50 protein-coding genes and 3 pseudogenes (1 of these 53 running past the window's edge) are annotated in these 57,671 nt (G+C 56.3%); 29 read left to right on the plus strand and 24 right to left on the minus strand.

The annotated features are described in order from the left end of the window. Positions 1-172 precede the first annotated feature (172 nt). Positions 173-715, minus strand: a complete 543-nt coding sequence (gene mobB / locus V3W49_RS14345; RefSeq protein WP_500146452.1) for a molybdopterin-guanine dinucleotide biosynthesis protein MobB — start codon at positions 713-715, stop codon at positions 173-175. Further along, positions 701-1,273 (minus strand): annotated as a pseudogene (gene mobA / locus V3W49_RS14350) (molybdenum cofactor guanylyltransferase MobA); the annotation flags it as partial. The gene mobB and the pseudogene mobA, both read right to left, overlap by 15 nt. Positions 1,274-1,343: 70 nt before the next feature. On the opposite strand from mobA, the gene V3W49_RS14355 reads away from it, so the two are divergent. The 3 genes from V3W49_RS14355 to dsbA all read left to right on the plus strand — a co-directional run bounded on the left by V3W49_RS14355 (position 1,344) and on the right by dsbA (position 3,332). Further along, a complete protein-coding gene (locus V3W49_RS14355; RefSeq protein WP_500146370.1) occupies positions 1,344-1,613 on the plus strand; it encodes a YihD family protein in 270 nt (89 codons plus the stop codon). Between the two features lie 82 nt (positions 1,614-1,695). Beyond that, on the plus strand, positions 1,696-2,682 hold the full coding sequence (locus V3W49_RS14360) for a serine/threonine protein kinase (protein ID WP_500146372.1): 987 nt from the start codon (positions 1,696-1,698) through the stop codon (positions 2,680-2,682). 26 nt (positions 2,683-2,708) lie between these two features. Continuing rightward, complete coding sequence (gene dsbA, locus V3W49_RS14365; RefSeq protein WP_500146373.1) at positions 2,709-3,332, plus strand: thiol:disulfide interchange protein DsbA; 624 nt, start codon at positions 2,709-2,711, stop codon at positions 3,330-3,332. Positions 3,333-3,364: 32 nt separating this feature from the next. On the opposite strand, the gene yihG is transcribed toward dsbA, so the two are convergent. Then, positions 3,365-4,273, minus strand: a complete 909-nt coding sequence (gene yihG, locus V3W49_RS14370; RefSeq protein WP_500146374.1) for a 1-acylglycerol-3-phosphate O-acyltransferase, YihG family — start codon at positions 4,271-4,273, stop codon at positions 3,365-3,367. A 446-nt stretch (positions 4,274-4,719) separates the two neighbouring features. Between yihG and polA the strand changes: the two genes are divergently transcribed. Beyond that, the gene (gene polA, locus V3W49_RS14375; protein ID WP_500146375.1) at positions 4,720-7,515 is read left to right on the plus strand and encodes a DNA polymerase I; all 2,796 of its coding nucleotides are present in this window, start codon (positions 4,720-4,722) and stop codon (positions 7,513-7,515) included. 202 nt (positions 7,516-7,717) lie between these two features. Continuing rightward, entirely contained in the window at positions 7,718-7,765 is a 48-nt protein-coding gene (spfP, locus tag V3W49_RS14380) for a small protein SpfP (RefSeq protein WP_071892919.1), read from the plus strand. 96 nt (positions 7,766-7,861) lie between these two features. Here the strand turns inward: spfP and yihA are convergent, their stop codons facing one another. Next, positions 7,862-8,500, minus strand: coding sequence for a ribosome biogenesis GTP-binding protein YihA/YsxC (gene yihA, locus V3W49_RS14385; protein ID WP_500146376.1), 639 nt, complete (start codon positions 8,498-8,500; stop codon positions 7,862-7,864). Positions 8,501-9,105: 605 nt separating this feature from the next. Here yihA and yihI point away from each other — a divergent pair. Both yihI and hemN read left to right on the plus strand, forming a co-directional pair. Next, positions 9,106-9,603, plus strand: a complete 498-nt coding sequence (gene yihI, locus V3W49_RS14390) for a Der GTPase-activating protein YihI (protein ID WP_500146377.1) — start codon at positions 9,106-9,108, stop codon at positions 9,601-9,603. Positions 9,604-9,802: 199 nt separating this feature from the next. Beyond that, positions 9,803-11,176: an oxygen-independent coproporphyrinogen III oxidase gene (hemN, locus tag V3W49_RS14395; protein WP_500146378.1), complete on the plus strand. Its 1,374-nt coding sequence runs from the start codon at positions 9,803-9,805 to the stop codon at positions 11,174-11,176. A gap of 43 nt (positions 11,177-11,219) precedes the next feature. On the opposite strand, the gene V3W49_RS14400 is transcribed toward hemN, so the two are convergent. The 4 genes from V3W49_RS14400 to glnA form a co-directional block, all read right to left on the minus strand. Continuing rightward, positions 11,220-11,342, minus strand: coding sequence for a YshB family small membrane protein (locus tag V3W49_RS14400; RefSeq protein WP_500146380.1), 123 nt, complete (start codon positions 11,340-11,342; stop codon positions 11,220-11,222). An 86-nt stretch (positions 11,343-11,428) separates the two neighbouring features. Then, positions 11,429-12,841: a nitrogen regulation protein NR(I) gene (glnG, locus tag V3W49_RS14405; RefSeq protein ID WP_500146382.1), complete on the minus strand. Its 1,413-nt coding sequence runs from the start codon at positions 12,839-12,841 to the stop codon at positions 11,429-11,431. A gap of 20 nt (positions 12,842-12,861) precedes the next feature. Next, positions 12,862-13,911: a nitrogen regulation protein NR(II) gene (glnL, locus tag V3W49_RS14410; protein WP_500146383.1), complete on the minus strand. Its 1,050-nt coding sequence runs from the start codon at positions 13,909-13,911 to the stop codon at positions 12,862-12,864. Positions 13,912-14,167: 256 nt separating this feature from the next. Beyond that, on the minus strand, positions 14,168-15,577 hold the full coding sequence (gene glnA / locus V3W49_RS14415; protein ID WP_500146385.1) for a glutamate--ammonia ligase: 1,410 nt from the start codon (positions 15,575-15,577) through the stop codon (positions 14,168-14,170). 345 nt (positions 15,578-15,922) lie between these two features. Here glnA and typA point away from each other — a divergent pair, with 345 nt between their 5' ends. Next, on the plus strand, positions 15,923-17,740 hold the full coding sequence (gene typA, locus V3W49_RS14420; protein WP_500146386.1) for a ribosome-dependent GTPase TypA: 1,818 nt from the start codon (positions 15,923-15,925) through the stop codon (positions 17,738-17,740). Positions 17,741-18,065: 325 nt separating this feature from the next. On the opposite strand, the gene V3W49_RS14425 is transcribed toward typA, so the two are convergent. After that, on the minus strand, positions 18,066-18,932 hold the full coding sequence (locus V3W49_RS14425) for a helix-turn-helix transcriptional regulator (RefSeq protein WP_500146387.1): 867 nt from the start codon (positions 18,930-18,932) through the stop codon (positions 18,066-18,068). A gap of 179 nt (positions 18,933-19,111) precedes the next feature. Here V3W49_RS14425 and V3W49_RS14430 point away from each other — a divergent pair, with 179 nt between their 5' ends. From V3W49_RS14430 to V3W49_RS14450, 5 genes are read left to right on the plus strand one after another with little or no spacing between them, the layout of a single operon-like run. After that, positions 19,112-20,821, plus strand: a complete 1,710-nt coding sequence (locus V3W49_RS14430; protein ID WP_500146388.1) for a solute:sodium symporter family transporter — start codon at positions 19,112-19,114, stop codon at positions 20,819-20,821. Continuing rightward, positions 20,821-22,320, plus strand: coding sequence for a sulfatase-like hydrolase/transferase (locus V3W49_RS14435; RefSeq protein WP_500146454.1), 1,500 nt, complete (start codon positions 20,821-20,823; stop codon positions 22,318-22,320). Before V3W49_RS14430 ends, V3W49_RS14435 begins: the two co-directional genes overlap by 1 nt. Positions 22,321-22,356: 36 nt before the next feature. After that, positions 22,357-22,704 (plus strand): YidH family protein, encoded by a 348-nt coding sequence (locus V3W49_RS14440; RefSeq protein WP_500146390.1) that lies wholly within the window; start codon positions 22,357-22,359, stop codon positions 22,702-22,704. Then, on the plus strand, positions 22,694-23,041 hold the full coding sequence (locus V3W49_RS14445; RefSeq protein WP_500146392.1) for a DUF202 domain-containing protein: 348 nt from the start codon (positions 22,694-22,696) through the stop codon (positions 23,039-23,041). Before V3W49_RS14440 ends, V3W49_RS14445 begins: the two co-directional genes overlap by 11 nt. Positions 23,042-23,052: 11 nt before the next feature. Next, a complete protein-coding gene (locus V3W49_RS14450) occupies positions 23,053-24,186 on the plus strand; it encodes an anaerobic sulfatase maturase (protein ID WP_500146456.1) in 1,134 nt (377 codons plus the stop codon). A gap of 10 nt (positions 24,187-24,196) precedes the next feature. Here V3W49_RS14450 and emrD read toward each other — a convergent pair whose 3' ends face one another. After that, a complete protein-coding gene (emrD, locus tag V3W49_RS14455; RefSeq protein ID WP_500146393.1) occupies positions 24,197-25,381 on the minus strand; it encodes a multidrug efflux MFS transporter EmrD in 1,185 nt (394 codons plus the stop codon). 183 nt (positions 25,382-25,564) lie between these two features. After that, positions 25,565-26,458 carry a LysR family transcriptional regulator gene (locus V3W49_RS14460; protein ID WP_500146395.1) on the minus strand — a complete coding sequence of 298 codons (894 nt, stop codon included), beginning with the start codon at positions 26,456-26,458 and terminating at the stop codon, positions 25,565-25,567. A 145-nt stretch (positions 26,459-26,603) separates the two neighbouring features. Here V3W49_RS14460 and V3W49_RS14465 point away from each other — a divergent pair, with 145 nt between their 5' ends. The 4 genes from V3W49_RS14465 to V3W49_RS14480 are packed head-to-tail and all read left to right on the plus strand — an operon-like array spanning position 26,604 to position 29,955. Next, a complete protein-coding gene (locus tag V3W49_RS14465; protein WP_500146396.1) occupies positions 26,604-27,302 on the plus strand; it encodes a CoA transferase subunit A in 699 nt (232 codons plus the stop codon). Positions 27,303-27,314: 12 nt separating this feature from the next. Beyond that, positions 27,315-27,983 carry a CoA transferase subunit B gene (locus V3W49_RS14470; protein ID WP_500146398.1) on the plus strand — a complete coding sequence of 223 codons (669 nt, stop codon included), beginning with the start codon at positions 27,315-27,317 and terminating at the stop codon, positions 27,981-27,983. Beyond that, complete coding sequence (locus V3W49_RS14475) at positions 27,983-29,167, plus strand: acetyl-CoA C-acetyltransferase (protein ID WP_500146399.1); 1,185 nt, start codon at positions 27,983-27,985, stop codon at positions 29,165-29,167. The genes V3W49_RS14470 and V3W49_RS14475 overlap by 1 nt, the downstream gene beginning before the upstream one ends. Positions 29,168-29,184: 17 nt before the next feature. After that, entirely contained in the window at positions 29,185-29,955 is a 771-nt protein-coding gene (locus V3W49_RS14480; protein WP_500146400.1) for a 3-hydroxybutyrate dehydrogenase, read from the plus strand. Between the two features lie 16 nt (positions 29,956-29,971). Here the strand turns inward: V3W49_RS14480 and V3W49_RS14485 are convergent, their stop codons facing one another. Then, on the minus strand, positions 29,972-30,424 hold the full coding sequence (locus V3W49_RS14485) for an acyltransferase (RefSeq protein ID WP_500146401.1): 453 nt from the start codon (positions 30,422-30,424) through the stop codon (positions 29,972-29,974). Positions 30,425-30,578: 154 nt separating this feature from the next. Between V3W49_RS14485 and fsa the strand changes: the two genes are divergently transcribed. Then, positions 30,579-31,241 (plus strand): fructose-6-phosphate aldolase, encoded by a 663-nt coding sequence (fsa, locus tag V3W49_RS14490; protein ID WP_500146402.1) that lies wholly within the window; start codon positions 30,579-30,581, stop codon positions 31,239-31,241. A gap of 15 nt (positions 31,242-31,256) precedes the next feature. Here the strand turns inward: fsa and V3W49_RS14495 are convergent, their stop codons facing one another. The 4 genes from V3W49_RS14495 to V3W49_RS14510 all read right to left on the minus strand — a co-directional run bounded on the left by V3W49_RS14495 (position 31,257) and on the right by V3W49_RS14510 (position 36,245). Then, positions 31,257-32,288, minus strand: a complete 1,032-nt coding sequence (locus tag V3W49_RS14495; RefSeq protein WP_500146404.1) for a Gfo/Idh/MocA family protein — start codon at positions 32,286-32,288, stop codon at positions 31,257-31,259. A gap of 122 nt (positions 32,289-32,410) precedes the next feature. Next, entirely contained in the window at positions 32,411-33,721 is a 1,311-nt protein-coding gene (locus V3W49_RS14500; protein WP_500146405.1) for a c-type cytochrome, read from the minus strand. 1 nt (position 33,722) lies between these two features. Beyond that, positions 33,723-35,495: a GMC family oxidoreductase gene (locus V3W49_RS14505; RefSeq protein ID WP_500146407.1), complete on the minus strand. Its 1,773-nt coding sequence runs from the start codon at positions 35,493-35,495 to the stop codon at positions 33,723-33,725. 30 nt (positions 35,496-35,525) lie between these two features. Then, positions 35,526-36,245, minus strand: a complete 720-nt coding sequence (locus tag V3W49_RS14510; protein WP_500146409.1) for a gluconate 2-dehydrogenase subunit 3 family protein — start codon at positions 36,243-36,245, stop codon at positions 35,526-35,528. A 665-nt stretch (positions 36,246-36,910) separates the two neighbouring features. On the opposite strand from V3W49_RS14510, the gene V3W49_RS14515 reads away from it, so the two are divergent. The 5 genes from V3W49_RS14515 (at position 36,911) to V3W49_RS14535 (ending at position 43,390) form a co-directional block, all read left to right on the plus strand. Further along, a complete protein-coding gene (locus V3W49_RS14515; RefSeq protein WP_500146457.1) occupies positions 36,911-37,930 on the plus strand; it encodes a LacI family DNA-binding transcriptional regulator in 1,020 nt (339 codons plus the stop codon). 193 nt (positions 37,931-38,123) lie between these two features. Beyond that, entirely contained in the window at positions 38,124-39,740 is a 1,617-nt protein-coding gene (locus tag V3W49_RS14520; RefSeq protein WP_500146410.1) for an FMN-binding glutamate synthase family protein, read from the plus strand. A gap of 331 nt (positions 39,741-40,071) precedes the next feature. Beyond that, positions 40,072-41,271 carry a hypothetical protein gene (locus V3W49_RS14525; protein WP_500146412.1) on the plus strand — a complete coding sequence of 400 codons (1,200 nt, stop codon included), beginning with the start codon at positions 40,072-40,074 and terminating at the stop codon, positions 41,269-41,271. Positions 41,272-41,667: 396 nt separating this feature from the next. Further along, entirely contained in the window at positions 41,668-42,987 is a 1,320-nt protein-coding gene (locus V3W49_RS14530; protein WP_500146413.1) for an OprD family outer membrane porin, read from the plus strand. Positions 42,988-43,099: 112 nt separating this feature from the next. After that, complete coding sequence (locus tag V3W49_RS14535) at positions 43,100-43,390, plus strand: YicS family protein (RefSeq protein ID WP_500146414.1); 291 nt, start codon at positions 43,100-43,102, stop codon at positions 43,388-43,390. A 316-nt stretch (positions 43,391-43,706) separates the two neighbouring features. On the opposite strand, the gene V3W49_RS14540 is transcribed toward V3W49_RS14535, so the two are convergent. Further along, positions 43,707-44,483, minus strand: a complete 777-nt coding sequence (locus V3W49_RS14540; protein WP_500146415.1) for a hydroxypyruvate isomerase family protein — start codon at positions 44,481-44,483, stop codon at positions 43,707-43,709. Positions 44,484-44,518: 35 nt separating this feature from the next. Next, positions 44,519-45,844, minus strand: a complete 1,326-nt coding sequence (locus V3W49_RS14545; RefSeq protein ID WP_500146417.1) for an MFS transporter — start codon at positions 45,842-45,844, stop codon at positions 44,519-44,521. A 675-nt stretch (positions 45,845-46,519) separates the two neighbouring features. Here V3W49_RS14545 and V3W49_RS14550 point away from each other — a divergent pair. Beyond that, positions 46,520-47,419 (plus strand): sugar phosphate isomerase/epimerase family protein, encoded by a 900-nt coding sequence (locus V3W49_RS14550; RefSeq protein ID WP_500146418.1) that lies wholly within the window; start codon positions 46,520-46,522, stop codon positions 47,417-47,419. A 33-nt stretch (positions 47,420-47,452) separates the two neighbouring features. Here the strand turns inward: V3W49_RS14550 and V3W49_RS14555 are convergent, their stop codons facing one another. Together V3W49_RS14555 and V3W49_RS14560 are read right to left on the minus strand one after the other, a co-directional pair. Next, positions 47,453-48,304, minus strand: coding sequence for a sugar phosphate isomerase/epimerase family protein (locus V3W49_RS14555; protein WP_500146420.1), 852 nt, complete (start codon positions 48,302-48,304; stop codon positions 47,453-47,455). An 8-nt stretch (positions 48,305-48,312) separates the two neighbouring features. Next, positions 48,313-48,774: an RpiB/LacA/LacB family sugar-phosphate isomerase gene (locus V3W49_RS14560; RefSeq protein ID WP_500146422.1), complete on the minus strand. Its 462-nt coding sequence runs from the start codon at positions 48,772-48,774 to the stop codon at positions 48,313-48,315. Between the two features lie 404 nt (positions 48,775-49,178). Between V3W49_RS14560 and V3W49_RS14565 the strand changes: the two genes are divergently transcribed. From V3W49_RS14565 to V3W49_RS14580, 4 genes and pseudogenes are all read left to right on the plus strand, one after another. Further along, positions 49,179-50,930 carry a dihydroxyacetone kinase family protein gene (locus tag V3W49_RS14565; protein ID WP_500146423.1) on the plus strand — a complete coding sequence of 584 codons (1,752 nt, stop codon included), beginning with the start codon at positions 49,179-49,181 and terminating at the stop codon, positions 50,928-50,930. Beyond that, a complete protein-coding gene (locus V3W49_RS14570) occupies positions 50,921-51,694 on the plus strand; it encodes a triose-phosphate isomerase family protein (protein ID WP_500146424.1) in 774 nt (257 codons plus the stop codon). The genes V3W49_RS14565 and V3W49_RS14570 overlap by 10 nt, the downstream gene beginning before the upstream one ends. Positions 51,695-51,832: 138 nt before the next feature. Further along, positions 51,833-52,795 (plus strand): sugar-binding transcriptional regulator, encoded by a 963-nt coding sequence (locus V3W49_RS14575; RefSeq protein WP_138094965.1) that lies wholly within the window; start codon positions 51,833-51,835, stop codon positions 52,793-52,795. Between the two features lie 437 nt (positions 52,796-53,232). Beyond that, positions 53,233-54,035 (plus strand): annotated as a pseudogene (locus tag V3W49_RS14580) (DUF4225 domain-containing protein). On the opposite strand, the gene V3W49_RS14585 reads toward V3W49_RS14580, so the two are convergent. Further along, a complete protein-coding gene (locus V3W49_RS14585; RefSeq protein ID WP_500146425.1) occupies positions 54,013-54,339 on the minus strand; it encodes a hypothetical protein in 327 nt (108 codons plus the stop codon). The pseudogene V3W49_RS14580 and the gene V3W49_RS14585 sit on opposite strands and share 23 nt — an antisense overlap. Positions 54,340-54,412: 73 nt before the next feature. Then, a pseudogene (locus V3W49_RS14590) lies at positions 54,413-54,541 on the minus strand (hypothetical protein); the annotation flags it as partial. A 41-nt stretch (positions 54,542-54,582) separates the two neighbouring features. On the opposite strand from V3W49_RS14590, the gene V3W49_RS14595 reads away from it, so the two are divergent. After that, a complete protein-coding gene (locus V3W49_RS14595) occupies positions 54,583-55,227 on the plus strand; it encodes an Rpn family recombination-promoting nuclease/putative transposase (RefSeq protein WP_500146426.1) in 645 nt (214 codons plus the stop codon). Here the strand turns inward: V3W49_RS14595 and hutU are convergent. Continuing rightward, entirely contained in the window at positions 55,191-56,858 is a 1,668-nt protein-coding gene (gene hutU, locus V3W49_RS14600) for a urocanate hydratase (protein WP_500146428.1), read from the minus strand. The genes V3W49_RS14595 and hutU overlap by 37 nt on opposite strands. A 28-nt stretch (positions 56,859-56,886) precedes the next feature. After that, a protein-coding gene (gene hutH / locus V3W49_RS14605) for a histidine ammonia-lyase (protein ID WP_500146429.1) crosses the window boundary here: on the minus strand, positions 56,887-57,671 show its 3' portion. It continues 757 nt past the right edge of the window; 785 of the gene's 1,542 nt are visible here — the last part of the coding sequence; its start codon lies off the right edge, out of view — the gene reads right to left on this strand; the stop codon is at positions 56,887-56,889.

The following is a 57,671-nucleotide window of genomic DNA, read 5'->3' on the forward strand; positions in this document are numbered from 1 at the left end:
GAACTGCCAGGCATCAAACAAAAGAAAAGGCCATCCGTAAGGATGGCTTTTTTTTATGTCTGCGGCCTGTCGGTGAGAAGCGCGTCAGGAACAGATGAAGAGCCCCGGTCACTGACCGGGGCTTTTTGCGTTTTTCTCCCTCTCCCTGCGGGAGAGGGCCGGGGTGAGGGCATCAGACCGACCCTCCTTCCAGACGCTGTTGCTTCAGCCACTCAGCAATGAAATCGACGATCTCCCGGGGTTGATTGATATCCAGCTGCGGCAACCCGACATCAAACGGTATATCACTGGCCAGCGCAAGCGTATAGCTGTCTGGCTGTATCTCTTCTGGCTGGTGACCGCAGCCATCACGATAGAGCTGAATTTTGGCTATAGCCTCGTGTTTAAAGCCTTCCACCAGAATCAAATCCAGGTGACGACTGTCCATTCGGCCCGCCAGCCGATAGAGATCGGGCTCTTCGCCATCGGGCGTCTCCGTCATTAATGCCCAGCGCTGGCTACTGGCCACCAGGGTCTGCTCCGCTCCTGCTTTACGCAGTTCGTAGCTGTCTTTACCGGGCTTATCGACATCCATATCGTGATGTGTGTGCTTAATAAGACCGGGACGAATACCACGTTCGCGTAACAGTGGAATTAACTGCTTCAGTAACGTCGTCTTTCCGGTACCGCTCCAGGCGGCAAGCGCCAGTAGCGGTGGAAGCTGGCGGCGCTCCAGATCCTTGGGCGTATTCACGTTGATAAAATTCGCTTTACCGCCGGAAAAGATGACCGGATGACCGCCAGCCTGGCGTAAAAATATCATTACCCGTCGCTCGCCGCTCGTCAGATAGCTTTCCAGCGCGGGAATCAGACGTCGATGAATTAGCGCCAGTGTTGGATGATCCCGTTCACCATCGTTAACCCAGACGGCGGGAGCCTCGCCACGGGCCTGCCACAGCTGCCTGGCGAGATCCTGAGGAATATTTGGAGTATCGCAGGGGCAAAACAGGAACCAGTCATTGTGCTGGCTCTGCATCGCTGACAGCATGCCTGCCAGCGGCCCGGGATAGTCAGGAAGGCTATCGCTAATAACCGGTAGTCCGCTCTGCTGATAACATTCCAGATTGCGGTTAGCGCTAATAATAATCTGGCCTACCTGGGGAAAGAGTCGGTTAAAGATGCGTTGCCAGAGCGGTTGGCCATTCAGCAGCAGTAACCCCTTATCCTGGCCACCCATTCGGGTGGCACGCCCGCCGGCAAGAATTACGCCACAAACGTCCATCAGCCTGGTCATGAAAGTCGCCTCTTTTAATGTGGGTTTGAGCCTGCTAATTTGTCCTGTAACAGGATAAAGGAGCACTGATATGAAATGTAAACGTCTTAACGAAGTGATCGAACTGCTTCAGCCTGCCTGGCAGGAAGAGCCCGACCTGAATTTGCTGCAATTTTTGCAGAAACTGGCTCAGGAGTCAGGTTTTACCGGCGATCTGGCCGATCTAACGGACGATATTCTGATCTATCATCTGAAAATGCGCGGTTCCGCAAAAGATGAAGCTATTCCCGGCCTGAAAAAAGATTATGAGGAAGATTTTAAAACTGCCCTGCTAAAAGCGCGAGGCATTATTAAAGAGTAAAAGCTTGTAAGCGAATCGTCCGCAAAGCCTGTGAAATGTTATCCTGAACCGAATAACTCTTGTATGACCGCGCGGATATCGAATGACGGATAGCGCTTTTCATTTTCAAACATTACACCCGGATACTATACTCGATGCCCTGTTTGAGCAGGGGATCCGGGTGGATTCTGGCCTGACGGCGCTCAATAGCTACGAGAATCGGGTTTATCAGTTCCTGGATGAAGACCGGCATCGCTACGTGGTGAAGTTTTATCGCCCGGCGCGCTGGAACGCGCAGCAAATAGAAGAAGAGCATCAGTTTGCTCTGGAGCTACAGGCCAGTGAGGTTCCGCTGGCTGCACCGCTTGCCATTGATGGTAAGACGCTGTTTGAGCATCAGGGGTTTCTGTTTGCATTATTCCCGAGCCTGGGTGGGCGCCAGTATGAAACAGACAATCTGGATCAGATGGAACAGGTGGGGCGCTATCTCGGTCGAATTCACCAGACCGGGCGACGCGAATGCTTTCACTATCGACCTACCATAGGGCTTGAGGAATATCTTCTGGAGCCGCGCGCGCTGTTTGAGGTCGCTTCTTTGATTCCCTCCGCGCTGAAAGCCAGATTCCTGCAGTCGGTTGATACGCTGATAGCAGAGGTTTCGGCACAGTGGGATAATGATTATATGCCGCTCCGGCTACATGGTGACTGCCATCCGGGCAATATCCTGTGGCGCGACGGCCCCCTGTTCGTCGATCTGGACGATTCCCGTAACGGCCCGGCGGTTCAGGATATCTGGATGCTGTTGAACGGCGATAAATCCAGCCAGCGGCTACAGCTTGAAACCATTATTGAAGCCTATGAGGAGTTTGGCTCCTTTAATACCGATGAGTTGAAACGGATTGAACCCCTGCGGGCCATGCGTATGGTCTGGTATCTGGCCTGGATAATGCGCCGTTGGGACGACCCGGCTTTCCCGGGAAGCTTCCCCTGGATGAAAGAGGAAGATTTCTGGAGAAGACAAACTGCCACCTTTAATGAGCAGGTCAGGGTTCTTCGCGAACCCCCATTACAACTAACGCCCATGTATTAAAGCGATATTTTCAGGAGAGAATCTAAATGAAAAAAGTCTGGCTGGCCCTGGCGGGAATGATTCTGGCGTTCAGCGCCTCCGCGGCACAGATCACCGACGGCAAGCAGTACACCACGCTCGATAAGCCTGTGCAGGGAGAACCCCAGGTTCTGGAGTTCTTCTCTTTCTACTGCCCGCACTGCTATCAGTTCGAGCAGGTATGGCACATCCCTGCCAACGTGAAGAAAAAGCTGCCGGAAGGCACTAAAATGACCAAGTACCATGTCGAATTCCTGGGGCCGCTGGGTAAAGAGCTGACTCAGGCGTGGGCGGTCGCGATCTCTTTGGGCGTGCAGGATAAGATCACGGCTCCGATGTTTGAAGCCGTACAGAAAAAGATGACTGTACAGAGCGTAGCTGATATTCGTCAGGTGTTTATCGACGCGGGCGTGAAGCCCGAAGAGTATGACGCCGCGTGGAACAGTTTTGTGGTTAAATCGCTGGTTGCTCAGCAGCAGAAAGCCGCCGCCGATTTGCAACTGCAGGGCGTTCCGGCGATGTTTGTTAATGGTAAATACGCTATCAATATGCAGGGCATGGACACCAGCAGCATGGATAAATTCGTTCAGGAATATGCTGACACGGTGAAATTCCTGGTCGAGAAGAAGTAAGTCTCAGCGCTGTCTGAATAGTAAAACGCCGGTCATTGACCGGCGTTTTTGTATTGTTGCTGGATGGCTTCCAGCTGGTCGTCCTTCTCACCCCACAGGGTGTTGAGCCATAGCTGGAAGCGGCGTTTAAAGTTCTTATCGTTTACATAGTCGCCGTGCAGATTTTCGTCAATAGCGATCAGGTTGACCCGTACTACAATCCGGGTCAGGCGTCCGCTAAGCATATCGTAAAACGGTGTACGATTATTTTCCGGATAGCAGATGGTTACGTTAAGCAACTTATCGAACTGCTTGCCCAACACGTTAAGCGCCATCGCAATACCGGCCGCTTTTGGCGGCAATAAGTTTCTGAATGGCGAGCGCGACTGCCGGTGTTTTTCTGGCGTAAACCGCGAGCCTTCCACAAAGTTCACGATAGTTGTCGGATGATGACGAAATTTCTCGCATGAACGGCGCGTGGTTTCCACATCCTGGCCACGTTTTTCCGGGTGCCGAATAAGGTAGCTGCGCGAATAGCGTTTCATAAATGGCATATCCAGCGCCCAGCAGGCCAGGCCAATAAACGGAACCCAGGCCAGTTGTTGCTTAAGAAAATACTTATTCATCGGGATCTGTTTACGGAACAGCACGCAGAGCACGACAATATCAGCCCAGCTACGATGGTTGCAGATAAGCAGATACCAGTTCTTCTTGCTTAGTCCTTCCAGCCCCTCAACGTCCCACTTTAGCCAGGGATTCAGGTGTAGCAGCAGTGCCAGTCCTTCACACCAGCAATACATCATGAAATTGCAGAAACGGGAAATTGAACGCCACACGAAGGGGATGGGTAGCAGAAGCTTGAGCAAGCCCGAAACAATGATGGGCACGGAACAAGCGATCGTGACCAGAATAGTAAGGACAACGCTTAAGAGCAAAGTGAGCGTGGCGAGCAATCTCGACATAGTTATTTTTTAGATGGTTAGAAAATGAAAGATGCTGGCAATAAAGATGACAGGGCGCAAATCTTATCAGAAAACGGGTGTTAATGATGGCACTAAAAGTAACGGACCTGGAAATATCACGCGCTGATTAGTCCCCCTTATTAACCATCATGGCATAACCTGCGTTTATATCCACATTAACACTCTGTGCTCAACGATCCTGCTCATAAACACGCTTAATTTTAACATATTGAATTTAAAGAGATTCATATCAATCTTTAGAGCGTTAATTTGTGGGATATCAATCGATAACGATTTTGTGCACAAAGTTATCCACAACCCGGTAATGGGAGCGATCCTGAAGATCGCGACTTCTTTTTGTGGTTCGACAGTATGCCGCTTCATGTTTTATGCCCGGCTGTGGCATCCTTTACCTACTGACAGACAACCATCAGGCACGGAACACTATGGCCCAGATCGCAGAAAATCCACTTATCCTCGTCGACGGATCCTCCTACCTTTATCGGGCGTATCACGCCTTCCCGCCGCTAACCAACAGCGCTGGCGAGCCAACCGGAGCGATGTACGGCGTGCTGAATATGCTGCGTAGTCTGCTGCTACAGTACCAGCCGTCCCATGCTGCCGTGGTTTTCGATGCCAAAGGAAAAACCTTTCGCGACGAATTGTTTGAAAACTATAAATCGCATCGTCCCCCCATGCCGGACGATCTGCGCGCGCAGATTGAACCGCTGCACCATATGGTGAAAGCGATGGGGCTGCCGCTTCTGGTGGTGTCTGGCGTAGAGGCAGATGATGTTATCGGCACCCTGGCGCGGGAAGCGGAAAGCGCAGGCCGCCATGTGCTGATCAGCACCGGCGATAAAGATATGGCGCAACTGGTCACGCCATCCATCACACTGATCAATACCATGACCAACACCGTTCTTGGTCCGGATGAAGTGTGTGAGAAATATGGCGTACCGCCAGAGCTGATTATTGATTTTCTGGCGCTGATGGGCGACTCGTCGGATAACATTCCCGGCGTGCCCGGCGTGGGGCAGAAGACTGCCCAGGCGTTATTACAGGGGCTGGGCGGCCTGGATGTGCTGTATAACAACCTGGACAAGATCGCCGAGCTCAGCTTCCGCGGCGCGAAAACCATGGGGGCTAAGCTGGAGCAAAATCAGGAGATGGCGCGCCTTTCTTATCAACTGGCGACTATCAAGACCGATGTGCCGCTGGAACTGACCTGTGATGAACTGGAAGTGAAGGCGCCGGAAACCGACAACCTGCTGGCCCAGTTCGAAAAGTATGATTTTAAACGCTGGACTGTCGATGTCGCCGCCGGCAAGTGGCTCCGGGCGAAAGGCAGCGCCGGCGTCGCTAAGAGCAAGAGCGTGGAGAGCGAGAACGCTGCTCCTCAGCCGCAAGCGCAGGAGGCCAGCACGCTGTCCAGTGATGATTACGTCACTATTCTTGATGAAGAGACGCTGAAGGCGTGGATCGCCCGTCTGGAGAAAGCGCCGGTCTTCGCCTTCGATACCGAAACCGATAGTCTGGATGGCCTGACCGCCAATCTGGTGGGACTCTCTTTTGCCGATAAGCCCGGCCATGCGGCCTATGTGCCGGTCGCGCATGACTATCTGGATGCGCCGGATCAGATCCCTCGCGACCGGGTGCTGGCGCTACTCAAGCCGCTGCTGGAAAATGAAAAAGTGCTGAAAGTTGGCCAGAACCTGAAGTATGACCGGGGTATTCTCGATAACTACGGCGTTAAGCTGCAGGGCATTGCTTTCGATACTATGCTGGAATCCTATGTGCTGAACAGCGTGGCTGGTCGCCACGATATGGACAGCCTGGCCAGCCGCTGGCTGAGCCACAAGACCATCACCTTTGAAGAGATCGCCGGTAAGGGGAAAAATCAGCTCACCTTTAACCAGATCGCGCTGGAAGAAGCAGGTCGCTATGCCGCAGAAGACGCCGACGTCACGCTGCGCCTGCATCTGGCTATGTGGCCGCAGCTGGAAAAAGAGCAGGGGCCACTCAATATTTTCCGCAATATCGAAATGCCGCTGGTACCGGTTCTGTCACGGGTTGAACGCAACGGCGTGATGATCGATCCCGCAGTGCTTCACGCCCATTCGGAAGAGTTGGGTAAGCGCCTGGTGGAGCTGGAACAGAAGGCTCATGAGATTGCCGGCGAGCCCTTTAACCTGTCATCGCCCAGGCAGTTGCAGACTATTCTGTTCGAAAAACAGGGCATTAAACCACTGAAGAAGACACCGGGCGGTGCGCCTTCCACATCGGAAGAGGTGCTGGAAGAGCTGGCGCTGGACTATCCGCTGCCGAAGGTGATTCTGGAGTATCGCGGCCTGGCCAAGCTGAAGTCGACCTATACCGACAAGCTGCCGTTAATGATCAATTCAAAAACTGGCCGCGTTCACACCTCTTACCATCAGGCGGTTACCGCCACCGGGCGTCTGTCTTCGACCGATCCCAACCTGCAGAACATTCCGGTACGTAATGAGGAAGGTCGCCGTATTCGCCAGGCCTTCATCGCTCCGGATGATTACGTCATTGTTTCCGCGGACTACTCCCAGATAGAGCTGCGCATTATGGCGCATCTGTCACGGGATAAAGGGCTGTTGACCGCCTTTGCCGAAGGGAAAGATATCCATCGCGCTACGGCGGCGGAAGTCTTCGATAGGCCGCTGGAAAGCATCACCTCTGAGCAGCGTCGTAGCGCCAAGGCCATTAATTTTGGCCTGATCTACGGTATGAGCGCCTTTGGTCTGGCGCGCCAGCTTAATATTCCGCGTAAAGAGGCCCAGAAATATATGGATCTCTACTTCGAACGCTATCCCGGTGTGCTGGAGTATATGGAGCGCACCCGCCAGCAGGCGAAAGAGCAGGGCTATGTCGAAACCCTGGAAGGGCGGCGCCTGTGGCTGCCGGAAATCGGCTCACGAAACGGCGCTCGTCGCGCTGCGGCGGAGCGTGCGGCAATTAACGCCCCCATGCAGGGTACCGCGGCGGACATTATCAAACGTGCCATGATCGCCGTGGATGACTGGCTGCTGAAGTCCGGGCCGCGGGTGAAAATGATCATGCAGGTACATGATGAACTGGTGTTTGAAGTGCATAAAGACGATCTGCAGGCGGTATCTCAGAAGATTCATGAGCTGATGGAAGGGTGTGTGAAGCTGGAAGTGCCCCTGCTGGTGGAAGTGGGCAGCGGTAAAAACTGGGACGAAGCGCACTAATTATTCAGCCGTTCGCGTCGGATAAGCCCGGCGCGCTAAGGCGGAATCTGAACCCTATGTTTTGTAACTAAGCAACATTTAAGATAGGTTTTTGTGATGGTTGTTCAAGTTCGTTATGTAAAGAGTGAAAAAAAACTACAAAAAATGCTTTTTCCTCGCATTAAAAAAGAGTAGAGTTAACGGCGTAGGGTACAGAGGTAAGATGTTCTATCTTTCAGACCTTTTACTTCACGTAATCGGATTTGGCTGAATATTTTAGCCGCCCCGGTCAGTCAATGGCCGGGGCGTTTTTTATTGTCTGCGCTCCACGAAAGCGCCACGCGCAATGGCGCGGCGGCTATCTGAATTACGCTTCGGCTTCCGGCTCGTCGGCGACGATCTCCGGCAGGTCGTTAAACCAACTGTCCAGCTTGTTTTTGAGTTTATCCACGCCCATCTTTTTCAGCGAAGAGAAGATCTCGACGTCAACGTCTCCGTTAAAGGCGATGGCGGCTTCACGCACCATATTCAGCTGCTTCTTGCGGGCGCCGGAGGCCAGCTTATCGGCTTTGGTCAGCAGTACCAGCACTGGAATATTGCAGTCCACCGCCCATTCGATCATTTGCTGATCGAGATCCTTCATCGGATGGCGGATATCCATCAGTACAACCAGGCCCTGAAGGCAGCGACGCATCTGCAGGTACTCGCCGAGCGCATGCTGCCATTTGCGTTTCATCTCTTCCGGGACTTCGGCATACCCGTATCCCGGAAGGTCGACCAGGCGTTTGCCTTCAGCTACCTGGAACAGGTTTATCAACTGAGTACGCCCTGGCGTCTTACTGGTTCTTGCCAGGTTCTTCTGATTGGTCAGCGTGTTCAGCGCGCTCGACTTACCGGCGTTGGAGCGGCCCGCAAAGGCGACCTCGATCCCGCTGTCAGCGGGGAGATGGCGAATATCCGGCGCACTGGTGACAAAGTGCGTCAGTTGATAATTCCAGTTAGTCACAATGGTCGTCTCCATCAGGGATGCATATGGCCGGGATTATACCTGATATGCGCCTTCGGACGCCCGTGATTGGAGCAGACTAATCTCATTGCCATACTCTTTGTAAGACATTGACCATTGTTTTAGCGGGCAATGGCGGCATTTATTTATATAAATTTTAATATAACGGTAATAAAAACAGTGTATTAATACTTTTATACGGCGTGAGCCTGGCGACTGCGCCTGGGGATATCCTTGTTAATGTAAGGGATAAGCGTAAAGTATCCCTCACAGGCAAGGAGCCCTAAGGATACCGTTCAGGATGAACGCTCAGGAACGACAGGACGTCGAAGAGCAGGGAAGACCAGGATGGTGACCGTCAGGATGGCGGAATAATAAAGGAAAAGGACAACACAAAGGACGTAGTGCGCTGAAGGAAAGACAGGGTGTCGACAGCAAACACGGACGATTTGACTCGTAAGAGTTCAGTGATAAATCAGGCGGCAGGTTATCCTGCCGCCTTTTTTATTTTTCACTCCCGATCGGGGCCACTATCGCAGATTCACCATTGAACCTGCTATTATTCTCACTCCATTCCGACCTGAAACGGCCTGAGATACAGAATCATGAAGCAACAGACCCCCGCCCGCGCTAAAGGGCCAAATAAACGCCGTACGTCACGTGAAGAGCTGAACCAGCAGGCGCGCGATCGTAAGCGCCAGAAAAAGCATCGCGGCCTTTCTTCCGGCAGCCGGAATAGCGAATCCCAGCAGGCCAATTCCGGAAAAGGGGGAAAAAATCGTCCCGATCCACGCCTTGGCAGCAAAAAGCCGGTAGCGCTCGGCGTGCCGGCAAGCGCCGCGCCGAAGGCGGAAAAAGCCCCCTCTCTCCCGCGGCTTTCTCCTGCGGAGGAACTGGAAAAGCTGGAAAACGATCCTAAGCTGGATGCGCTGCTGGACAGGATTGAATCCGGGGAAGTTATCGATAAAAAAGAGCGGGACTGGGTTAACGCCCAGCTCGACCGTATTGATGAGCTGATGCAGCAGCTCGGTCTCTCCTTCGACGACGACGATGAAGAAGAAGGCGAAGAGGATCTGATGCGCCTGCTAAAAGGCGGTGACTGAGCGGTAACGCCATGGGGCCGCTGGTTCTGCTAATCGTTCTGCCTGTTACCTGTTATCTGGTGTGGTTATTCGTTAAACTACAGCGGTTGTCGCGCCGACAACGGTGGCTACGTAACCGCATCACGGCCCGGGGATCGGGTGGTGCGCCTTATCCGGGGCGCGCTGGCAGGCGGTTGCGGCGCCGCAGGAAGGAGTGAGTATGTCTGAGCAGTTAATCGACTGGGATCTGGCCCTAATCCAGAAATATAACTATTCCGGGCCACGTTATACCTCTTATCCCACCGCACTTGAGTTCTCGGAATCCTTTAGTAAGGACGATTTTACCCGTGCGGTTGAGCGTTATCCGGAGCGGGCGCTGTCGCTCTACGTGCATATCCCGTTCTGCCATAAGCTCTGTTACTTCTGCGGCTGTAATAAGGTGGTCACCCGACAGCGTCATAAGGCCGATCAATATCTGGACTTCCTGGAGCGCGAAATTCGCCACCAGGCGCCGCGCTTCGGGCAACGTCAGGTTAGCCAGATGCACTGGGGCGGCGGTACGCCGACGTATCTGAATAAAGCGCAAATCAGCCGCCTGATGAGGCTGCTGCGTGAAAACTTCCGCTTTAACGACGATGCCGAGCTCTCTCTTGAGCTGGATCCGCGGGAAATCGAACTGGATATGCTGGATCACCTGCGTATGGAAGGCTTTACGCGTCTGAGCATGGGGGTTCAGGACTTTAATAAAGAGGTGCAGCGCCTGGTTAACCGCGAGCAGGATGAAGAATTTATCTTCGCGTTGATCGCCCGGGCCAGGGAGCTGGGGTTCACCTCCACCAATATCGACCTGATCTATGGTTTGCCAAAGCAGACGCCGGAAAGTTTCGCTTTCACCCTGAATAAGGTGGCGGAACTGAGCCCGGATCGACTTAGCGTTTTTAACTACGCCCATTTGCCGACCCTTTTTGCCGCCCAGCGTAAAATTAAAGACGCCGATTTGCCGTCTGCACAGCAAAAGCTCGATATTTTGCAGCAGACTATCGCTTCGCTCACCGACGCAGGCTATCAGTTTATTGGTATGGATCACTTTGCGCGCCCCGACGATGAACTGGCGGTTGCTCAACGTAACGGCGTACTACACCGCAACTTCCAGGGATACACCACCCAGGGCGATACCGATCTGCTGGGGCTGGGGGTTTCTGCCATCAGTATGCTGGGCGACTGCTATGCCCAGAACCAGAAAGAGCTGAAGAAGTATTATCAGCAGGTGGAAGAGCAGGGCGACGCGCTATGGCGCGGCCTGACGCTCACCCGGGACGACTGCATTCGTCGCGACGTTATTAAAGCGCTTATCTGTAATTTCCGGCTGAATTTCGCCGAAATCGAACGCGCGTGGCAGCTCGATTTCCAGGATTACTTTGCCGAAGATTTAGCATTACTGGCGCCGCTGGCGCAGGATAGGCTGGTGGAGATCAATGATCGGGGCATTCAGGTGACGGCGAAAGGGCGGCTGCTGATTCGTAATATCTGCATGTGCTTTGATATCTACTTACGTCATAAAGCTAAACTGCAGAAATTCTCGCGGGTGATTTAACATGATAAAAAAGCGGGGCGCCTGATTCAGCCGCCCCGCTTTTTTAACTAAAGAAGTTGAACAGCGCCGCGCACAGTAGCGCCGCAATCGCCGCATGGGGTGACTGACTGGCTGCCGCGCCCACGTCAACGCTGCTCGAAATCACGTTAATTAATGATTCCAGCATGGTAGACCTCCGCATAATCGTGCCCGATCATACTCATCCTTGCCCCTGAGTCAAAGGCTAAAAAAACGCCAAAAAGTGGTCTTTTTCTACTCCATACCTAACTCTTTGAGCTTACGGGTCAGGGTGTTTCGCCCCCAGCCGAGCAGGCGTGCGGCTTCCTGTTTATGACCATGGGTATGGCGCAGGGCTGTGGTCAGCAGCGTACGCTCCATTTCCGGCTGCGCTTCAGATAATAAATTTTGATGACCGGAACGCAGTGCCCGATCCGCCCACTGGGCCAGCACCGTTGCCCAACTGTCGGGTTGAACCTGGGTTCCGCTGCTTTCTGGCACACTGGTTTCAAACAACTCTGGCGGCAAATCCTGAATCAGCACTTCCTGACCAGCGGCCATCACCGTCAGCCAGCGGCAGGTGTTTTCCAGCTGGCGCACGTTGCCGCCCCAGGCCAGGCGGGTGAGTGCCGCTTCGGTTTCCGGATGTAACTGCTTGGTTTCTACCCCCAGCTCCTGGGCGGCTTTCTGCAGAAAGTGGCGCGCCAGGCGTGGAATATCTTCGCGACGTTCACGCAGGGGCGGCAGATGAACCCGGATAACATTCAGACGATGAAACAGATCTTCACGAAAGGTTCCTTCCTGCACCCGTTGTTCCAGATTCTGGTGAGTGGCGGCAATAATACGCACGTCCACTTTCACTGGCGCATAGCCGCCTACCCGATAAAACTGACCATCGGCCAGCACGCGCAGCAGGCGGGTCTGAACATCCAGCGGCATATCGCCGATTTCATCCAGGAACAGAGTGCCGCCGTCGGCTTGTTCAAAGCGCCCCTGGCGAATTTGGCTGGCGCCGGTAAAGGCGCCTTTTTCGTGACCAAACAGCTCGGATTCGATCAAATCGCGCGGGATCGCCGCCATATTCAGGGCTATAAACGGCGATTTAGCCCGCGGGCTGTGGCGATGCAGCGCATGGGCCACCAGCTCTTTACCTGTACCGGACTCGCCATTAATCAGTACGCTTATCGATGAGCGCGACAGTCGCCCGATAATTCGAAACACGTCCTGCATGGCTGGCGCTTCGCCGATAATATCGGCGGCCGGGCCGCTGGTTTGGGTCAGGCGCGGCTGCTGCTGTTCCTGATAGTGATTGATGGCGCGTTCCACCAGCGCCACCGCTTCGTCGATATCGAACGGTTTTGGCAGATAGTCGAAAGCGCCTTGCTGATAGGCGCTGACGGCAGCGTCCAGATCGGAATGGGCGGTCATAATGATGACCGGAAGCATCGGATGACGCTGTTTAATCTGCTTAAGCAGCGTGAGCCCGTCCATACCCGGCATGCGGATATCGGAAAGCAGCACGTCCGGCGTTCGGGTGGCAAGAGCATCCAGTACCTGATTGCCACTCTCAAAGGCGGTACAGCTAATGCCAGCGCTGGTGAGCGCACGCTCCAGTACCCAGCGGATGGAGCTATCGTCATCGACGATCCAGGCTATCCCTCGTTGCATAGTGACCTCTATTCAGGCGCTTATTTACGGATGGGCAGGTAGACCGAAAATTCGGTATGGCCCGGCCAACTGTTAAATTCAATTTTCCCCGAGTGCTGATCGATAAGACTGCGGGCAATGGAAAGCCCCAGGCCGGTTCCGCCTTCGCGGCCGCTGACCATCGGATAGAACAGCGTATCCTGCAGGCAGGAAGGAATACCGGGGCCGTTATCTTCAACGTCGATACGCGCCGCCAGGCGATAGCGCTCGCCGTGCAGCGTTAGCTGGAAGGCGGTGCGGGTACGCAGCGTGATTTCTCCGCCCTGTTCACCGAGCGCCTGGAGCGCGTTGCGCACAATATTCAGCAGCACCTGTTCAAGCTGATCGGGGTCGTGGGTCAGATCCGGCAGGCTGGGGTCGTAGTCGCGCACCAGGGTGACGTTTTCCGGCAGTTCCAGCTTCACCAGATTCACCACTCGTTCGGCCACCTTATGGATGCTGTCGGTAATATGCATACCCGGTTGTTGAGGCCCCAGCAGCCTGTCGACCAGATTACGCAGCCGGTCGGCCTGTTCGATAATGACGGTGGTATATTCCGTAAGCGCAGGATCCGGCAGGGCGCGATTAAGCAACTGTGCCGCACCGCGTAGTCCGCCGAGCGGGTTTTTTATCTCGTGGGCCAGACCGCGCACCAGGTCACGGGCTGCCACCTGTTGGGCGTGCTGCAACTGTTCCTGGCTGAGTCGCCGCTGGTTATCCATAGGGGACATTTCCAGCAGAATCAGGCCGTCCGGCATACGCTGCGCTGACAGTGAAAGAATATGAGCGCGACCGTCTATCACCAGCGTGACTTCATTATCGATAAAGCCCTGACCGGTGTTCAGGCTTTCGCGCATCAGTTCGATATTCAGCGAAAAATAGCGAAGAAGCTCCGGCAGCGGTGCGCCGAACAGTTTGCGCGAACTTTGCGCCAGCAACTGCTGAGCGGCGGGATTCGCATAATGCACGGCAAGCGAATCATCCACCAACAGGATGCTGTTCATCAGCGTATTCAGGATAAGCCCCGCATCGGGCAGTGTGCCATTTGCCATTGTTAGCCCCCTTCCAGCCATTGCACCATTTTAGTGCATACCGGTGTTCGCTTCATTAATAGCCTGGCCCCGGGGCGATATTATTTGCCGTTATAGCTCCGGGCGATCTCACTATCCTTATGAAAACAGGGTACTAATGAACCGTACACGTATTGATATGGGAGAAAAAAGCCCATCAGAGATGGGCTAAACGTTTCCACGGCAACAAAAAATCGGCTGCTGCGCCCGAAAGGTAGCGGGCGCAGCCAGTAACATCTTAAACGCTGTAGTACAGTTCGAATTCAACCGGGTGCGGCGTCATGCGAACGCGGTCGTTCTCTTCGCGACGCAGGGCGATGTAGGCATCGATCGCGTCGTTGGTGAAGACACCGCCCGCGGTCAGAAACTCACGGTCAGCATCCAGGGCTTCCAGAGCCTCTTCCAGAGAGCCGGCAACCTGCGGGATCTCTTTAGCTTCTTCCGGCGGCAGGTCGTACAGGTTTTTATCCATCGCTTCGCCCGGGTGGATCTTGTTCTTAATACCGTCAAGACCGGCCATCAGCAGGGCGGCGAAAGCCAGGTACGGGTTGGCCGCCGGATCCGGGAAGCGCACTTCGATACGGCGAGCCTTCGGAGAGGTTACCACCGGGATACGGATAGAGGCGGAACGGTTACGGGCAGAGTAAGCCAGCATAACCGGTGCTTCATAGCCAGGAACCAGACGTTTGTAGGAGTTGGTGCTCGGGTTGGTCAGGGCATTAATGGCTTTTGCATGCTTGATGACGCCGCCAATATAGTAGAGCGCCATTTCGGACAGACCTGCGTATTTGTCGCCGGCGAACAGGTTGTTACCGTCTTTCGACAGGGACATATGGCAGTGCATACCGGAACCGTTATCGCCAAACATCGGCTTGGGCATAAAGGTCGCGGTTTTGCCGAAGCGGTGAGCGACGTTGTGTACCACGTACTTATAGATCTGAATTTCGTCCGCTTTCTTGGTCATGGTGTTGAAGCGGGTCGCCACTTCGTTCTGACCGGCGGTGGCCACTTCGTGGTGATGCGCTTCAACTACCAGGCCCATCTCTTCCATGGTCATACACATCACGGAACGGATGTCCTGGGCGGAGTCTACCGGCGGAACCGGGAAATAGCCGCCTTTCACGCCCGGACGGTGGCCTTTGTTGCCGCCTTCGTATTGAGTGGAAGAGTTCCAGGCGCCTTCGATATCGTCAATAGCGACGTGAGAGCCGGAAATGGAGCTACCGAAACGGATGTCGTCGAACAGGAAGAATTCCGGCTCCGGCCCGAACAGCACGGTATCGGCAAGGCCGGTGGCGCGCAGATAGTCTTCAGCGCGCTTGGCGATAGAACGCGGATCGCGGTCATAGCCCTGAAGTGTGCCCGGCTCCAGAATATCGCAGCGGATAAGCAGCGTCGGCTCTTCATAGAATGGGTCGATCACGGCGGTTGACGGGTCCGGCATCAGTACCATGTCGGATTCGTTGATGCCTTTCCAGCCGCCGATGGAGGAACCGTCGAACATTTTGCCTTCTTCAAAGAAGTCCTGGTCCACCTGATGGGAAGGAATGGTGACGTGCTGCTCTTTCCCTTTAGTATCGGTAAAGCGCAAATCGACAAACTTTATTTCGTGCTCACTCAGCAGCGTCATAACGTGTTCAGCGGACATAGGTAACTCTCCCGGATTTGTCATTGTCGTCGTGGTACAACTTTTGTTTAAAGTGGCTTTTCGCCTTGTTATGGATAAAAGCGAAAAGCGTGCCAACTTTCACTTCGCCCCAAAAAGGCGCTATGATGCGCACCGCAGTGAAAAGGGCTGCACCACACTGAACATTATGCACTATAATGGTGCACTCAGAGGATGGCGGGGCACTAAAATGGTGCGCTTCCTTCTTTTTCTCTCTCCGTGAAAACGATCACAGACACCAAAAGAAAAAGGTTTTCTGCGATCTGTTCAGTCCTCCGATTAATCCGTGTACAATAACGCGCTATTTCTAATGCCTGAGGCAAAGTTGTGATCGAAAATCTGCGTAACATCGCCATTATTGCGCACGTTGACCACGGGAAAACCACCCTGGTCGACAAGCTGCTGCAACAATCTGGCACCTTCGGTGAGCGTAATGAGCTGACCGAGCGAGTCATGGACTCCAACGATCTGGAAAAAGAGCGTGGGATTACCATCCTCGCGAAAAATACGGCTATTAACTGGCGTGACTACCGCATCAACATCGTTGATACCCCGGGGCACGCCGACTTCGGTGGTGAAGTAGAACGCGTCATGTCGATGGTTGACTCTGTTCTGCTGCTTGTCGACGCAATGGATGGCCCGATGCCGCAGACCCGTTTTGTGACCGAGAAGGCCTTCGCCAACGGGCTGAAGCCGATCGTGGTCATCAACAAAGTTGACCGTCCCGGCGCGCGCCCGGACTGGGTTGTTGATCAGGTATTCGACCTGTTCGTCAACCTGGGTGCCACCGACGAGCAGCTGGACTTCCCCATTGTTTACGCGTCCGCGCTGAACGGTATCGCCGGTCTGGATCATGAAGACATGGCCGACGATATGACCCCGCTGTTCGAAACCATCGTTAAGCACGTGGAAGCGCCGAACGTTGATCTGAACGGCCCATTCCAGATGCAGATCTCCCAGCTGGACTACAACAGCTACGTGGGTGTTATCGGTATTGGTCGTATTAAGCGCGGCGTGGTTAAGCCGAACCAGCAGGTCACCATCATCGATACGGAAGGTAAACGCCGTAACGGTAAGGTGAGCCAGGTTCTGGGCCACATGGGCCTGCAGCGTATCGAATCTGCTTCTGCCGAAGCGGGCGATATCATCGCTATCACCGGCCTGGGCGAGCTGAACATCTCCGATACCCTGTGCGATCCGAATAACGTTGAGGCGCTGCCGCCGCTCTCCGTCGATGAGCCGACCGTCTCTATGTACTTCTGCGTTAACACCTCGCCGTTCTGCGGCAAAGAGGGTAAATACGTGACCTCGCGTCAGATTCTGGACCGTCTGAATAAAGAACTGGTTCACAACGTGGCGCTGCGCGTGGAAGAAACTGAAGACCCGGATGCCTTCCGCGTTTCCGGTCGTGGCGAACTGCACCTGTCTGTGCTTATCGAAAACATGCGTCGTGAAGGCTTCGAGCTGGCGGTATCCCGTCCGAAAGTTATCTTCCGCGAAATCGATGGCCGTAAGCAGGAGCCGTTCGAGCAGGTGACGCTGGATATCGAAGAGCAGAACCAGGGTTCCGTTATGGAAGCGCTGGGCCTGCGTAAAGGTGAACTGCGCGACATGCTGCCGGATGGCAAAGGCCGCGTACGTCTGGACTACATCATCCCGAGCCGTGGCTTGATCGGTTTCCGTACCGACTTCATGACCATGACTTCCGGTACCGGTCTGCTGTACTCCACCTTCAGCCACTACGATGACGTGCGTCCGGGTGAAATTGGCCAGCGCCAGAACGGCGTGCTGATCTCTAACGGTCAGGGCAAAGCGGTTGCTTATGCACTCTACAGCCTGCAGGATCGCGGTAAGTTGTTCCTGGGCCACGGCGCCGAAGTGTATGAAGGCCAGATAATCGGTATTCACAGCCGTTCCAACGACCTGACTGTGAACTGCCTGACCGGTAAGAAGCTGACCAACATGCGTGCTTCCGGTACTGACGAAGCCACCACCCTGTCTCCGCCAATCAAAATGACCCTGGAGCAGGCGCTGGAGTTCATCGATGATGATGAACTGGTAGAAGTCACCCCAACCTCAGTGCGTCTGCGTAAGCGTTATCTGACGGAAAACGAGCGTAAACGCGCTAACCGTTCTAAAGAGTAATCTTTTCCGGTACTGAAAAAGCCTCCGCTTGCGGGGGCTTTTTTTATGGTTCATCGCCGGGAAACTCCCTCTCCCGTTTCGGGAGGGGGCCGGGGTGAGGGTGACAGGCAGCTCCGGCGCCCGGTTTCAGAATAAAACCGGCAGAATATGACGATGCAGAGGGCAGTTCCGTTCATTGGCGGGAAACTCCCTCTCCCTTCAGGGAGTGTACGTTCCGGAACCGACATGAGAAAAATCACCTTAAGGTGAACGGAACCTTCTCCTGCGCTACATACTCACCCGGAAGCGGTACTTCAGCTTCACGACAATCCGCGATGAACCTTTTTTATGGCTCTCTGCGCCGGGTCAATGTGGAAGGCGCAACGCCGAATTTCTGCTTAAAGGCCTTGCTAAAATGAAAGGTATCAAAGAAGTTCAGCATATCCGCCACCTGGCTCACGCCGTGCCGTTCCTGTTTAAGCAGCGACTGCGCCAGTTCCAGGCGGGCATCCAGGTAGTATTCTCTGGGGCTCTTGCCGGTATAACGTAGAAACAGTCGCCGCAGATACTGCTCGCTGCACTGCATACGCAGCGCCATTTCGCTAACCGTCCAGCGCCGCTGAAGATCGGCATGGAGCGCGGTCAGCAGCTTTTCCAGGCGGATAAACTGCGGCTCCCGGGCGCCGTTGTGGGCAATCAGGCAGATCCACTGATAAATCATATGGGTCAGCGCGGCCACCGCCAGATTATTTTCCATCGATACCGGGCTCTGAATCAGCCGCTCCACCTCTTCCAGCTGGTGGTTAAATGTCTCGCCATTATATATTAGCGCCGGTTGTGATAACGGAATATCCATTGCGCCGGTGGGAATAAATTCCATCCAGTACTGTTCCCAGACCAGCCCGTCGCAATAATAGGATTTAATATCAGTGGGTTTTAGAAAAATAACGCAATTGCCATTAAGCGTAACCACTGAATTATCCTGGAGGATAACTTTACCGCTTCCCTGGAGCGTATAAATGGCTACCCAGGAGTTGGCAATCAGCGGTTTCCGTTTATCACGCGGCCAGCTGACCACGTAGTGGTTATCCGCCAGGGTATGCCATAGCGCCAGAAGAGCGAGGCCGCTTGAGATCACATTTTCTTCAAGAACCAGCGGAATATTATAGGTAGTTTCGGTTTTTACATCCGAAACGCCAGTTTTTCCATTCATTTTATTTCTCCGGCAGAGAATCATGCAGCCAACCTGGCAGAGAAACGTAACAGATTTTCCCCCAGCCAGGGAGATTATCAGGTCGTTTTGAGAATTCAGTCAGCCGCGCCCTTAAGCCGCCTTTTATTTCCTCTGTAGCCAGGCCATGCGGGGCATAACGATAACTAAAGGCCAATGAAATGAATATTCTGCAACTCGTGAGCTTTTTTGCTTTCACCCTGCTGGTGGCGCTGGTCACCTGGTGGAAGCTACGTAAAGATGATACCCAATCCCGACAGGGGTACTTCCTGGCCGGCCGCTCTCTGAAGGCGCCGGTTATTGCCGCTTCTTTGATGCTAACCAACCTCTCGACCGAACAGCTGGTGGGCCTGAGTGGCCAGGCGTACAAGAGCGGGATGTCGGTGATGGCCTGGGAGGTTATCTCGGCGATTCCGCTTATCTTCCTGGCGCTGATTTTTCTGCCGAAGTACCTGCAACGCGGTATCGCCACCATTCCTGACTTTATTGAAGAGCGCTACGATAAAACTACCCGCATCATCGTGGATTGCTGCTTTCTGATTGCCACCGGCATCTGTTTTCTGCCCATCGTGCTCTATTCCGGCGCGCTGGCCCTTAACAGCCTGTTTCACGTTGGCGAATCACTGGGGATCACCCAGAACGCTGCCATCTGGGCGATGGTGATTCTGCTGGGCTTTGCCGGCATGATGTACGCCGTTATCGGCGGGCTGAAGGCCATCGCTGTGGCCGATGTCATCAACGGTATCGGTCTGGTCATCGGCGGCCTGATGGTGCCGGTTTTTGGTCTGATGGCGATGGGGCACGGCAGCTTCCTGCGCGGCGTTGAGCAACTGACAACGGTACATAGCGAAAAGTTGAACTCCATTGGCGGCAGCAGCGATCCGGTGCCGATCGGCGCGGCGCTGACCGGGCTGATTCTGGTGAACACCTTCTACTGGTGTACTAACCAGGGCATCGTACAGCGTACACTGGCATCGAAAAGCCTTTCCGAAGGGCAGAAGGGCGCCCTGCTAACGGCGGTGTTAAAAATGCTCGACCCGCTGATTCTGGTTCTGCCGGGGCTGATCGCTTTCCACCTTTTCCAGTCGCTGCCCAAGGCGGATATGGCTTACCCGGCGCTGGTCAATGCCGTGATGCCGACCCCGCTGGTGGGCTTCTTCGGCGCGGTACTGTTCGGCGCCATCATCAGCACTTTTAACGGTTTTCTGAACAGTGCCAGCACCCTGTTTAGCTTAGGGATCTACAGTCGCCTGATTAACCCTGACGCCGAAGCGCAAAAGCAGGTCACCGTGGGGCGCTGGTTTGGTCTGGGGCTGGCGCTGGTTTCCGTGCTGGTAGCGCCCTGGATAGCCAACGCGCCTGAAGGACTCTATTCGTGGATGAAACAGCTTAACGGTATCTATAACGTTCCGCTGGTCACGATCGTGATTATGGGATTCTTCTTCCCGCGTATTCCGGCACTGGCGGCCAAGGCGGCGCTGCTGTTCGGTATTGTCAGCTATATCGTGATCAACTACCTGGTGGATTTCAATTTCCACTTCCTCTACGTGCTGTTCTGCACCTTCTGCATCAATGTCGCGCTGATGCTGGTTCTGGGCTGGCTGAAACCGCGCGAGACGCCGTTTCGCTTTAACGACGCTTTCGCGGTGGATATGCAGCCCTGGCGTCATACGAAAATCGCTGCCGTGGGCGTGCTGCTGGGCATGATCGGTGTTTACGCCGGGCTGGCGACATTCGGCGGCTATTCCACCAAATGGCTGGCTGTGGCCTGCTATGCGGCGGTGGTAGGCATTGTGGGATACCTGATTTATAGCGGTCGCTGCGCCAGGCGCGCAGCGTCAAAACTGGCTTGCGACGTTAAGGAGAAATGATGTCTCGCCCTAACTTCCTGTTTATTATGACCGACACTCAGGCCACCAATATGGTGGGCTGCTACAGCGGTAAGCCGCTGAATACCAACCATATCGACGCGCTGGCGGAGGAGGGAATTCGCTTCAACTCCGCCTACACCTGCACGCCGGTATGTACTCCGGCGCGGGCCGGACTGTTTACCGGTATTTACGCCAATCAGTCCGGGCCGTGGACTAACAATGTGGCGCCGGGAAAAAATATCTCCACCATGGGCCGCTACTTTAAGGATGCGGGATATCAGACCTGCTATATCGGCAAGTGGCACCTCGACGGTCATGACTACTTCGGTACCGGCATCTGCCCGCCGGAGTGGGATGCCGACTACTGGTACGATGGTGCCAACTATCTGGAAGAGTTGAGCGAGCAGGAGATCGGGCTATGGCGCAACGGCCTGAATACCCTGGAAGATCTGCGCGAAAATAATATCGACGAAACCTTCACCTGGGCCCACCGCATCAGCGATCGGGCGCTGGACTACCTGGGGCGCCCGGAGCGTCAGGACGACCCCTTCCTGCTGGTGCTCTCTTATGACGAGCCGCACCACCCCTTTACCTGCCCGCCGGAATATCTCGAAAAATATCAGGACTTTTACTATGACCTGGGGGACAAAGGCCGCGATAATCTGGAAAACAAGCCGGAGCACCACCGCCTGTGGTCCCGGGCGATGCCGGCGCCGGTAGGGGAAGACGGGCTGTATCATCATCCGCTTTACTTCGCCTGCAATGACTTTGTTGATGATGAGATTGGCCGGGTGATCGCGGCCCTGACCCCGGAACAGCGCGCTAATACCTGGGTTATCTATACCTCCGATCACGGCGAGATGATGGGGGCGCATAAGCTCATCAGTAAAGGGGCGGCGATGTATGATGATATTACCCGCATTCCGCTGATCTTCCGACCGCCTCAGGGCAAGGCCGGGCCGCGCCAGGAAGATGCGCCGGTCAGCCATATCGATATTCTGCCTACAATGATGGCGCTGGCGGGTATCGAACAGCCGGAAATTCTGCCGGGCGGCAACCTGCTGGAAGCCAGCCTGGAGCGCGGCGTAATGGTGGAATTTAACCGCTATGAGATAGAGCATGACAGCTTTGGCGGCTTTATTCCGGTACGCTGTTGGGTCACAGATCGCTTTAAACTGGTACTCAACCTGTTCAGTAGCGATGAACTGTACGACAGGCACGGCGACCCGCAGGAGATGCATAACCTGATCGACGATCCGCGCTATGCTGAGCAGCGTAACCAATTGCATGACGCGCTGCTGGACTATATGGACAGGATTCGCGATCCCTTCCGTACCTGGCAGTGGGCCAGCCGCCCCTGGCGACCGGACGCGCAGCCGCGCTGGATGGGGGCCTTCCGCCCGCGTCCGCAAGACGGTTATTCGCCGGTGGTGCGCGACTACGACACCGGCCTGCCCACCCAGGGGGTGAAGGTGGAAGAGAAGAAACAGAAGTTCTGATGCTCCCAGCAGGGAGGCTATACACAAGGAGACGGCATGAAGATATCACGGCTCGGCGAAGCGCCCGATTACCGCTTTTCGCTGGCGAATGAACGCACTTTCCTCGCCTGGATTCGTACCGCGCTGGGGTTTCTGGCGGCGGGAGTGGGGCTGGATCAGCTGGCACCGAGCCTTGCGACCCCCGCAGTGCGTGAAGCGATCTCGCTGCTGCTGTGTCTCTTCGCCGGACTGCTGGCGGTCTACGGTTATCTGCGCTGGCTGCGTAACGAGAAAGCGATGCGCCTGAAGCAGGATCTGCCCTATACCCGCACGCTGCTGGCAGTCAGTATTGCGATGGTTATGGCGGCAGGCACCGTGGCGCTGATGGTGATGTATGCCGGATAAGCGCCGGGCGCGCCGTCTGGCCGATCCCGGCCTGCAACCGGAGCGTACCTCCCTTGCCTGGTTTCGCACGCTGCTGGGCTACGGCGCCCTGATGGCGCTGGCGCTGCGCCATGCATGGTATCAGGCGGGTATGCTGTTCTGGTTTTCCCTGGTGATTATTCTGGTGGTGGCGCTGCTGGTATACGGCTACGCCCGCCAGCGTAACCTGATGGATGTGGCGACGGATGACTTCGCCCGGCCAGGCCCGGTACGCGCCAAAATGCTGATTGCCCTGGCGGTCTGCCTGCTGGCCGCGCTGTTTGCCGTTTCCCACATTAATCAGCTGTTGACGCTATGAAGCGCTGCATCATGAACGGTTGTCACGTCATGGTGAAACCTGCCAGCTCCCGCTGTAATCTGGACTGCCATTACTGCTTCTATATCGATAAACCACGCCAGCCGCGTATGGACGACGCCACCCTGGAGGCCTATATCCGCCAGCATATCGACGCCCAGCCAGGCCCGGTGGTAGAGTTCGCCTGGCAGGGGGGCGAACCAACGCTGGCGGGGCTGACCTTCTTTGAACGGGCCGTGGCGCTCCAGCAGCGCTATGCCGCCGGCAGGCGCATTCAGAATACCCTGCAAACTAACGGCATACTGCTGGATGACGGCTGGTGCGCCTTTCTGGCTCACCATGGCTGGCTGGTAGGGCTGTCGCTGGATGGCCCTGCGGATCTGCATGACCACTACCGGGTCACCCGCGCCGGTAAGCCGACCCATGCACGGGTGATAGACACGCTGGAGCGTCTGAAGGCTCACGGCGTGGACTTCAATCTGCTGACGGTGGTGAATGCGCGCAACGTCGGTCAGCCGGAACGCCTGTATCGCTACCTGCGTGACCAGGGCACGCCGCATCTGCAATTTATTCCGCTGGTGGAGTCGGATGAAACGGGGGCGCTGACGCCGGAATCGGTGAGCGGCGAAGCCTGGGGCCGCTTTCTGAACGCGATTTTCGCTATCTGGGTACGCGAGGATATCGGCCGGGTCTTCGTACAGCTGTTTGACTCAACTCTGGGTGTATGGTGCGGCCAGCCTTCTCAGATGTGCGTTTTCAGCGAAACCTGCGGCCACGCCTTTGCGCTGGAAGCCGACGGCACCCTCTATCAGTGCGATCACTATGTTTTTCCTGAATACCGGCTGGGTAATCTGCATGAGATTCCCATTATGCAGATCAACGCCAGCGATGCCGCCCGGGCTTTTGGCCGGCATAAGCGACGCTCGCTGGTGAATGACTGCCTGGAATGCCGAGCGCGACCGCTGTGCCAGGGGGACTGCCCCAAACACCGGCTGGATAGCGGTAAGAGCGTACTGTGCGCCGGTTATCGTGAGTTCTTTGCCCGCACGGCGCCCTATATGAAGACCATGCGCGATCTTATCCGCCAGCGCCGCTCGCCGGTTGAGCTGATGGCGATGCTACATGCCAGTGAGAGACGCCCGGCATAAGCGTGGAAGGCTACACCGTCTGACCGTGGCGCTGATCGTGATGGGTCAGCGGTAGCCAGCACAGCAGAATCAGCAATCCCATCGCCAGCATCAGTATGCCCAGGCTGAACTGCCCGTTTTGGGGCAACATAGCGGAAAACGACGCCAGGGCGCCGGAGCCCACATTTTGCAGACCGCCTATCAGCGCGCCTGCGGTGCCCGCCAGGAAGGGGTAAGGCTCCATCGCACCGCTGGTGGCCAGCGGAAACAGCATCCCGGCACCGAAGAAAAACAGCGCGGCCGGCACCAGCAGCGTCCAGACGTTCATTACGCCGAACAGACCGGGCAGCCACATCAGAATGCCGGCCAGCAGACAGCTCAGTACCGCCTGCCACATCAAAGTCGGGAAGCGCTTATTCTGGCGACCGGCGAACCAGGCGCCGAAGAAGGCGGCCGGGATCGGCAGAATAAACAGGATGCTGACCACCAGGCTGCTCAGGCCCAGCCCGGAGCCCAGCAGTACCCCGGAGCAGGCTTCGAACACTGCAACGCCGGCCAGCCCGCCGATCAGCATCACCAGATAGCAGTTAAACGCCAGGCTGCCGAACAGCGTACGGTAGCTGGCCAGCAGGCGGCTACGGGAAGCCTGCGCGGGCCGGGTTTCCGGCATCCAGCGCCACATACTGAAAGTGACCAGCACGCACAGGGTCAGCAGAAAAGCGAAGCAGGCGCGCCAGCCGAACAGCGTATCCAGCATCCCGCCGATTAGCGGGGCCAGTAGCGGGCTCACCAGAATCCCCATATTCAGCAGGCTGTTGGCATGGCGCAGGGCCGGGCCTTCGTACAGATCCCGCGGTAGAGTACGCGCCATAACCCCACCCACGCCGGTGCCCATTCCCTGCATAGCGCTGGCGGCGATCAGCACCGTCAGGCTGTGAGTGGTCATGGCAAACAGGGTCGCCACTATAAAGATAAGCATGCCCGCCAGGATCACCGGACGGCGTCCGATGCGATCGGAGATGGGGCCGTAAACCAGCTGGGAGCCGCCGTAGGTCAGCAGGTAAGCGGCCATTACGCCCTGTACAGCCCCTTCGCGCACGCTTAACGCCTGCGCCATATTGGCAATGGCAGGAATATAGATAGTCTGGGCCATCTGCCCGACGGCCACCAGCAGAATCAACATGATCAGCAGATGGCGATTATCACTTGTTCTCATGACAATTCACGCAGTCACTAAAGCTAAAATGGAAGGTCTGGCGAAGTGCCAGAGGAATATGCCGTAAATTTAACACTATGCAGGAATATATCCATATATCATGGTTGTTTATCCTGATAATTGTTTTATGGTTAGTGTAAAGTTTTTATGGCAATGGAGGTTGCCAGGCGACATATAGAAAAATCAGTCCTCCCGAAAGGCGCTGAGAACCGTGTTGAACAGCGCCTGGGCGGCGGCGGAAAGCGGCTGACTACTGGCGCGAATTATTCCCACCTGGCGCTCAATGACCGGGTGACTGAGCGGACGACAGACCGCCCCCAGCTCTGCCATCTGACTGGCGCATAATGCAGGAACCGCGCTGGCGCCCAGGCCGCTGGCCACCATACGTCCGACGGTCACCAACTGGTGGCTTTCAAGGGCGACTTCCAGCCGCCGACCATTTTTCATCAGGCTCTCTTCCAGTAACAGGCGCACGGCAGAAGGGCGTTGCAGAGTAATAAAATCGAGCGAAAGCAGCTCGCGCCAGCTTAGTTTTTCCCGCCTTGCCAGCCGGGAATCAGCGGGGACGATGGCCACGAAGCGATCGCAGGTCAGGGGGGTGAAGTGCAGACCGGAATCGGGTTCCGGTTCGAAGGCAATCCCCATTTCTACCCGACCATCGCGCACCATCTCCAGCACCTGTTCGTTAATCACATCATGCACTGTCACGTTAATGCTGGCGTAGCGATCGCGAAAGGTTCGCAGAATCGGCGGCAGAGGATTGCCTGCGAATGAGGGCATGGCAGCCAGCGAAACTTTGCCGCGCTGTAGCGTAAAACGCTGGCGCATCGCCTCTTCCACATTATCCCAGTCCGCCAGCAGCTGGCGCGCCATAGGAAACAGCGCCTCGCCTTCCGGCGTAAGCGCCACCCGTCGGGTGGTACGCGTCAGCAGCGCGCCGCCCAGCGCCTCTTCCAGACCGCGGATAGCCAGGCTCAGCGCGGGCTGGGAAAGATTCAGCCGTTCGCTGGCCTGGGCAAAGTTCAGAGTGTGAGCCACCGCTAAAAATGCGCGTAACTGTTTGACGCTAATTTTCATTTCACCGCTGCCTAACTAACTGGAAAACATAAATTAACAACAAATTAATAACAAAAACGGATTAATGGCTCACAAAAACAAAATTCACAAATCAGTCGCGGGTTTAACAAGATGCCGGGTATCAGAGTGAGCACGAGGCAACGATATGGCCGGACTGGATAAACGGGTCGCCAGCTACCAGGAAGCGCTGGACGGAATAACGAATGATATGACGGTACTGGCAGGTGGTTTCGGCCTGTGCGGCATCCCGGAAAACCTGATTGATGAAATTCGCCGCCGCGGTGTACGTGGGTTGACGGTGGTTTCCAATAACTGCGGAGTGGACGGTTTCGGCCTGGGCCGCCTGCTGGAAACCCGCCAGGTCAGCAAAGTGGTGGCCTCCTATGTGGGGGAAAACGCCCTGTTTGAACAGCAGGTTATTAATGGCTCTCTGACGGTAGAGCTGACGCCGCAGGGCACCCTGGCGGAGAAAATCCGCGCAGGTGGCGCCGGTATTCCCGCGTTTTATACCGCCACGGGATACGGTACGCCAGTGGCACAGGGTAAAGAGGTGCGGGAGTTTGACGGCCGCCACTACGTGATGGAACGGGCCATTAGCGGTGATTTCGCGATTGTTAAAGGCTGGAAGGCGGACTGGTACGGCAATGTCATTTATCGCCATACTGCCCGAAACTTCAATCCGCTGATGGCCAGTGCCGGGCGCATTACGGTGGTGGAAGTTGAAGAGATAGTCGCTCCCGGTGAACTGGATCCCAATGCCATTCATACCCCGGGCATCTATGTGGATCGCCTGATCCAGGGCCGGTTCGAAAAACGCATTGAACAGCGCACCCTGCGCGCATAACCGGAGGCACAAATGCTGACACGACAAGAGATGGCGCAGCGTGTGGCCTGCGAACTGCGCGATGGTTATTACGTAAACCTCGGAATCGGTATTCCGACGCTGGTGGCGAACTATGTGCCGCCCGGCGTGGATGTGATGCTGCAATCGGAAAACGGCCTGCTGGGAATGGGCGCCTTTCCCACAGAAGCGGAGCTGGATCCAGACATGATCAACGCCGGTAAACAGACGGTCACGGCTTGCAGGGGAGCGGCGATATTCGATTCCGCGGAGTCGTTCGCCATGATTCGCGGCGGTCATGTCGACCTGACCGTGCTGGGCGCACTGGAGGTGGACGAAGCCGGTAATATCGCCTCGTGGATGATTCCCGGCAAGATGGTGAAGGGAATGGGCGGAGCCATGGACCTGGTGGCCGGGGCGGAAAATATCATCGTAATGATGACGCATGCGTCAAAAAGCGGCGAATCCAAACTGCTGCCGCACTGCACCCTGCCGCTCACCGGTGCGGGCTGTATCCGGCGAGTGGTGACCGATCTCGCTTATCTGGAAATTGAAGATGGCGCTTTTATTCTGCGGGAGCGGGCGCCCGGCGTCAGCGTGGAAGAGATTGTGGCGAAGACTGCGGGAAAACTGATTGTGCCGGACACAGTACCGGAAATGACGCTGACTCCGGGAGGCGCCTGATGCGGGATGTGGTGATTGTTAATGCCCTGCGAACGCCCATCGGCAGCTTTCATGGCGCGCTTTCTTCGCTGAACGTCGTCGATCTGGGTAGCGCGCTGGTGAAGGCATTAATAGAAAACAGCGGCGTACCGCCAGAACAGGTAGATGAGCTGATCTTCGGGCAGGTACTCAGCGCCGGTTGCGGCCAGAACCCGGCGCGCCAGACGGCGGCGCGCGCTGGTCTGCCGTGGAGCGTTCCCGCCGTCACTATTAATCAGGTATGCGGATCGGGACTGAAGGCGGTATTGCAGGGGGCGCAGGCGATCCGCAGCGGCGACGCGGAGGTTGTTATCGCCGGTGGGCAGGAGAGCATGAGCCAGGCGCCCTATGTGCTGGCCGGCGCCCGCTCCGGACTGCGGCTGGGTCATGGCAATATGGTGGATACTCTGATCCACGACGGTCTGTGGGACGCCTTCAATGACTATCATATGGGGATAACCGCAGAAAACCTGGCGCAGCGCTATGCCATTGACCGGCAGAGCCAGGACGATTTTGCCCTGCGTTCCCAGCGGCGTGCGGTCGCGGCGCAGGCCGCCGGTCGTTTTAACGATGAAATCGTGGCGCTAGCGGTTCCACAGGGTAAAAAGGAGGCCGCCATAGTGAGCCAGGATGAACAGCCCAGGCCGGACAGCACCGCCGAACGCCTGGCGGCTTTACGCCCGGCCTTCCTGCACGAAGGGGGCACGGTAACCGCGGGTAATGCTTCCTCCCTGAACGATGGCGCGGCGGCGGTTTTGCTGATGAGCGCGGAGCGGGTGGCGGCGCTGGGCCTGCCGGTGATGGGGCGTATTGCGGCTGGCGCCCTGGCGGGCGTAGACCCGGCGGTGATGGGCATTGGCCCGGTATTGGCCAGCCGCCGCTGTCTGGCCCGGGCCGGATGGACGCTGGATAGCGTCGATTTGATTGAGGCCAACGAAGCCTTTGCGGCTCAGGCGCTGGCGGTGGGGCGAGAGATGGGCTGGGACGATGAGAGGGTCAACGTGAACGGCGGTGCGATCGCGCTGGGGCACCCGATCGGCGCTTCCGGATGCCGAATTCTGGTGACTCTGCTGCATGAAATGCGGCGCCGGGGTGCGGCCCGGGGGCTGGCGACGCTTTGCGTCGGTGGCGGGCAGGGCGTGGCGCTGGCGATTGAACGTGGCTAACGACGAAGGAGTCTGCGATGAATCTGGAAGGTAAAACGGCGCTGGTGACCGGTTCGACCAGCGGAATAGGTCTGGGGCTGGCGGAAAGCCTGGCCCGGGCGGGTGCTCAGGTGCTGCTGAACGGTTTTGGCGATGTGGCCGCCGCCCGGGCGCGGGTGGCGGGGCTGGGGAAACAGCCCGGGTATCACCCGGCGGATATGAGCGACGTGGCGCAAATCGAGGCGATGATGGCCTGGGCCGCCAGGGAGTATGGCGGCGTGGATATTCTGGTCAACAACGCCGGTATCCAGCATCAGGCGCCGGTAGAGCATTTCCCGGTAGAAAAGTGGGACGCGATACTGGCTATCAACCTGAGCGCGGCATTTCATACTACCCGACTGGCGTTACCGGAGATGCGCGCCCGCAACTGGGGGCGTATCATTAACATCGCTTCGGCGCACGGTCTGGTGGGCTCCCGGGAAAAATCGGCCTATGTGGCGGCCAAACATGGCCTGCTGGGGTTGACCAAAGTCACCGCGCTGGAAACGGCCCGCACCGCTATCACCTGCAATGCGCTGTGCCCGGGCTGGGTGCTGACGCCGTTAGTTCAGAAGCAAATCGATAAGCGTATTGAGGAAGGCGCGACTCCCGCGCAGGCAAGAGAAGCGCTGCTGGCGGAAAAACACCCCTCCGGCGAATTTGTGACGCCGGAACAATTAGGTGAGCTGGCGCTCTTTTTATGTAGCGACGCCGCTATTCAGGTTCGCGGCGCGGCCTGGAATATGGATGGCGGCTGGGTGGCGCAGTAAAAATGAGGGCGCGATATTAAAGCGTTCGAATCAGCCGGGCCGGGTTCCCCGCATAAATTCCCTTACGGGTAATGGGTTTGACCACCACGCTGCCAGCTCCGATCGTTGCGCCGTTGCAAATGGTGTCGGTCAGAATGGTGGCGCCGCTGCCCACGGTAACGTTATCGCCCAGGGTAATTGTTATCCAGCGTGTCGGATCAGGTTCTGGCGCGCCTTCCTTGAATAAATCGTTGGCAAAAGTTACCCCATGGCCAATAAAGCAGTTTTCGCCAGTAGTGACGCCTTCGCAGAGAAAAGAGTGGGATTGTACCCGGCTGCCTTTGCCGATGCGGCAGCCGCGCTGAATTTCCACAAAAGGGCCGATAAAGACATCGTCCTGAAGTTCGCACTCATAGAGATTCACCGGCTCCACCACCGTTACGTTATGGCCGGCGCTGACGTCGCGCATGCCGCTCTGCATTATTCTCATGGAATTCCTCCTCTGATGTCGCCGTTCTGATGATGACCTGGCACAGCAGATAAACGCGCCTCTGTTCCCGGTTGGGTTAAACGGCACGATTCTCCCGGGTTCTCTATACTGAACAACGATTGATCTTTATCACATTTTCAAGCAGGAGTGGACAATGGAGCTTTATCTCGATACTGCCGATGCCGCAGCCGTGGCGCGCCTGGCGCGCTGTTTTCCCGTTGCGGGGGTGACCACCAATCCCAGTATTGTGGCCGCGACGGGCCGCCCGCTGGCGCAGACGTTAACCGAACTTCGCGAAGCGCTGGGCAGTGAAGGGCGGCTGTTCGCCCAGGTTCTGGCTTCTGATGCGGAAGGTATGGTTTCCCAGGCAAGGCAGCTGAGAGCGCTGATCCCCGATCTGGTAGTAAAAATCCCTGCGATACCGGAAGGTCTGGCGGCAATCCGCCTGCTGAAACAGGAGAAGATCTCCACGCTAGGAACCGCGGTCTACGGCGCGGGGCAGGGGTTATTCGCTGCGCTGGCGGGAGCCGAATATATCTCTCCTTATGTTAACCGGATGGATGCCCAGGGCGGAGACGGTGTACAGACAACGCGCGATCTCCAGCAGTTGCTTACCCAACATGCTCCTTATGCCCGGGTGCTGGCCGCCAGCTTTAAGAGCGCCCGCCAGGCGCTTTCCTGCCTGCTGGCGGGCTGTGAGGCGATTACGCTGCCGGTAGAGGTGGCTCAACAGTTCATTCAGGCGCCGGCGGTTGAAGCGGCGGTTGAGCGCTTTGAACAGGACTGGCAGGGGGCCTTTGGCTCTCGCTTTCTGTAACCTGTCCCACAGAGCTTAACGCTCTTCGTTAAAGACGATGCCCAACTGGCGGCGAACCTCGTCCATAGCCTCAAGCGTGGCCAGAGAAACTGAAAGCGGGCGGATTGGGGAATCCGCCAGCCCCTGGCCCAGACACCAGGCGAAGTGTTCCGCTTCGTAAAACAGCTGCTGGTAGCGGCTGGCAGGCTCTTCCCAGGTGAGGCTCTTGTTGCCCTGGCTGGCATGCAGGGTGAAGTTGCCCGGCGCATAAAACTGGCCGTCCAGCGTCCGGGTGGCATCACGTCCGGCAATTATGGCGCCGCCCGGCGTATTACTGAACAGCGTGGTGTTTAGTACCGACTGCATACCTCTGCCATGCACCATCAACATTGATGTCTGTCCGTTTACCCCGCCTGGCACCGACTGGCCACGAGCGATAATCTCCTGTGGTTTGCCGCCTACCATCAGACTAAAGGCGACCAGATAGCTGCCAAGATCGAGCATTGGCCCGCCCGCCAGATCGGCGTTAAAAATGCGGTGCCCGGCGGTAAAAAATTCGCCATGATCGGCAATCAGGGTATGAATATCGCCCAGTGCGCCATCTTCCAGCAGCTGGCGCAGCACGTCGTACTTTGGCAGGAAATCGCACCACATAGCCTCCATACACAGCAGGCCGCGGGCGCGGGCTTCCGCCTGTAGCGTCGCGCCTTCCCGGGCGTTCAGCGCCAGCGGTTTTTCGACCAGCACGTGTTTCCCGGCCTGCAGGCAGCGCATGGCGTCCGGAAAGTGTCGGTTGTGGGGCGTGGCGATATACACGGCATCCAGTTCGTTATGGGCCAGCATCGCATCGGCGTCGTCAAACGCGTGGGGAATTCGCCACTGGCACGCAAAAGCTTCGGCTTTTTCCCGACTGCGGGCAGTTACTGCGGTTAACTGCTGGCGGCTGTTCTCGTGCAGCGACTGAACGAAACGTTCGGCAATCCAACCCGGGCCAATAATGCCCCAGCGTAGCTCGGGAATGGCCTGTGGAGCCGGGTGCCGCGGTGTGGGTAGAGAGGAGGGAAACATAGCAGCTCCTGATTATTCTGTTGTGGGTTCCGAGAGCTGACTATAGATAAGCGTTCCCGCTTTTGGGGATGGGCCTGATGATGGAAAACCCTCAGCCCGGCAGGTGCCGGGCCGAAGGAAGGTTAGCGTTCCGGCATCTGCTCCGGTAGCTTGAGTTTAGCCCGCTGTTTCGCGACCTCATCAGCGCTGACCGGCGTTGCCGCATTGCCCCAGGCGTTGCGGATATAGGTTGCGACGGCGGCCACCTGTTGGTCGGAAAGTTTCCAGGCGAAGCTGGGCATTGCGCCGCTGGTCGGGTTGCCCTGAGTAACGGCGCCGCGTCCTCCCTGCAGAATGGTGGTGATAATCGAAGTCGCATCGTCTGCCTGCAGGCCTGGGTTATTGGCCAGGCCTGCGGCCAGGTTGGCGATGCCCTTACCGTTGCTGTTATGGCAGGCGGTACAGTTCACCGAATAGATGTTTTCCCCGCTTTTCATCTGTGGATGACTGGCGGCCAGCGGCTGCGGCGGCTGTTTATCACCGCCCGGCAGCGACTTCAGATAGCTGGCGATGGCCTGCAGATCGTCGTCGCTCAGATGCTGGGTTGAATTGGTGACTGCTTCCGCCATCGGGCCGGAGGCTACCGCGACATGATTGCTGCCCAGTTTCAGGTACTGCACGATCTGCTCTTCGCTCCACTGGCCAATGCCGGTATGAGGATCGCTTGTGATATCCGGAGCGTGCCAGTCGCCCAGATTGCTACCCTGCAGATAGGCGCGGGTATCGCCGCCCAGCAGGTTTTTAGCGGTGTGGCAGGCGGCGCAATGCTCCAGCCCCTGAACCAAATATGCTCCGCGGTTCCAGGCATCGGACTGGCTGGGGTCCGGCGTAAAGCCGGAATTATCGAAAAACAGCAGGTTCCAGCCCATCATCGCCAGCCGGATGTTATAGGGGAACGGCAGTTGGGTTTCAGGAACTTTGCTGCGCACCGGCTTTACCGACCGCATATACATCCAGAGGTCGTGCATGTCCTTGTCGCTGACCTTCACATAGGCGTTATAAGGCATTGCCGGGTAGAGGTTTTCCCCCTCTTTTCCTTTGCCGTGTCGCACCGCGCGGTAAAAATCGCGCTCCGTCCAGTTGCCGATGCCGGTTTCGGCATCCGGCGTGATGTTGCTGGCGAAGATATCGCCAAATGGGGTGCTGATGGCATAGCCCCCGGAAAAGGGCTGCTTACTGCCTGGCGCTGTATGGCAGGCCACGCAGTCTCCGGCAATGGCAATGTATTTGCCGCGCGCGACCGCAGCGGCATCCCGTTGACTGAGCGGCTGCTTCATCTGAATTTGATTATCGGCCACCTCATCCGCCGAGGCGTCGCCGTTGCGCCACAGAAGAACTGCCGCGACTGCGGCGGCAATAACGGCAAGGCTGCCGATGATTTTTATTTTTTTCATATCATACCTTTACCAGCGGTCCGGGGTTTTTCAGGTACTGTTCGATAATAGCCTTCGCCGTCCACAGGCTCAGGGCGCCGATGGTGCCAGTGGGGTTGTAGCCTGCGTTATTGGGGAAGGAAGAGGCGCCCAGAACAAACAGATTGTGCATATCCCAGCTCTGTTGATAGCGGTTAAGTACGCTGGTTTTGGGATCGGTACCCATTACCGCGCCGCCGATGGTGTGATCGCTTGCCAGGTTATAGGGCGAATAGTGGCCGGAAGCAGAGTTAGTACCCACGACGGTTTTCGCTCCCATCGCTTTTCCGATTGCGACGCTCTTCTCTTCGATAAACTTCGCCGAGCGGCGATCGTTTTCGTTGTAGTCGAAGGTCACGCGTAGCAGCGGCAGACCGTAATCGTCGGTATATTCCGGATCGAGGTCGAGGTAGTAATCTTCGTGGGAGTAGCTGGTTCCCTGACCAAAAATAAAGGTGGCGTTCTGGAAGGCGTGGGTATAGGCCTTTTTCCAGTCTTTACCCCAGCGCGGGGTACCGGGAGGCAGCAGATCGGCATTGCCGATGGGACGAGCACCGCGGGCCACCACCAGGATACCCGCGCCGCCGATAAAACCGAGTTCGCTGTGGTCGAAATTGTCGCCGTTAAAGTCGTCTATCTGCTGAGAAAGGGCGCCAGCGCCGATGAACTGATTGAGGTTTTCATCTTCGAAGAACAGGTTCGCGCCAGAGACGGTCTGGAAGCTATAGGCGCGCCCCACCACGCCGGTTTTGGTGATCGGGTTGTAGGGTTGACCGATTTTCGACAGCAGCAACAGACGCACGTTCTGCATCTGGAAGGCACTCAGCACCACGATATCCGCAGGCTGTTCCCATTCCTGATTATTACGGTCGATATAGGTCACGCCGGTAGCGGTTTTACCATCGGCAGCTTTGTTGACGCGTACTACTGCAGATTCGGTCAGTACGGTGAAGTTTTCACGCTGCATCAGCGCCGGGATCACGCAGGCGTTAGGGCTGGATTTGGAAAAGTTGCCGCAGCCGTAGTAAAGGCAGTAACCGCAGTATGTACAGGGCCCCATGCGCACCCCCAGTGGGTTGACATAGGCGCGAGACGCCTGGCCTGCCGGAACCATAAACGGGTGATAGCCCATGGCTTTAGTGGCGTCGCGGAAGATATCGGTAAGGCGCATGCCTTCCAGCGGCGGCAGTGGATATTCGCTGCTGCGATTGCCTTCAAACGGATTGCCGTCGGGAATAGTTTCGCCGTTCAGGCGTCCGGCTTTACCGGAAACGCCGGCGATCTTCTCGAAGCGATCGTAAAACGGTTCCAGCTCATCGTATGTGACGCCCCAGTCCTGGAGGATCAGACCGTCGGTTATCTGTTTTTCGCCGTAGCGCTTTACGGTTTGGGTATAGGGTTCGAGATCGAATGGCGTAAAGCGCCAGGCCATACCCGCCCAGTGGGTACCGGAGCCGCCCACGTTGTAACCCATTTCGTTCAGGTTCCAGTCGCGAGTCGGCAGCGCCTTCTGGTTGCTGTTATTACGAAAGGTGGAAGTTTCCACTGCGGGAGGCAGCAGCATACCGCGGCGGGTATCCCAGCGCAGCTCGTCGGTGTCGACGGAAGGGGGAAAGTCGGTGGCGGTTTCAAACCAGGGGCCGCGTTCGATGGCGACTACGTTCAGACCGGCGCGCGTCAGTTCTTCAGCGATGAGTGAACCACACCAGCCGAGACCAACGATCGCGACATCCGCTTTTGGGCGTACATTTTTCATTCTTTTTACCGCATTAGTAGAGGGTATGGCTTACAGAGCGTTATCGATCAGGCTGGTGGGGATAATGTTCAGCTTTTGCCCCTTCTTACTGAGCAGATCGCGGAAGTCGTAGCGCGCTCCCGGAAAGCCTATCATTTTCCAACTGGCCATCCCTTTGTTGCCGCCGTAGATAGGGTCGGCAAGAAAACCTTCGCGCACGTTTTGTAGCAGCAGTTCGAACAGCGCTTTGGTGTCGACGTCGGGGCCGAGATCGATGTCATTCGCTTCCATGGCGTGCAGCACCTGTTCTTGCTGCTCTGTTGATAACGCAACGAATGCTTTGCCAAAGCGCTTACGGGTGGCGGCATCCAGCGCTTTTAGCCCTTGTCGGTAACGTTCGGCGGGAGTCAGCGCCGACTGCGGCCCCTGTTCATGGGTACCTTTAATAAAGCGCCCGCGGCGGTATAACGTAGCCGCCCGACCATAGTCGCCAGCCAACTGGCGGTCGATAAAGGTGGCGCATCCCGCCTCTTTACCGCTGATGCTGAGTTCATCGGCAGGGATAAAGCGTTCGGCAATGGCGCCGACGGTGTCGAATTCATGCTGGGTTAAAAATTGCAGGCCGCCTTTGCGCGGCGGGGTCGGGGGCGTCTGGATCTTTCCAGGTTCCCAGGGCTGGCCACCGCTTACCTCCGCTGCTTTACCGGTTGCTGGCAACGTGGAGGCGACGCCGAGGACGGCGAGAGACGACAAAAACTCTCTACGTTTCATCTGGTTTTTCCTTGCTCATCATTATTGCTGGTGCGGCTTACCACGGTGCGGCCATAAAATGAACGTTGCCTTTAGGGTTTACCCGGCAATTCGTCAGGAACGCGTTTAATAATGCATCAGGACTCTTTCTGGATGACAGATAAGGAAATTAGAGAACCAACGGAATTAATAAAATAAGATGTTCGTGGTATCAATTTTCTTCCCTGATTTAACAACGCGGTAGCCATTTTAATCTGAATGGAATGTTAACGAGATTGTTACTTACTGGATACATTTGCTTTGATGGTTTTCCATCAGAGCGCATAGCAATGTATAAAATTTGAACGGTTTAAGATGTGATGGCCATCTTTGCTCTTAAGTTATAGGGGATGAGTGGCGTCGGTAATAAAATTAACCCAATGAAATATAGGTTTTTTGGCATTTAATTTAGAAGTTTAATGAAGCAGTGATGTCATAAAAAGTTACAAATTTCAGCCTATAAAATAATAATAGCCATGGTTCTGTTTAAGATATTGGGAATAATCAAATAGTTTATTACTTGAAGGGATAAACTTTTTGTGCGTTATAAAAATAGAAGTGACTGAGAGTAAAAGTAGAGGATTGCGAAACTCCTGCAGATTATTACATGATGGAGAGATTCATCTTTACTGACTCTCATTATGGCGATGAAGAAATTGACGCTGGAAGTACTGGCAAAAATGGCTGGCGTTGGCGTGGCGACGGTCGATCGGGTACTGAATGAGCGCGGTGGCGTTTCGCCGGAAACCGCCCGCAAAGTACTGGAAGCGGCACGTAAAGCCAATCTACGGCGGGTTCTGCCGGAAGTCTATCAGCGCCCATGGCAGATAGAGTTGCTACTGAGTGGCAATGACGCCTTCTTTTTTAAAAGGCTGGCCAGGGATTTTAGTGAAGTGGCGGATGCCGTAGGCTATCGTCGTATTTGTCTGCATCGCACGTTGATTCCGGAGTCACAGCCTTCACTACTGGCCCGTCACCTGATCGACTGCGTGGATTCGCGCGACGGCATAATTGTTTTCGCCCATGATTACGGCCCGGTGCGTGACGCTTTGGCGCTGTGTCAGGCGCGCGGGGTACCGGTTGTGACTATCGCTACCGATCTGCCTGATGCCGGGCGGCTGTGTCATGTGGGTATCGATCAATATCAGGCGGGCCGCACCGCCGGGTTGCTGATGAGCCGCACTACGCCTCAGGCGGGAGAGGCTATCGTGGTCAGTGGCCGCTTCGACTATCGCGCACATCGCCAGCGGGTCGCGGGTTTTCGGGATGCGATACAGCAGCGGGCGCCACAGTTGCAGTTGCGCGAAGTGCTGGCGGGCCAGGATCAGCGCCAGACCATTCGTAAACTGCTGGAACAGAGCCTGAATCGGGCAGTCAATATCGTCGGTTTATATAATACCGGTCTTGGCAATACCGAAATCAGCGATATTCTGGCACAGCACCGGCTGAGTGGACGCTGTACTTACATTACTCATGAACTCTATTCCGTAACCCGCCGCCTGCTACAGCAGGATATCCTGAGCTTTACGCTCGATCAGAATGCGGCTCAGCACGCTCAGCTGGCGGTGGGAATTCTGCTGCGCCATCTTGATACCGGCTGGCAGCCGGATATTTATGAGGCCGGGAAAGTGCCCTTTAATCTGATAACGGCGGAAAACCTTCCCTGAACGTCCCGACATATCTGATTACAGAAAACCATCGACGGGTGTGGATATTGCACACTTTCCGTCACAATATTTCGGTAACACTTTAATAACATTTCATCCATTCCACGGCCCGCATTCGCGGGCATGACCCGCCAGGCCAGGATGGCCTTTTATAACAACAGAAAAAGGACAGAGAGTTATATCAGGAGATACCATGAAAGCCTTCCTGTTCAGCCGCTATACCTGCTTTGTACTCTGCATCATTCTGACACTGGCTTCGCTGGTGCTGATCCCTCAGTCGCTCTGGTTTCTGGTGCCTGTGGCGCTGTTTGGTGCGCTGACCGCGCTGGGCGTGCTCGATCTGACGCAGACCCGTCACGCCATCTGTCGTAACTATCCGGTTATCGGACGACTGCGCTTCTTCTTCGAATTTATCCGCCCCGAGGTGCGTCAGTATCTGCTGGAAGAGGATCAGGAACAGGTGCCCTTTTCCCGGGCCCAGCGCTCGTTGGTCTATCGCCGCGCCAAGAACGAGATGGGCGATAAGCCCTTCGGGACTTTGCTGGATGTGTATGTCACCGGCTATGAGTGTATCGGCCACTCCATGTATCCGGTACCAGCGGCGGATCCCGCCTCTTTTCGGGTGACTATTGGCGGCCCGGCGTGCCAGCAACCCTATTGCGCGTCGGTTTTCAATATTTCCGCAATGAGCTTCGGCGCGCTGTCGGCCAATGCGATACGCGCCCTGAATCGCGGCGCGGCCAAAGGTAACTTCTATCATGATACCGGTGAAGGAAGCATCAGCCGCTATCACCGGGAATACGGCGGCGATCTGGTATGGGAGCTTGGCAGCGGCTACTTTGGTTGTCGTACCGCTGATGGCCGTTTCGATCCGCAACGCTTTGCCGCCCAGGCGCGTATGCCTCAGGTGAAGATGGTGGAAATCAAACTCAGTCAGGGGGCGAAACCGGGCCACGGCGGCATTCTGCCCGGCAGTAAAGTGGATGCCGAAATTGCCGCAGCCCGCGGCGTGCCGGAAGGGGTGGACTGTATTTCTCCCGCCTCGCACAGCGCCTTCAGCACGCCGCTGGAGATGATGGAATTTATTGCTCAATTACGCGAGCTGTCCGGCGGTAAACCGGTTGGCTTTAAACTGTGTATCGGCCACCCCTGGGAATTTGTCGCTATCGTGAAGGCGATGCTGCAAACCGGCATAACGCCGGACTTTATTGTGGTGGATGGCAAAGAGGGCGGCACCGGCGCGGCGCCGCTGGAGCTTTCCAACTATATGGGTATGCCGCTACGTGAAGGGTTGCTGTTTGTGCATAACGTTCTGGTGGGATGCGGGCTGCGCGATAAGATCCGCGTTGGCGCCAGCGGTAAGATTATCAGCGCGTTCGACATCGCCTGCATGATGGTTCTGGGCGCCGACTGGGTGAATTCCGCGCGTGGATTTATGTTTGCGGTAGGCTGCATTCAGTCCCAGAGCTGCCACACCAACCGCTGCCCGGTTGGCGTAGCCACCCAGGATCCGCAGCGTCAGAAGGCGCTGGTGGTGCCGGATAAAGCCGAGCGGGTATATAACTTCCATCACAATACTATGAAGGCGCTGGCGGAAATGCTGGCGGCGGCGGGGGTCAGTCGGCCCGAAGATCTCACCTCTCACCATATGCTACGCCGTATCGCGCCGACCGAAATTAAGGCGTATTCGGATATCTATTACTACCTGGCACCGGGCGCCCTGCTGGAGCCGGAGATCGCCAGTGAATTTTACGCCCGTATGTGGCGTATGGCCACGCCGGACTCTTTCGGGCAGGCGATGGCGGCCTGATTCTCACGTCTGTTTTCTTTCAGCCGACAAACGTTGTCGGCTGATATCGCATTATCAGTTTCATATTTGAGAATATTTTTGGATGTTATTCTCAAATCCTGACGCCAGGCCATGTGATTAATAGTATTGCGTTATAGCTCAAAGTTTGAACCTTGACTCCCATTCCACCCCGTGAGATTTTCCCGGTATCAAATAATATATCCGGTATCATATTTGAAACGATAAAAATAATCATTGCTATATCTGATGATTTGTTTCGCTGGTGAAACAGAGCGACGCAGATAAACAAATCTGCGGCGCAGGTCTGTTGCTTTTTTATTGGGGGTGGGAGATGCGTAAAATAATAACATCACTATTGCTGGGGAGTTTGGGGGTGGTAGTGGGTCAGGCTATGGCTGCGGGAAAGCCGTTTCCTCATATCGGATGGCGCAGCGCAGATAGCAACGCCGGTTTGGATATCGGCGGTGCGTTACGCGCTAATTATCGCTATGAAGACTGGCAGGGAAGTAATTATCGAAACCCTCCCCATTTACGATTTGATACCTTCAGAATAGACAGTAGCGGTTATTATGATAATTATTTTTTCGATGCCGGATTTTGGTTTCAGGACAATCGAAAATATGCCATCGATCGGGCTTTTGTGGGCTACCGGTTTAATCAAAAAAATAGCGTTCAACTGGGTATTCCCGGAAAACCTTTTGGCCTTGAACCCTATCCCCAGTTTGGCTGGTCGTACGGTATTCCATTTTATTTAGGCTTTGGCGTTAATGCCGGAAGCGGTATTAAATATCAGTATCGTGATAAGCGCTGGTCGTTGGATGTGGCATATTTTCCGTGGATGGAGCCGGAAAATTTGCGCTATGCCCCGGATGTGGGGGATTACAGCCGCCTGAAAAATACCATTTATCCCACTCAGCATCAGCAACGTAATGAAAAGCGCGATCAGGTTAACGTACGTCTGGCCCGTGAGTTTCAGTTCGGCGACTGGCGCAATGAACTGGGGGGTTCCCTGGCGCTGGCGCGCCTGCATAACCGCGATACTGGCGATGACGGCAGTTTCTGGGCGGCGGGTCTGCATGGTCGCCTGAAGAACGGGCCGTGGCAGCTTTCCTCTCAGGTGATTCGCTATCAGTATCACCCCAAAAACCCCGCAGGCACGGATGATGACACTATTCTTATGGGCGGTAACGGCCTGACGCCGGCTTACCTGATTCCCGCAAAAGCGACGACTGCATCGCTCAACCTGGCCCGGGATGTGGACGTAACGTGGGGGCCGGTATCAAAACTGCGCTTTTATAACGATTACAGCGTGCTGTGGAAGGATAAAGGAGGCTGGAGCGACTCCCGGATGAACACCGTGGGGGTACAGGTCTTCGCTATGCCGGTCATGTTTTGGGTAGACTTTAGCTGGGCGAAGAACGTGAATCCCTGGGGCGGCGCGTTAAATGCCACCGGCTGGACCAACACTCAGTCTCCGGGCAGCGGAAAGTGGTATTTCCGTACCAACGTTAATATTGGCTATTACTTCTGAGCCCTTGCGCGGTTTTTCCGCGTAAGCTGCCTGAAAATACAGCACTCAGCAAACGTTTTCGCGGATCGTAAAATGAGGGCTATGTATTATTTTTCTTAAAATTTTAGTTTTATATTCTGACTGACAGCGTCGGTTTTTTGGGGATTTTTTCTGGTTTGCCATTTTACCAGAATATCATTCCGTTGAAAGGAAGCAAACGTTTGCGTTTAGCGCTGGATTGCAACCCTTCAGATGATGATAATCGCAGCCTTGTGCAGCATGGCACCCCGGAGCGGGGCCTGGTACAGGCCATATTTCCGCACGGCATCGACCTGTTTAAAGGGACGGGCCAGACGGATGGACAGGTGCTGCACCATTTATTTTGGCTTTTTTTGTTTTCATCATCAGGGTATCAACATGAACAAATGTTGGGAAGCAGGGGGAAATGGCGCGCGTCGCGCAGGGATATCTTCACTATTGGGCGCCGCCGCCTTTCTGGCGTTGGCATTGCCTCTGAGCTCGCAGGCGGCGATCTCTTTTAAGTCTGACAGTGCCTGTTTCGACAGCGACGGCAACGTCAGCAGTCTGGCCGACGCCTTTAGCTGCGGCAAGGTCAGCGGTAGCGCCCGGGCGCTCTACTACACCACTCATAACGCCTATTTCGCCAAAGGCTTTAACCAGGATACCATCAGCTACGGCGGCTTTGTGAAATACGAAACCGCGCCGCTGTATGGCTTCAACATTGGGGTTAGCGGTCTGTTTTTGCGCGGCATTAACCACCCGCCAGAAGAGCGCGTCATCGGCGATATCGGCGATAACCAGACCAATATTGGCGAAGCCTGGCTGAGCTGGCGGTACGGCGATTTTCGCATTACCGGTGGTAATCAGCGTCTGGACCTGCCTTTCGTTGGTGACTATGACTGGCGAATTACTCCTATCCTCTACCAGGCGGTGGATATGCAGTACGGCAGCGGTGATGACTTCCTGCGCGCCACCAAAATCTGGCGCTATAAAGGCTGGGGCAGCGATCGGGTGAAGCGCACCACCGCCTATACCGAAGTGGATGAGAAGACCGACGGCATGTGGGCTATTGGCGCCGGGCATCACCTGATGTGGGACGATAAAAAGCTGACCGGCCAGATGTGGTACGAAAGCTACGATGACTTCTCTAACATTTTCTATACCGAAGGCCATATTCAGTGGCAGCAGGCGCCGCTGAGTCCGGACTTCGGGTTGCAGTTTATTCGCGGTACCAGTGAAGGCAAGGCGCTGGCGGGTGACGTGGATAACCGCTCCTTCGGCGCGCAACTGGCGCTTTCGCTGACTCCCGGTCTTTCCTGGGCCATGGGCTACGACCACATCGCCGCTAACGGCAACAGTTATGGCTATGGATCGCTGGTGACGCCCTACGCCCACAATACGGCCTCCGGCCCCTATTTCGCACAGCCGTATTTCACCAGTACCCAGGATCTGGGCAGCGGTAATGCCTGGGCCACCAGTCTGAACTGGCAGGCCAGTGAGAGCCTGACCATGGGCGCGCGCTATTCATGGATGGATCTCACGCCGTCGGTCGATTCCGGCAGCCTGCGCCAGTCTGAATATCTGCTCTACTTTATCTGGAACTTCCAGGGCGCGCTGAAGGGGCTGAGCCTGACCGACTTCGTGGGCGTTCAGACTTCGCCGCTGTATGAGAAAGATTTCTGGCAGAACCGTCTGACGCTGCAGTACGATTTCTGATCCCCCGGGCGGGGCCTACTGCCCCGCCTTCTTTTCCCCGTGATTCCGTATGGTGTACAGACTGCTATACTCATTCGAACAAAGAGAGATGGTTAACATTAAGGATGAGTTCATGAAATTACTGAAATTTTTGCTTCTGGGTACCGTACTGTCCGTGCCGGTAAGCGCGCTGGCCGATAATCCTTTCGCCGGGCTGCAGTTTCAGCAGCAGCGTGGGCAGATTGTGAAAGAGATGCGGGCGAAGTGCGGCGTTAGCCTGGAGCAGAGTGATACCGAGTGGCAGAACCGCCTGCTGGGGGTGGAAGGCAATAAAGAGAATATTCAGCAGGCGACGCAGGCGATGCAGCGCAAAAATCAGAAGCTGTATGACGCCGCCATTAAGCGGATTAAATGTCCTGAATAGCCGGACATTTTTATTCAGGCATTCGCGCTGAACCGCGGAGGCGCCATGTTCCTGTATTCGTGTCGATGGTTACTGCTCATCTGGCTGCTGGGGGGCGCCGCCGTTGCCAGTGCCCGGGAGCCAGATCCCGATCCCACGCCTGCGCCCAGCCTGCCTGCGCCCGGAAATCCTGATGATCCCGGCGACCCGGTTCCTGAAAAGCCTGTGCCGCCACCGGATAAGCCAGGGCCGCCTGACCCCCCCGTTCCGGCACCGGAACTGCCGCCGTTGCCTTCACCGCCGTCCATGCCGCCAGCGCTGACGCAGGCTTCGCGGCTTAGTTCAGAAGCCCCATCCGGCGCAGCGCCGCGAAGCTCTCCTGAGTTCCGCCCTGCGGGTGGTACTCCAGACTTACCCAGCCCTGATAACCGGAATTATCGATCAGGGTAAACAGTTTCTCGAAATCCACCTCGCCGGTACCGGGCTGATGGCGGCCGGGCACGTCGGCAATCTGGATATGGGCTATCCTGTCCATATGACTTTTTAGCACCGAGAACGGATCTTCACCGGCACGCAGCGAGTGCCAGAGATCGTACTGAATGGCGATATTGTCGCTATCCACTTTTTCGAACAGGGCCAGCGCCTGTTCGACGTTAGAGATCACAGCGCCGGGCACATCGTTGCGATTGATGGGTTCCACCACTAACTGAACGTCGATATCCGCCAGCGCCCTGGCCGCCATGGTCATGTTTTCCACAAGTGTCGGCCAGGGCTGCGCATCGCTGCCTTCGGGGCCGGAAGGGCAGTTAATGCGCGGGGGACGTAAGGCCTTGCCGTAGGCCACGGCCTGATCCAGACCGGCCCGAAAATCGTCGCGGCGCGACGGCTGAGAAGCGAAGCCGCGCTCGCCAGCGTCCCAGTCGCCCAGTGGCATATTGAAAAGTACCAGTTCCTGCTGATTGCGCGTCAGTGCCTGGTGAAAGGTTTCTGCGGGCGTACCGTAGGGAAAGAAAAACTCCACGGCCTGAAAACCATCGGCGGCGGCGCGATCGAAACGCTCCAGGAATGGATATTCGGGATACAGCATGGTCAGGTTAGCGGCAAAACGCAGCATAAAAACTCCTTACATCGTGATATCGGAAATCTGCTTTAACGAGCCGGGGTCGGGTTCAGCGCGTCTGGTACGCCGGGCTGGCGGAATCGAATCACCAGGGTACCGAGCACATAGAGGCCGGAACAGAGGGTGAAGAAGGTGAGCACGCCGGTAAAGCTGTTGGTGGCCTGCAAAATCAGCCCCACCACGATGGGCACCAGAATGCCGCCGACGCTGCCCGCCATGTTCATGGTGCCGCCCACCAGACCGACCCGGGATTTATGGGCCAGTAGCGCAGGCAGGCTCCAGTAGATGCCGCCGCCGCCGGTCAGGAAGAAAGAGGCGACCGAAAGCATAATCACGGCGCTTACCGGATTGCTGATGCCTGGTAGCAGCAGGAAGATGGTTAGAGTCACCAGCCCGGAGATGGCTATCAGACCTTTTACCGCAAGGCCATGGCGCATACCGCGTTTAACCAGAAAATCCACCAGGAATCCGGCGCTCAGCGAGCCCAGAGCGCCCATCAGGAAGATAATGAAAGTGGCGTTGCCAATGGCTTTAAGGTCGAAACCGCGTGCCTGAGCCAGATAGCTGGGGCCCCATGTCAGCAGGCCGAAGTAGATCATCGCCCAGGTGGCGCGGCCAAACATAATACCCATCAGAGAACGGGTATCGATACCCATACCTTTACAGGGCGTCTCTTCTTCATGATGGCGGGCCGCATCGTCATCGGCCTGAATCAGCGCCAGCTCGGCGGCGTTAACGCGTTTATCTTCGGTGGGTTTGTCGCGCAGTTTGAACCAGGCCAGCAGCGCCAGCGACATGCTGAACAGCCCGGCCACCACAAAGGCCAGACGCCAGGAGTCGAGCAGATCGATAAGATAAGCGATGATAAGCCCACCGACCGCAACGCCCAGTGGGCTGCCGCAATCCATAATCGAAGCTCCACGACCGCGCTCGGCCCGGGCCAGCCAGGTGGAACTCATCTTGGCGCCGGAAGGAGAAACCGGCGTTTCCGCCACCCCCAGCGCGATACGCGCGAAGATCAGCGAAAGACCGCCGGTCGCCAGCGCCAGGCCAATCTGGCTGGCGCCCCACAGCACCGTGGAGGTGGTTAACACTTTACGGGGGCCAAAGCGATCCAGCGCCCAACCGCCGGGGATCTGCAACAGCGCATAGGACCAGAAAAAGCTGCTGAGAATCAGCCCCTGCATGGTCGGTGACAGGTGAAATTCCTCTTTGATATAGGGAATGCCGATGGAAATCGTGATGCGGTCCATCAGGTTGACTGCCAGCAGGAAGAAGAGCACCGCGAAAATCCGCCAGCGGACTCGGGTAGGTTGTTCCTGTGCGGTGGACAGCGGGGGGGCTGAAATACGCATATCGGTTCTCCGTTGCTATCGTCACAGGCGCCTGCAACGCCTGTGACGGCGGGCGGGCGACCGGAATCTCCGGCGGTGGCCAGCGGTGTGATGATGTGTTCAGATGTTCATATATATAACTTGTGTTTAAGAAGGTAGAAGGAATTCTGATATGAAAAAATGAAAGGAATCACAAAACAGAAAAACTATGGGGTAAAAAAAGAGGATTTTATCTTCGTGGCATAACAGGCAGGAACATTTGTTCGGTATTCTATTTAAGGTATATCATTTGTTTAGGGTTTAAATTTAAAATCGATAGCCTGCTGAAGTGATTTATTGCCGTTATAGTTATCACTAATAATATTTATTTATATGATTTTTAATGTGTATTTTCTGTTTGTTTATCCTTTCATACCAGTTGATTTATTCAGAAAATAAACAGTTAACGCTATGGACAACAACCAGTAAGGATGTTATCCACTCTGTTTTTATTGTGGCTGATAACCATTTTATTTTTCTGGTTTAATATTTTTTTTGCGTCTGTTTCCGATATTTCAATGGGTTTTGCGATCTCTGTCACTCTCTAAAACTGGCTCTTTTTGCTTTGATAGTGCTGAACATTAGTTTTTGACAAAAACTAATGAGCGCTTTTTGAAAAAGCCTGTCTGATATCCGTAGATAATAAGGAGAATAGCGATGCCTGGTTCCCCCTCGCGTCTGGTTCCTTCGGCCCATATCGCTGAACTCTTTTTTCCTCTGATGGCATCGGAGCCGCAGGTGGTGGAGGTGGTTAAACGCATTGCCGATTCCGGCGACTACCGGGCGGTGGAAACGGGCGTTATCGCAGGCTGCAGGGAAAGAGGCGCGCTGCGAGAACTGATCGATACCACGCCGCTGATACTGACTCAGTGGCTGACCTTCGCGCTGCTTAGCGAGCAGCTTAACCTCAGTAGCCTGGATTCGGTACTGCGCCGCAAATCAGTGGCCCGGGCCAGGGAGCTGGCACAGCTTGCTGCGGAGTGCGGTACCCGCAAGCTTTCGCTGGTAAGCGGAGCCGATCCCGGGGAGGCCCGACGTGATGAAGCGATGGCCGCTTTTGGTGAGTCGCTGGTGGCGTTGGGGGAAACGGTCAGTCAGTATCCGGATATGATTCTGCAGCTGGAGCCGCTGGATCGCTTCGCTCATAAGCGTCAGCTGATTGGCTTTAGTGACGAGACGGTGAGCTGGATGCAGGCGCTGCGTCCCGACTGTCCTAAGCTGTATATCGCCTGGGATAGCGCCCACGTCGCGCTTAATCAGGAAACGCTGACCACCTCGCTGCACCAGTGCGCGCCGTTGATGTCGCAGTTGCATCTTTCTAACGCGATTCTCGATCCGACCCAGCCCGGTTATGGCGACTACCACATGAAGTTCGGCGCACCGGGTTTTCTGACGGCTGAGGTGGCCCGGGAGATCATTACGGTAGCCCGTAGCCTGGAACTGCCGCCGGAGCTGGATGAAATTACTATCGCCATTGAAATGCGCACCACAGAGCAGGACGATTTGTGGGCAAACGAACGCGAATGCCGGGAGTTTTTACAGGCGGCCATGGCGTAAAATGCGGGCCGTATGCTGCGGCCCGCACAGAGATTACAGCGGATACCCGAGCAGGGTTTCCAGATGCTGACGCGAGCGTTTCAGCACCTCAAGGCTAATGGCGGGATCCACCGGCTGCGGCGCCCGATGGGGCAGGGTATCGCTGCTGCGGTGCATGCGCAGCGGGATTTCCAGGCTACAGGGAATGGCACGTTGCTCAAGCTCCCGTAGTAAAGGGCGGTAATCCAGCATCCCTTCGCCGATCGCCGGGAACCGGAACTCGTCCTCTTTGTGCAGTACATCTTTGATATGGGCATGGCGCGCCCCGGGTAGCATATGGATGCATTCGTTAATGGCGTCGCGCTCCGGGCGCAGCGAAACGGTGTTGCCAGGGTCGATATTAAAGGCGATCGCCGGGCTGTCGATGGCTTCCAGCAGCGCCAGCCCTTCTTCGGCGACGGCAAAAACGTCATAGTTAGGATCGCCGCCGTTTTCGATGCAGATAACGCAGCCGCTGTCGGCGGCCAGCGGCGCCAGCTCCCGCAGATTAGCGATAATCGCCTGCCGATCTTCACGCTTGCCGATACAGGCGTTAAGAAAGGTTGCGCCTATGCGACGGGCGAACTGAATCCGCATTGTAAACTGCGCCACGGCGTCCGGCGCGGCCAGGTTCATGGTGCAACCCAGCGCCCGGGTCTTTAACTGGTGTTTTTCCAGTAGCGCCACAATGCGAGCGGCGTTTTCCGGGCCGAATAGCATAGGGTCAAGATTGCCCACGTAGCCCTGGTTATATGCCAGTTCGATATAGCGGAAACCCGCGTCCCGAACGGTTCTGAAGGCTATCTCCGGTTCCACGCCGTCAAACATGGCGGTATTGACTCCCACCTCCAGTTTCTGTTGCATCATTTTGCTCCTTAGCCGCCCTGATGCGCCTGATGCTCGTAATAACTGATACGTTCTACTTTCGGGCCGGATCGGCTGGATTCGAATTCGCTTTCCAGCCAGGCATCCACCAGTGATTTCGCCAGTTCGGGGCCTATGACCCGTGCGCCCATGGTCATTATCTGGGCGTTGTTACTTTTACGGGCCCGTTCGGCGGAATAGACATCGTGACACTGGGCTGCCCGTACGCCGGGCACTTTGTTGGCGACGATAGCCATACCGATGCCGGTACCGCACAGCAGAATACCGCGCTCAAACTTGCCTTCGCTAATGGCCGTCGCCAGATGAAAGGCGATATCCGGATAAATTTGGTCGTTGTCGACCACGTCGTGGCTGAAGTCTTCCACTTCAATCCCTTTCGCCTGCAGATGTGACTTTACAATGTTTTTCAGCTCGGTCGCCGCGTCGTCGGCGCCGATTGCGATAGTCGCCATAATGTTTACCTCCGGTGGTTGTCGTGTCGCCCTTCCGTGGTTCGCTCAGATGTTTTTCATCGAAACATATGAACATTCTGTTCCGGTTAAAAAAGTAGCTGCAAATATTCATAAGTTCAATAGCATTTCATTTGAACGGATGTGTGAACCGCGTTATTTCCCTTTGAATCGCCTGATTCTGCCTTTATATGGCGTATTGAGGTTTTTTACGCCATTTTTGAAATCGCTCACAGTTTCACTTGATGTTCATATGCTCATCAAGGGGCAACTGTTATGTTCATTAATAGATAACAATCCGATAACAAACCCGGGCTGAGTCAGCAGGGTAAACCCCACAATGTGATGCCGACGCAGCGTGCGGCACCGCACATACAGACAGAAGAGACAGGCAGGAGAGCAGCGTTATGACATGGCTTTTTAATCACCCGTCCGATTTCGCCAAAGAGATGGTTTCAGGCTTCGTCAGTGCCAATGCCGCCATTGTTCGTCAGGTTCCCGGCGGCGTGGTACGTAGTACCCGCAGCAAACCGGGCACCGTCGCCGTTGTGGTCGGCGGCGGCTCCGGCCATTATCCGGCGTTCGCCGGTCTGGTTGGTCAGGGGCTGGCTCACGGCGCGGCGATGGGAAATCTGTTCGCCTCGCCGTCTGCTCAGCAAATCTGTTCAGTGGCCCGGGCTGCCAACAACGGCGGTGGGGTGTTGCTGGCCTTTGGTAACTATGCCGGCGATGTACTGCACTTCGGTCTGGCCCGGGAGCGGCTGATCGCTGAAGGGATCCCCTGTGAAGTGATTGCCATCACCGATGACATCTCAAGCGCCGCCGCCGGCGAAGAAGAGAAACGACGCGGGGTGGCGGGCGATCTGGTGGTGTTCAAGGCCGCCGCCGCCGCTGCGGAGCGTGGCGATACTCTGGAACAGGTGCTGGCGGCGGCGCGTCTCGCCAACCAGCGCACCCGCACCATTGGCGTGGCGTTCTCTGGCTGTAAACTGCCTGGCGCCGGGCAGCCGCTGTTTACCATCCCGGAGGGGCAGATGGCCTTCGGCATGGGAATTCACGGTGAGCCGGGCATCAGCGAAATGCCGATCGGCACCGCCAGTGAGCTGGCTCATCGGCTGGTGGAGCATTTGCTGCGCGATGTGCCTTCTACGGTGCCGCAGGCAAAGGGCGCCCGGGTGGGGGCGATTCTGAACGGCCTGGGATCGGTGAAATATGAAGAGCTATTTGTATTGTGGCACAGCGTGGCGGAAGAACTGGCACAAAACGGGATTGAGGTCGTCGATCCCCAGGTCGGAGAGTTTGTCACCAGCTTTGATATGGCGGGGCTTTCCCTGACGCTGTTCTGGCTGAATGAGGAGCTGGAAGGGCTATGGCAGGCACCTGCTTACAGTGCGGCATTCCGTAAGGGATCGCGCTTTACCGAAGAGCCGCTGCCTGCAGGCGTGGAGTGTGAAAATCAGGCGCCGCCGCTGCCGGAAGCCAGCGCCGAATCCCGGCAGTGCGCGGTACGGATTGCTGGAATGGTGGATGTGCTGGCGGAAACGATTATCGAAAATGCCGAAGAGTTGGGGCGTATAGATGCCGTGGCGGGCGACGGCGACCATGGCATTGGGATGGAGCGCGGCGTGCGAGCCGCCCGGGAGCAGGCGCGCCAGGCGCTGGAACGCGGCGCCGGGGCGGGCAGCGTGCTGCAACAGGCCGCCGATGCCTGGGCAGACAAAGCCGGGGGAACCTCCGGCGCTATCTGGGGCGTGATTCTGAACACCATCGGCACTACGCTGGGCAATGAGCGCCAGCCAGATACTCTGGTGGTGGCGCAGGCCATTACCCGGGCCTGCGACGGTGTGATGCACTTTGGTAAAGCGCGTCCTGGTGATAAGACGCTGGTAGATGTGCTGCTGCCGTTTAGCGAAGCGTTGAATCAGCAGGCCTCCAGGGGGGTATCGCTTGCAGAAGCCTGGGGGTGTGCCGCCGATGTCGCGGAGCGTAGCGCCCGGGAGACGGCAGATATGGTGCCTAAAATCGGGCGCGCCCGACCGCTGGCGGAGCGCAGTAAAGGAACACCGGATGCCGGCGCCGTTTCACTGGCGCAGATTATTCTGGCCGTGGGCCGCTGCATGAATCAAGAATTCGAAACGGGGGGCATGGTATGTCGCTGAAACCGGTTATCGGCGCAAGTATGAAGATGTACTTCGGCTATCAGCAGACGCTGGAGTGGTGTCGGGCGGTGGCGGGAATTATCGCCAGCCACCCGCTGACGCAGCAGGAGGGGCAGGCCACGCTGTTTACCTTTCCGTCGGCGCCCGTCATTGAAGGTGCATTGCAGGCTTTTCAGGGGACGACCATGGGCATAGGTGCCCAGAATGTCTCTTCGGAGCCGCCGGGCGCCTGGACCGGCGAAGTCAGCGCCTCCATGCTGCGGGAGATGGGCTGCCGTTATGTGGAAATTGGTCATGCCGAACGGCGGCGCAACTTCTTTGAAAGTGATGAAGTGATTCAGCGTAAGGTGAATATCGCGCTTCAGCACGGCCTGACGCCGGTGGTCTGCATCGGTGAACCTGAACGCCTTAGCCCCATTGACGCGACCCGGATCGCTATCGAACAGGCCCGCCAGGTACTGGGCGAGCCGGGAACGACGCCACAGGGCGCTGTGATATTCGCCTGGGAACCTCAGTGGGCTATTGGCGCACCTCAGCCAGCCGGGGATGACTATATTCGCACGGTTTGTTCCGGGCTGCGGGCGTGGTTACAGGAAAATACGCCGGATCCTCACCGGGTAATTTACGGCGGCAGCGCCGGGCCGGGGCTGTTAAGTCAGCTGTGGCCGGATGTCGACGGCCTGTTCCTGGGGCGCTTCGCTCATCAGCCCGAGGCCTACCGCGCTATTCTTGACGAAGCGGCCGCGCTTTCCGGCGCGCTTTAAATCGGCGCTGGTTAGGTTAACTGCTTGTCTGCACGGGGATTGTCGGTGCGATCATCCTCTGCCGATCCGTTATCTGGTATAGTTTTTGGCAAATGTTCATCACCCTGACAATTTCACTACGTGGAGATCGCAGCCCGTATGGATAGATCCAACGACTCAAAGGATTACGAATTACTGACGGAGATCGCCATCGCATACTACTGCGATGAGGTAACCCAGGAAGAGATCGCCAAACGTTTCGGCTTTTCACGTATCAAGGTGGGGCGTTTGCTGAAACGCGCGAAGGAAGAGGGCATTGTTGAGATCAATGTTCGCTACCATCCGGTGTTCAGCACTCAGCTGGAAAAGCAGTTAAAAGAGCGTTTCTCCGTGAAGCGTGCGCTGATCGCGCTGGATCATAACGATGAAGACGAACAGCGTCGCCAGGTGGCGGCGCTGGTTTCCGGCTATCTGGCGGCCTCGCTGCGCGACAATATGGTGGTCACGGTGGGCCAGGGGCGCAACGTGGCGGCGGTGGCGGAGTACACCAGCACGGTACAGCCGAAAGACTGTCGATTTATCTGCGGCATCGGCGGTACCCACCGTCCCGGTGATGTGATTAACGCCGACCATATCAGCCGCCTGCTGGCCAAAAAATTCGGCGGCAGTAGCGAATCGCTTTATGCGCCGGCCTATGTGGAAAATACCGAACTGAAGTCGGCGCTGCTGCGCAACGGCACCATTAAAGAGACTCTGGACCGGGCGCGGAAGGCGGATATTGCGCTGGTGGGCATCGGTGATATGAACGAAGACAGCTATATGGTGAAACTGGGCTGGTTCACGCCTCAGGAGATTAACGACGCCAGCCTGAACCAGGGGGTGATTGGCGATATCGCAGGCTATGACTTTTTTAACGCTCAGGGTCAGCACGTGCATACGGTGATGGATGATAGGGTTATTGGCCTGAGCGTGGAAGAGCTGCGCCAGATCCCCTGCGTTATCGCCATTGCTTCCGAGAGCACCAAAGCGATGGCGATTATGGGGGCGCTGCGTACCGGCGCCATCGACGTTATCGCCACCAGCGCCCGCAATATCAGAACGATTTTGAGTGTGACGCAGTAATTCTGTGTATCTTTTCAGAGGCGGTGATTATTGTTCTGAATCGGTCGCGCAAAACCGGTAATGTGCGGATACAGGCATTCCTGGCACGTGGCAGAACGCCTGAAAAATGACCCTGAGATGTTATCACAGCCCGGAAAAAAGCTAACATTGACGGTGAACGGAATAGCCATTCCTTCAGGGGACTGTGCCGGGGTGATGCCCCCCCTTTTAGACAGGCAGTTTTGAGTGAAAAGTGGAATTACGAAATTGTTCTTACCGCCGAGTGGTCCTTACTAACTTTGTCGTGTGTCAATCAGCGGAGAACAGGTCAACCGCTAGTTCTTACAGCAGACAGGAAAACGAAGGCGCATGTTCGCAATCCCTAACATATCTGGAGCCCCTTGCATCACAAGATTCAGTGATTAAGCATGTGCACATGCAAACCAGAAGGATGACTGATGGATATTGCACTTTTCCCCGGACAGAATCGGCGGCAGTGGGCTGAAACCATGATCAACCTGGAAGCCCGGACGTTGGTTAATACTGCAAATACGCTGGCGTCAATGCATCTGGGAGACTCGCTCACTCGTACTCAGTTTGTGAATGAAATCCGACATGTCATCACGCAGCAGTTTGAGTTCGCAAGGCGGCCCGGACGGATGAAGAATGCATACTTTGCCTGAATCGACTCAGAGAAGAAGGTAAAAACCTGCAGCAACAGTCACGAATGCTGCGGACTGGCTATGCTCGTATTTATGCTGAAATAAAGTATGTAACAGAGAACAATAAGGTTGTCGGCTATTTTATCTCTGGTATCAAAGTCGTACTGGCTGTCGTTCAGGCTGTTCTGGGGGAGTCATGAACGCATCTATGACGCCGATGGGTGTTCTGGCCGGTGCCGTTCTGGCTGCGGATGCTGCCAATACGGTATCAAGAGAGGTGGCTCACCAGTTCCTGAATGAGCCCACTTCAGAAGGTATTCTTGCCGATAGAGCCATGTCGGTTGCTGAATTTATGGGCTTCAGCCGTGATGTCGGGTTTGGGGGGATTCAATGCTGTAACGCTGGCGGCGAACGTCTACAGCGTATTTGGCTTAGTCGGCCGACCGGAGGCCTGGCGTTTGTTTCGATACGTGCCACGGGATTACTACCGGAAGGTGGATACCATGCCCCGGCCAAAACTGGCCATGAAAGTCGTTGGCTGGGGAGTCAGTGCGAAGGTGGTTCTTGAGAACCTGACTAACGATAATCAGAGTTGGTGAAATGCGAACGCCGGAGTTTCCACGACTTGTACCCCAGTCCGACCGGCATGACACATACCAGTATGATAAGAAGGAAGAACGAGGCAATAACAATCGAAATTACATGAGTGACGCTGCCGAAAATGATGGTCAGCAATATTACAACCATCATTCCGGCTGCAATCCAGGTCAGCGCTCTGAAATGGTTACTCAGCTCTTTCAGAACTGTATCCTGGGAATCTCCCCTGGCCTGATGAGACTTGATTTTCTCAATGTCTTTCCTGGTGAAACCAGATTGCAACAGCTCATCATCCTGTAGTGGCATACTGTCTCTCCCGGGTGATAGGTTCAGCCGAGCATATAAATGCAGCACTATGACCAGGCCCAGTGTACGCGAATTATTTGTCATTTTCTCGTGTCCCGGGCAGCCTACCGCCAGCATTCTGTCTGAGCAGGGCCACAGCATCGGCGCCCCGCATCGAGAACTGCACCCGGTGGCGTGCCGCCACGTCCAGCGCAAACAGACAGACATATGGCTTTCCGGCTGTTGAGGTATGCCATTGCTGCAATGCAGCGCCATCTGGATGCCGGCCATGAGCGGTTACCGCTGGTGGTGCAGATACTGTTCTGCCATGGGCGCGCCACGCCCTGGCCCTATACGTTGAACTGGCTGGAGTTGTTTAACGAACCGGAGGTTGCACGCCAGCTATACAACGGAAGCTTCCCTCTGGTTGATGTGGGGGCGCTGGACGATGACGACATCATGAAGCACAAACGCATGGCGATGCTGGAACTGCTGCTCAAGCACAGTCATATCCGGGATCTTATGGCTGTGATCGAACCGTTGGTCTGCCTGCTGGAGGAGGGATACACTACACAGGCGCGGTTAACAGCGTTGATGCACTGGATGTTGCATACTGCGAATACTGTTGAACCGGTAGCCTTTGTGAAGGAACTGGCGCACCGGACGCCACAACACAGGGAGGAGTTTATGACGATAGCGCAGGCACTGGAACAAGGACGCCTGGAGGCCATGCAGGATGTGGCCCGCAGTCTGTTAAAGATGGAGATGTCTTGGCGGAGATTGCCGAAGTTACCGGTTTGTCTGAACAGGCGTTGCGGCAGATTCGCCAGTAAAGATTGCAGACCCCGTCCGGGGTCTGCTTCCATCAGGCGTTATTGCCGGTTCACCATCGGCAAGTCCAGATGGTGACGCTGAGCGCAGTCGACGGCGATATCGTATCCCGCGTCGGCGTGGCGCATTACCCCGGTAGCGGGATCGTTCCACAGTACCCTGGACAGCCGGGCATCCGCGGCATCGCTGCCGTCGCAGACGATAACCACCCCGGCATGCTGCGAGAAGCCCATCCCAACGCCGCCGCCGTGGTGCAGGCTGACCCAGGTGGCGCCACCTGCGGTGTTAAGCAGCGCGTTCAGCAGCGGCCAGTCGGACACGGCGTCGGAGCCGTCTTTCATCGCTTCGGTTTCCCGGTTTGGCGAGGCCACGGAGCCGCAGTCGAGATGGTCGCGGCCAATCACTACCGGCGCCTTCAGCTCGCCGTTGCGCACCATCTCGTTAAAGGCCAGCCCCGCCAGGTGTCGTTCCCCCAGCCCCAGCCAGCAAATCCTGGCCGGCAGTCCCTGGAAGGCGATACGTTCTCTGGCCATATCCAGCCAGCGGTGCAGATTGCGGTTGTCCGGGAACAGTTCTTTTAACTTTGCATCGGTTTTGTAGATATCTTCAGGGTCGCCAGAAAGCGCGACCCAGCGGAATGGCCCTTTGCCTTCGCAGAATAGCGGACGGATGCAGGCAGGCACGAAACCGGGGAAGTCAAAGGCGTTTGTTACCCCCTCTTCCAGCGCTACCTGGCGGATATTGTTGCCGTAGTCGATGGTGGGAATCCCCATATGGTGAAATGCCAGCATCGCCCGCACGTGTTCAGCCATCGATGCCCGGGCGGCAGCCTCGACCGCCGCAGGATCGGTGCGCTGTCGTTCACGCCACTGCGCTACGCTCCATCCCGCCGGCAGATAGCCGTTTAGCGGGTCGTGAGCCGAGGTCTGGTCGGTGACGATATCCGGCCTGGGCCCGCCGTTTTTCGCGCGTTCCACCAGTTGCGGCATAATTTCAGCAGCGTTACCCAGCAGCCCCACCGAGATAGCCTCGCCGGCCCGGGTGGCTTTGTCGATAAGCGCCAGGGCTTCGTCCAGAGTGTCGACCTTATGGTCAAGATAGCGGGTACGCAGCCGGAAATCGATGCGCGACTCCTGACATTCAATAGCCAGTACGCAGGCTCCCGCCAGTACCCCGGCCAGCGGCTGGGCGCCGCCCATGCCGCCCAGACCGGCGGTCAGGATCCAGCGTCCGGTCAAATCGCCGCCGTAGTGCTGGCGCCCGGCCTCGACAAAGGTTTCGAAGGTGCCCTGCACAATGCCCTGGGCGCCAATATAGATCCAGGAGCCCGCTGTCATCTGGCCATACATCATCAGCCCGGCCCGATCGAGCTCGTGAAAGTGTTCCCAGGTGGCCCAGTGGGGAACCAGGTTGGAGTTGGCGAGAAGCACCCTGGGTGCGTCGGTGTGGGTACGGAAAACCCCAACTGGCTTGCCGGACTGCACCAGCAGCGTTTCATCGGCTTTCAGGCGTCTTAGCGTCGCCAGAATCTGGTCAAAGCATTCCGGGTTGCGGGCTGCCTTGCCAATACCGCCGTACACCACCAGATCTTCCGGTCGTTCGGCCACATCGGGATCCAGGTTGTTCTGAATCATGCGGTATGCCGCCTCGATCAGCCAGTTTTCACAGTGAAGTTCACCGCCGCGCGGCGCTCTGATTTCGCGATTCATCGTCAATTTCCGGGAGTCAGACATAGAGTTATCCTTCGGTTACGGAGGGCAGAATGGCGGTAATTACCTCAGGCCAGGCGCTGCGGCTGGCCCACTGGCGCATCACATCGAGTTCCGGCGCCAGCAGGCGATCCTGCTCCAGGAAAGGCACATGATGGCGAATGGTGGCCAGCTCCGTTTCCAGTAGCGCCGAGCTCCGGAGCGGTCGGTGGAAATCGATGCCCTGGGCTGCGGCCATGGCTTCAATGCCAACCACCGCTGCGCTGTTGAAACACATTTCGCCCAGACGGCGTGCGGCCCAGGTCGCCATCGAGACGTGATCTTCCTGGTTGGCGGAGGTGGGAAGGCTGTCCACGCTGCCGGGATGAGCCAGTGATTTATTCTCGGAAGCCAGCGCCGCGGCGGTGACCTGGGCTATCATAAAACCGGAATTGACGCCGCCGTCGTTGACCAGAAACGGCGGCAGCCCGGAAAGCGCGCTGTCCAGCAGCAGCGCCAGGCGCCGTTCGGAGATAGCGCCGATCTCCGCAACCGCCAGCGCGATAATGTCCGCGGCAAAGGCGACGGGCTCGGCGTGGAAGTTGCCGCCGGAGATCACATCGCCGTCATCGCTGAACACCAGCGGGTTATCTGAAGCAGCGTTCGCCTCGGTTTGCAGTACTCTGGCGGCGTGGCGCAGATTATCCAGACAGGCGCCCATCACCTGGGGGATGCAGCGAATGGAGTAGGGATCCTGAACCCGGCCGCAGTTGGCGTGGGAAGTAAGGATTGCGCTGCCGGTCAGTAACGAAGAAACCGCTTTCGCCACCGCTA

It is taken from the genome of Rosenbergiella sp. YN46, assembly GCF_036620675.1.
GTDB lineage: Bacteria > Pseudomonadota > Gammaproteobacteria > Enterobacterales > Enterobacteriaceae > Jejubacter.

Coding starts and splice junctions, on each gene's coding strand:
- V3W49_RS14515 (WP_500146457.1), top strand. CDS start 36,911: ATGAAGAAATTGACGCTGGAAGTACTGGCAAAAATGGCTGGCGTTGGC.
- V3W49_RS14565 (WP_500146423.1), top strand. CDS start 49,179: ATGACATGGCTTTTTAATCACCCGTCCGATTTCGCCAAAGAGATGGTT.
- V3W49_RS14495 (WP_500146404.1), bottom strand. CDS start 32,288: ATGTTTCCCTCCTCTCTACCCACACCGCGGCACCCGGCTCCACAGGCC.
- polA (WP_500146375.1), top strand. CDS start 4,720: ATGGCCCAGATCGCAGAAAATCCACTTATCCTCGTCGACGGATCCTCC.
- V3W49_RS14430 (WP_500146388.1), top strand. CDS start 19,112: ATGAATATTCTGCAACTCGTGAGCTTTTTTGCTTTCACCCTGCTGGTG.
- V3W49_RS14585 (WP_500146425.1), bottom strand. CDS start 54,339: ATGCCACTACAGGATGATGAGCTGTTGCAATCTGGTTTCACCAGGAAA.
- V3W49_RS14560 (WP_500146422.1), bottom strand. CDS start 48,774: ATGGCGACTATCGCAATCGGCGCCGACGACGCGGCGACCGAGCTGAAA.
- V3W49_RS14545 (WP_500146417.1), bottom strand. CDS start 45,844: ATGCGTATTTCAGCCCCCCCGCTGTCCACCGCACAGGAACAACCTACC.
- V3W49_RS14505 (WP_500146407.1), bottom strand. CDS start 35,495: ATGAAAAATGTACGCCCAAAAGCGGATGTCGCGATCGTTGGTCTCGGC.
- glnL (WP_500146383.1), bottom strand. CDS start 13,911: ATGGCAAATGGCACACTGCCCGATGCGGGGCTTATCCTGAATACGCTG.
- V3W49_RS14435 (WP_500146454.1), top strand. CDS start 20,821: ATGTCTCGCCCTAACTTCCTGTTTATTATGACCGACACTCAGGCCACC.
- V3W49_RS14400 (WP_500146380.1), bottom strand. CDS start 11,342: ATGCTGGAATCATTAATTAACGTGATTTCGAGCAGCGTTGACGTGGGC.
- V3W49_RS14480 (WP_500146400.1), top strand. CDS start 29,185: ATGAATCTGGAAGGTAAAACGGCGCTGGTGACCGGTTCGACCAGCGGA.
- emrD (WP_500146393.1), bottom strand. CDS start 25,381: ATGAGAACAAGTGATAATCGCCATCTGCTGATCATGTTGATTCTGCTG.
- V3W49_RS14500 (WP_500146405.1), bottom strand. CDS start 33,721: ATGAAAAAAATAAAAATCATCGGCAGCCTTGCCGTTATTGCCGCCGCA.
- dsbA (WP_500146373.1), top strand. CDS start 2,709: ATGAAAAAAGTCTGGCTGGCCCTGGCGGGAATGATTCTGGCGTTCAGC.
- V3W49_RS14555 (WP_500146420.1), bottom strand. CDS start 48,304: ATGATGCAACAGAAACTGGAGGTGGGAGTCAATACCGCCATGTTTGAC.
- V3W49_RS14520 (WP_500146410.1), top strand. CDS start 38,124: ATGAAAGCCTTCCTGTTCAGCCGCTATACCTGCTTTGTACTCTGCATC.
- V3W49_RS14475 (WP_500146399.1), top strand. CDS start 27,983: ATGCGGGATGTGGTGATTGTTAATGCCCTGCGAACGCCCATCGGCAGC.
- V3W49_RS14540 (WP_500146415.1), bottom strand. CDS start 44,483: ATGCTGCGTTTTGCCGCTAACCTGACCATGCTGTATCCCGAATATCCA.
- hemN (WP_500146378.1), top strand. CDS start 9,803: ATGTCTGAGCAGTTAATCGACTGGGATCTGGCCCTAATCCAGAAATAT.
- V3W49_RS14550 (WP_500146418.1), top strand. CDS start 46,520: ATGCCTGGTTCCCCCTCGCGTCTGGTTCCTTCGGCCCATATCGCTGAA.
- fsa (WP_500146402.1), top strand. CDS start 30,579: ATGGAGCTTTATCTCGATACTGCCGATGCCGCAGCCGTGGCGCGCCTG.
- V3W49_RS14450 (WP_500146456.1), top strand. CDS start 23,053: ATGAACGGTTGTCACGTCATGGTGAAACCTGCCAGCTCCCGCTGTAAT.
- V3W49_RS14530 (WP_500146413.1), top strand. CDS start 41,668: ATGAACAAATGTTGGGAAGCAGGGGGAAATGGCGCGCGTCGCGCAGGG.
- glnG (WP_500146382.1), bottom strand. CDS start 12,841: ATGCAACGAGGGATAGCCTGGATCGTCGATGACGATAGCTCCATCCGC.
- V3W49_RS14470 (WP_500146398.1), top strand. CDS start 27,315: ATGCTGACACGACAAGAGATGGCGCAGCGTGTGGCCTGCGAACTGCGC.
- glnA (WP_500146385.1), bottom strand. CDS start 15,577: ATGTCCGCTGAACACGTTATGACGCTGCTGAGTGAGCACGAAATAAAG.
- yihG (WP_500146374.1), bottom strand. CDS start 4,273: ATGTCGAGATTGCTCGCCACGCTCACTTTGCTCTTAAGCGTTGTCCTT.
- V3W49_RS14465 (WP_500146396.1), top strand. CDS start 26,604: ATGGCCGGACTGGATAAACGGGTCGCCAGCTACCAGGAAGCGCTGGAC.
- hutU (WP_500146428.1), bottom strand. CDS start 56,858: ATGAATCGCGAAATCAGAGCGCCGCGCGGCGGTGAACTTCACTGTGAA.
- V3W49_RS14460 (WP_500146395.1), bottom strand. CDS start 26,458: ATGAAAATTAGCGTCAAACAGTTACGCGCATTTTTAGCGGTGGCTCAC.
- V3W49_RS14570 (WP_500146424.1), top strand. CDS start 50,921: ATGTCGCTGAAACCGGTTATCGGCGCAAGTATGAAGATGTACTTCGGC.
- V3W49_RS14445 (WP_500146392.1), top strand. CDS start 22,694: ATGCCGGATAAGCGCCGGGCGCGCCGTCTGGCCGATCCCGGCCTGCAA.
- V3W49_RS14440 (WP_500146390.1), top strand. CDS start 22,357: ATGAAGATATCACGGCTCGGCGAAGCGCCCGATTACCGCTTTTCGCTG.
- yihI (WP_500146377.1), top strand. CDS start 9,106: ATGAAGCAACAGACCCCCGCCCGCGCTAAAGGGCCAAATAAACGCCGT.
- V3W49_RS14575 (WP_138094965.1), top strand. CDS start 51,833: ATGGATAGATCCAACGACTCAAAGGATTACGAATTACTGACGGAGATC.
- V3W49_RS14425 (WP_500146387.1), bottom strand. CDS start 18,932: ATGAATGGAAAAACTGGCGTTTCGGATGTAAAAACCGAAACTACCTAT.
- V3W49_RS14535 (WP_500146414.1), top strand. CDS start 43,100: ATGAAATTACTGAAATTTTTGCTTCTGGGTACCGTACTGTCCGTGCCG.
- V3W49_RS14510 (WP_500146409.1), bottom strand. CDS start 36,245: ATGAAACGTAGAGAGTTTTTGTCGTCTCTCGCCGTCCTCGGCGTCGCC.
- V3W49_RS14525 (WP_500146412.1), top strand. CDS start 40,072: ATGCGTAAAATAATAACATCACTATTGCTGGGGAGTTTGGGGGTGGTA.
- V3W49_RS14485 (WP_500146401.1), bottom strand. CDS start 30,424: ATGAGAATAATGCAGAGCGGCATGCGCGACGTCAGCGCCGGCCATAAC.
- V3W49_RS14595 (WP_500146426.1), top strand. CDS start 54,583: ATGCAGCGCCATCTGGATGCCGGCCATGAGCGGTTACCGCTGGTGGTG.
- V3W49_RS14355 (WP_500146370.1), top strand. CDS start 1,344: ATGAAATGTAAACGTCTTAACGAAGTGATCGAACTGCTTCAGCCTGCC.
- V3W49_RS14360 (WP_500146372.1), top strand. CDS start 1,696: ATGACGGATAGCGCTTTTCATTTTCAAACATTACACCCGGATACTATA.